At 70.3% G+C, this 57,671-nt stretch carries 46 protein-coding genes and 1 pseudogene (1 of these 47 running past the window's edge); 25 read left to right on the top strand and 22 right to left on the bottom strand.

Annotated elements, in window-relative coordinates; translation table 11 throughout:
• From AB0H86_RS29455 to AB0H86_RS29410, 10 genes are all read right to left on the bottom strand, one after another.
• Positions 1–83 carry the 5' end (the start) of a prolyl oligopeptidase family serine peptidase gene (locus tag AB0H86_RS29455; RefSeq protein WP_362445628.1) on the bottom strand. 1,882 nt of this gene lie to the left of the window's left edge, so 83 of the gene's 1,965 nt are visible here — the first part of the coding sequence; its start codon is at positions 81–83; its stop codon lies off the left edge, out of view.
• Positions 84–87: 4 nt separating this feature from the next.
• Positions 88–1,392, bottom strand: a complete 1,305-nt coding sequence (locus AB0H86_RS29450; RefSeq protein WP_362445224.1) for a M20/M25/M40 family metallo-hydrolase — start codon at positions 1,390–1,392, stop codon at positions 88–90.
• Entirely contained in the window at positions 1,385–2,218 is an 834-nt protein-coding gene (locus AB0H86_RS29445) for a M55 family metallopeptidase (RefSeq protein WP_362445222.1), read from the bottom strand. The genes AB0H86_RS29450 and AB0H86_RS29445 overlap by 8 nt, the downstream gene beginning before the upstream one ends.
• A gap of 81 nt (positions 2,219–2,299) precedes the next feature.
• The gene (locus AB0H86_RS29440) at positions 2,300–3,280 is read right to left on the bottom strand and encodes a superoxide dismutase (RefSeq protein ID WP_362445219.1); all 981 of its coding nucleotides are present in this window, start codon (positions 3,278–3,280) and stop codon (positions 2,300–2,302) included.
• Between the two features lie 151 nt (positions 3,281–3,431).
• Complete coding sequence (locus AB0H86_RS29435) at positions 3,432–4,157, bottom strand: methyltransferase domain-containing protein (protein ID WP_362445216.1); 726 nt, start codon at positions 4,155–4,157, stop codon at positions 3,432–3,434.
• A 219-nt stretch (positions 4,158–4,376) separates the two neighbouring features.
• Positions 4,377–6,893 (bottom strand): SpoIIE family protein phosphatase, encoded by a 2,517-nt coding sequence (locus AB0H86_RS29430; protein ID WP_362445213.1) that lies wholly within the window; start codon positions 6,891–6,893, stop codon positions 4,377–4,379.
• 186 nt (positions 6,894–7,079) lie between these two features.
• Positions 7,080–9,512, bottom strand: coding sequence for a DHA2 family efflux MFS transporter permease subunit (locus tag AB0H86_RS29425; RefSeq protein WP_362445210.1), 2,433 nt, complete (start codon positions 9,510–9,512; stop codon positions 7,080–7,082).
• 152 nt (positions 9,513–9,664) lie between these two features.
• The gene (locus AB0H86_RS29420; RefSeq protein ID WP_362445207.1) at positions 9,665–10,108 is read right to left on the bottom strand and encodes an SRPBCC family protein; all 444 of its coding nucleotides are present in this window, start codon (positions 10,106–10,108) and stop codon (positions 9,665–9,667) included.
• A gap of 178 nt (positions 10,109–10,286) precedes the next feature.
• The gene (locus tag AB0H86_RS29415; RefSeq protein WP_362445204.1) at positions 10,287–11,786 is read right to left on the bottom strand and encodes a family 43 glycosylhydrolase; all 1,500 of its coding nucleotides are present in this window, start codon (positions 11,784–11,786) and stop codon (positions 10,287–10,289) included.
• Positions 11,787–11,801: 15 nt separating this feature from the next.
• On the bottom strand, positions 11,802–13,583 hold the full coding sequence (locus AB0H86_RS29410) for a hypothetical protein (RefSeq protein ID WP_362445201.1): 1,782 nt from the start codon (positions 13,581–13,583) through the stop codon (positions 11,802–11,804).
• A gap of 119 nt (positions 13,584–13,702) precedes the next feature.
• Between AB0H86_RS29410 and AB0H86_RS29405 the strand changes: the two genes are divergently transcribed.
• A complete protein-coding gene (locus AB0H86_RS29405; RefSeq protein ID WP_362445198.1) occupies positions 13,703–14,686 on the top strand; it encodes a LacI family DNA-binding transcriptional regulator in 984 nt (327 codons plus the stop codon).
• Positions 14,687–14,778: 92 nt separating this feature from the next.
• On the opposite strand, the gene AB0H86_RS29400 is transcribed toward AB0H86_RS29405, so the two are convergent.
• Positions 14,779–16,071, bottom strand: a complete 1,293-nt coding sequence (locus AB0H86_RS29400; protein WP_362445195.1) for an enolase C-terminal domain-like protein — start codon at positions 16,069–16,071, stop codon at positions 14,779–14,781.
• 4 nt (positions 16,072–16,075) lie between these two features.
• Positions 16,076–17,407, bottom strand: a complete 1,332-nt coding sequence (locus AB0H86_RS29395; protein ID WP_362445191.1) for an extracellular solute-binding protein — start codon at positions 17,405–17,407, stop codon at positions 16,076–16,078.
• Positions 17,408–17,653: 246 nt separating this feature from the next.
• Here AB0H86_RS29395 and AB0H86_RS29390 point away from each other — a divergent pair, with 246 nt between their 5' ends.
• Genes AB0H86_RS29390 through AB0H86_RS29365 form a run of 6 tightly spaced genes read left to right on the top strand, consistent with a single transcriptional unit; the run spans position 17,654 to position 22,962 of the window.
• On the top strand, positions 17,654–18,586 hold the full coding sequence (locus tag AB0H86_RS29390; protein WP_362445625.1) for a sugar ABC transporter permease: 933 nt from the start codon (positions 17,654–17,656) through the stop codon (positions 18,584–18,586).
• The gene (locus AB0H86_RS29385; protein ID WP_362445188.1) at positions 18,586–19,455 is read left to right on the top strand and encodes a carbohydrate ABC transporter permease; all 870 of its coding nucleotides are present in this window, start codon (positions 18,586–18,588) and stop codon (positions 19,453–19,455) included. Before AB0H86_RS29390 ends, AB0H86_RS29385 begins: the two co-directional genes overlap by 1 nt.
• A 10-nt stretch (positions 19,456–19,465) precedes the next feature.
• A complete protein-coding gene (locus AB0H86_RS29380; protein ID WP_362445185.1) occupies positions 19,466–20,017 on the top strand; it encodes a hypothetical protein in 552 nt (183 codons plus the stop codon).
• Positions 20,018–20,060: 43 nt separating this feature from the next.
• Positions 20,061–21,317, top strand: coding sequence for a Gfo/Idh/MocA family oxidoreductase (locus AB0H86_RS29375; protein WP_362445182.1), 1,257 nt, complete (start codon positions 20,061–20,063; stop codon positions 21,315–21,317).
• The gene (locus AB0H86_RS29370) at positions 21,314–22,639 is read left to right on the top strand and encodes a Gfo/Idh/MocA family oxidoreductase (RefSeq protein ID WP_362445179.1); all 1,326 of its coding nucleotides are present in this window, start codon (positions 21,314–21,316) and stop codon (positions 22,637–22,639) included. Before AB0H86_RS29375 ends, AB0H86_RS29370 begins: the two co-directional genes overlap by 4 nt.
• Complete coding sequence (locus AB0H86_RS29365; RefSeq protein ID WP_362445176.1) at positions 22,636–22,962, top strand: glyoxalase; 327 nt, start codon at positions 22,636–22,638, stop codon at positions 22,960–22,962. The genes AB0H86_RS29370 and AB0H86_RS29365 overlap by 4 nt, the downstream gene beginning before the upstream one ends.
• Positions 22,963–23,431: 469 nt before the next feature.
• Here the strand turns inward: AB0H86_RS29365 and AB0H86_RS29360 are convergent, their stop codons facing one another.
• Complete coding sequence (locus AB0H86_RS29360; RefSeq protein WP_362445173.1) at positions 23,432–24,178, bottom strand: transposase; 747 nt, start codon at positions 24,176–24,178, stop codon at positions 23,432–23,434.
• Positions 24,179–24,328: 150 nt separating this feature from the next.
• On the opposite strand from AB0H86_RS29360, the gene AB0H86_RS29355 reads away from it, so the two are divergent.
• The 3 genes from AB0H86_RS29355 to AB0H86_RS29345 all read left to right on the top strand — a co-directional run bounded on the left by AB0H86_RS29355 (position 24,329) and on the right by AB0H86_RS29345 (position 26,912).
• Complete coding sequence (locus tag AB0H86_RS29355; protein WP_362445170.1) at positions 24,329–25,924, top strand: alpha/beta hydrolase; 1,596 nt, start codon at positions 24,329–24,331, stop codon at positions 25,922–25,924.
• A 68-nt stretch (positions 25,925–25,992) separates the two neighbouring features.
• Positions 25,993–26,391 (top strand): RidA family protein, encoded by a 399-nt coding sequence (locus AB0H86_RS29350; protein ID WP_362445167.1) that lies wholly within the window; start codon positions 25,993–25,995, stop codon positions 26,389–26,391.
• 20 nt (positions 26,392–26,411) lie between these two features.
• On the top strand, positions 26,412–26,912 hold the full coding sequence (locus AB0H86_RS29345) for a GNAT family N-acetyltransferase (protein ID WP_362445164.1): 501 nt from the start codon (positions 26,412–26,414) through the stop codon (positions 26,910–26,912).
• Between the two features lie 21 nt (positions 26,913–26,933).
• Here AB0H86_RS29345 and AB0H86_RS29340 read toward each other — a convergent pair whose 3' ends face one another.
• Positions 26,934–27,512: an adenylosuccinate lyase gene (locus tag AB0H86_RS29340; RefSeq protein ID WP_362445161.1), complete on the bottom strand. Its 579-nt coding sequence runs from the start codon at positions 27,510–27,512 to the stop codon at positions 26,934–26,936.
• A 393-nt stretch (positions 27,513–27,905) separates the two neighbouring features.
• Here AB0H86_RS29340 and AB0H86_RS29335 point away from each other — a divergent pair, with 393 nt between their 5' ends.
• The 9 genes from AB0H86_RS29335 (at position 27,906) to pssA (ending at position 38,865) form a co-directional block, all read left to right on the top strand.
• Entirely contained in the window at positions 27,906–29,711 is a 1,806-nt protein-coding gene (locus tag AB0H86_RS29335) for a 3-hydroxybutyryl-CoA dehydrogenase (protein WP_362445158.1), read from the top strand.
• Positions 29,712–29,883: 172 nt separating this feature from the next.
• On the top strand, positions 29,884–30,693 hold the full coding sequence (locus AB0H86_RS29330; RefSeq protein WP_362445154.1) for a TetR family transcriptional regulator: 810 nt from the start codon (positions 29,884–29,886) through the stop codon (positions 30,691–30,693).
• Positions 30,694–31,124: 431 nt separating this feature from the next.
• Positions 31,125–32,468 (top strand): crotonyl-CoA carboxylase/reductase, encoded by a 1,344-nt coding sequence (gene ccrA / locus AB0H86_RS29325; RefSeq protein WP_362445151.1) that lies wholly within the window; start codon positions 31,125–31,127, stop codon positions 32,466–32,468.
• Positions 32,469–32,485: 17 nt separating this feature from the next.
• Positions 32,486–34,513: a protein meaA gene (locus AB0H86_RS29320; protein ID WP_362445148.1), complete on the top strand. Its 2,028-nt coding sequence runs from the start codon at positions 32,486–32,488 to the stop codon at positions 34,511–34,513.
• Complete coding sequence (locus AB0H86_RS29315; protein WP_362445145.1) at positions 34,510–35,475, top strand: CoA ester lyase; 966 nt, start codon at positions 34,510–34,512, stop codon at positions 35,473–35,475. Before AB0H86_RS29320 ends, AB0H86_RS29315 begins: the two co-directional genes overlap by 4 nt.
• 4 nt (positions 35,476–35,479) lie before the next feature.
• Complete coding sequence (locus AB0H86_RS29310) at positions 35,480–35,992, top strand: MaoC family dehydratase (RefSeq protein ID WP_362445142.1); 513 nt, start codon at positions 35,480–35,482, stop codon at positions 35,990–35,992.
• 2 nt (positions 35,993–35,994) lie between these two features.
• Positions 35,995–37,200, top strand: coding sequence for an acyl-CoA dehydrogenase family protein (locus AB0H86_RS29305; RefSeq protein WP_362445139.1), 1,206 nt, complete (start codon positions 35,995–35,997; stop codon positions 37,198–37,200).
• A 170-nt stretch (positions 37,201–37,370) separates the two neighbouring features.
• Complete coding sequence (locus AB0H86_RS29300; protein WP_362445137.1) at positions 37,371–38,027, top strand: phosphatidylserine decarboxylase; 657 nt, start codon at positions 37,371–37,373, stop codon at positions 38,025–38,027.
• 22 nt (positions 38,028–38,049) lie between these two features.
• Positions 38,050–38,865: a CDP-diacylglycerol--serine O-phosphatidyltransferase gene (gene pssA / locus AB0H86_RS29295; protein ID WP_362445134.1), complete on the top strand. Its 816-nt coding sequence runs from the start codon at positions 38,050–38,052 to the stop codon at positions 38,863–38,865.
• Positions 38,866–39,088: 223 nt separating this feature from the next.
• Here the strand turns inward: pssA and AB0H86_RS29290 are convergent, their stop codons facing one another.
• Positions 39,089–40,207 (bottom strand): glycerate kinase, encoded by a 1,119-nt coding sequence (locus AB0H86_RS29290; RefSeq protein ID WP_362445622.1) that lies wholly within the window; start codon positions 40,205–40,207, stop codon positions 39,089–39,091.
• A gap of 245 nt (positions 40,208–40,452) precedes the next feature.
• On the opposite strand from AB0H86_RS29290, the gene AB0H86_RS29285 reads away from it, so the two are divergent.
• Positions 40,453–41,526: an ADP-ribosylglycohydrolase family protein gene (locus tag AB0H86_RS29285; RefSeq protein WP_362445131.1), complete on the top strand. Its 1,074-nt coding sequence runs from the start codon at positions 40,453–40,455 to the stop codon at positions 41,524–41,526.
• Positions 41,527–41,589: 63 nt separating this feature from the next.
• Positions 41,590–42,084: an NUDIX hydrolase gene (locus AB0H86_RS29280; RefSeq protein ID WP_362445128.1), complete on the top strand. Its 495-nt coding sequence runs from the start codon at positions 41,590–41,592 to the stop codon at positions 42,082–42,084.
• A 57-nt stretch (positions 42,085–42,141) separates the two neighbouring features.
• Here AB0H86_RS29280 and AB0H86_RS29275 read toward each other — a convergent pair whose 3' ends face one another.
• The 3 genes from AB0H86_RS29275 to AB0H86_RS29265 form a co-directional block, all read right to left on the bottom strand.
• Positions 42,142–42,633 carry a methylated-DNA--[protein]-cysteine S-methyltransferase gene (locus AB0H86_RS29275; RefSeq protein ID WP_362445126.1) on the bottom strand — a complete coding sequence of 164 codons (492 nt, stop codon included), beginning with the start codon at positions 42,631–42,633 and terminating at the stop codon, positions 42,142–42,144.
• Complete coding sequence (locus tag AB0H86_RS29270; RefSeq protein ID WP_362445123.1) at positions 42,633–44,150, bottom strand: AlkA N-terminal domain-containing protein; 1,518 nt, start codon at positions 44,148–44,150, stop codon at positions 42,633–42,635. Before AB0H86_RS29270 ends, AB0H86_RS29275 begins: the two co-directional genes overlap by 1 nt.
• Before the next feature lie 201 nt (positions 44,151–44,351).
• Entirely contained in the window at positions 44,352–48,248 is a 3,897-nt protein-coding gene (locus AB0H86_RS29265) for a glycoside hydrolase family 2 TIM barrel-domain containing protein (RefSeq protein WP_362445120.1), read from the bottom strand.
• A gap of 247 nt (positions 48,249–48,495) precedes the next feature.
• Here AB0H86_RS29265 and AB0H86_RS29260 point away from each other — a divergent pair, with 247 nt between their 5' ends.
• Positions 48,496–49,185 carry a response regulator transcription factor gene (locus tag AB0H86_RS29260; protein ID WP_362445117.1) on the top strand — a complete coding sequence of 230 codons (690 nt, stop codon included), beginning with the start codon at positions 48,496–48,498 and terminating at the stop codon, positions 49,183–49,185.
• A gap of 28 nt (positions 49,186–49,213) precedes the next feature.
• On the opposite strand, the gene AB0H86_RS29255 is transcribed toward AB0H86_RS29260, so the two are convergent.
• The 4 genes from AB0H86_RS29255 to AB0H86_RS29240 all read right to left on the bottom strand — a co-directional run bounded on the left by AB0H86_RS29255 (position 49,214) and on the right by AB0H86_RS29240 (position 54,268).
• The gene (locus AB0H86_RS29255) at positions 49,214–49,726 is read right to left on the bottom strand and encodes an O-acetyl-ADP-ribose deacetylase (RefSeq protein ID WP_362445114.1); all 513 of its coding nucleotides are present in this window, start codon (positions 49,724–49,726) and stop codon (positions 49,214–49,216) included.
• Positions 49,723–51,132 (bottom strand): NAD(P)/FAD-dependent oxidoreductase, encoded by a 1,410-nt coding sequence (locus AB0H86_RS29250; protein WP_362445112.1) that lies wholly within the window; start codon positions 51,130–51,132, stop codon positions 49,723–49,725. Before AB0H86_RS29250 ends, AB0H86_RS29255 begins: the two co-directional genes overlap by 4 nt.
• 213 nt (positions 51,133–51,345) lie before the next feature.
• Positions 51,346–52,188 carry an inositol monophosphatase family protein gene (locus AB0H86_RS29245; RefSeq protein ID WP_362445109.1) on the bottom strand — a complete coding sequence of 281 codons (843 nt, stop codon included), beginning with the start codon at positions 52,186–52,188 and terminating at the stop codon, positions 51,346–51,348.
• Positions 52,189–52,393: 205 nt separating this feature from the next.
• Entirely contained in the window at positions 52,394–54,268 is a 1,875-nt protein-coding gene (locus tag AB0H86_RS29240) for a gamma-glutamyltransferase (protein WP_362445107.1), read from the bottom strand.
• A gap of 268 nt (positions 54,269–54,536) precedes the next feature.
• Between AB0H86_RS29240 and AB0H86_RS29235 the strand changes: the two genes are divergently transcribed.
• The 3 genes and pseudogenes from AB0H86_RS29235 to AB0H86_RS29225 all read left to right on the top strand — a co-directional run.
• The gene (locus AB0H86_RS29235; RefSeq protein ID WP_362445105.1) at positions 54,537–56,222 is read left to right on the top strand and encodes a ribonuclease J; all 1,686 of its coding nucleotides are present in this window, start codon (positions 54,537–54,539) and stop codon (positions 56,220–56,222) included.
• 154 nt (positions 56,223–56,376) lie between these two features.
• Positions 56,377–57,105 carry a spermidine synthase gene (locus AB0H86_RS29230; RefSeq protein WP_362445102.1) on the top strand — a complete coding sequence of 243 codons (729 nt, stop codon included), beginning with the start codon at positions 56,377–56,379 and terminating at the stop codon, positions 57,103–57,105.
• Between the two features lie 204 nt (positions 57,106–57,309).
• Positions 57,310–57,671, top strand: a pseudogene (locus AB0H86_RS29225) (DNA-directed RNA polymerase subunit alpha); the annotation flags it as partial.

Raw genomic sequence — 57,671 nt, 5'->3', positions numbered from 1 at the left:
CGCCCGTCGTGCGCGGCGGCGAGCGCCGCGTCGATGGGTGAGGGCCAGGAACCGTAGGCCAACGTCCGCACTTCGTCCCCCAGTTTTCTAGGCGCTGCGCAGGAAGCGGTCGAGGACCCGGACGCCGAAGTGGAGCGCCTCGACGGGCACGCGTTCGTCGACTCCGTGGAAGAGGGCCTGGTAGTCGTAGTCCTTCGGGAGCTTCAGCGGTGTGAATCCGTAGCCGGTGATGCCGAGCCGGGAGAACTGCTTGGCGTCCGTGCCGCCGGACATGCAGTACGGCACCACGTGCCCCTCGGGCGCGAACTCCTCGACGGCGGCCCGCATCCTCGCGTACGTCACCGAGTCCAGCGGCGCCTGGAGGGCCACCTCCCGGTGCTGGAACTCCCACTCCACGTCGGGCCCGGTGAGCAGGTCGAGAGTCGCGCGGAACTCGTCCTCGGCGCCGAAGAGGTAGCGCCCGTCCACGTACGCCACGGCCTCGCCCGGGATCACGTTGAGCTTGTAACCGGCGTCCAACATGGTCGGGTTGGCGCTGTTGCGTACCGTGGACTCGACGAGCTTCGCCGCCGGGCCGAGCTTCTCCAGCAGCCCGTCCACGTCCGCCGGATCCGTCTCGATGCCGTGGAGCGCGGCGAGTTCGGTGAGCGCGGCGCGCACGGTCGGGGTGAGCCGCAGCGGCCACTCGTGCTCGCCGATCCGGGTGACGGCGGCGGCGAGTCGGGTGACGGCGTTCTCGTGGTTCACCTTGGAGCCGTGTCCGGCGCGTCCGCGGGCGGTCAGCTTCAGCCAGCCGGTGCCGCGCTCGCCGGCCGCGATCGGGTACAGCTCCCGCCCGCTCCCGTCGTGGAAGGTGAACGCCCCCGACTCGCTGACGCCCTCCGTGCAGCCCTCGAACAGCCCGGGGTGCTGGTCGGCGAGGAATCCGGAGCCGTCCTCGGCGCTGGCCTCCTCGTCGGCGGTGAACGCGACGACGATGTCCCGCCGGGGCCGCACGCCGTGCCGTGCCCAGTCCCGCACCACGGCGAGGATCATCGCGTCCATGTTCTTCATGTCGACCGCGCCCCGTCCCCAGACGACCCCGTCGCGGATCTCCCCGGAGAAGGGGTGCACGCTCCAGTCACGGACCTCGGCGGGCACCACGTCCAGATGACCGTGCAGGAGCAGCGCGTCGGCCGACGGGTCGGTGCCCTCGATCCGCGCCACCACGTTCGTACGCCCCTTGGTGCGCTCCAGCAGGGTGGGCTCCAGGCCCGCCTCGGCGAGCCGGGCGGCGGCGTACTCGGCGGCGGGCCGCTCCTGGCAGTCGCCGCCGCCCCGGTTGGTGGTGTCGAGGCGGATGAGGCCCGAGGTGAACTCGACGACCTCCTCCAGGGCCTGCTGGTCAGCCATACTGCTCCTCCACGGCGGCCGAGACGATCGTGGTCACCGCCTTGAAGGTGCGGATTCCCTCGTACATGGTGGCACTGGTGTACGACACCTGCCGCTCGCCGACGCCGGTCACACCCGGCACGACAGTGGCGGCCATCGCCAGGTGCGCGGCGTCGAACTCCAACGTGACGGTGAACGGCCCTGCGCGCTCCGGCTTCTGACGGATCGCCAGGGACGCGGCCGCCTTCGCCGCCGCCCGGATGTCGGCGGCGGTCCTGGTGGGCGTACGGCACACGGCCGCGTACCGCGACACATGGTCCTTGACGGCGACCTTCAGCGCCTCGGGGGCGTAACCGAGCGCGTCCTCGCAGGCCACGTCGTCGCCGGTGACCAGGACGACGGGCACTCCGAACTCGGCGACGACCCGCGCGTTGAGCAGGCCCTCGCTCGCCCGTACGTCGTTCAGCCAGACGCCGGTGATGGAGTTGGCGAGGTAGGTGTGCGCCAGGACGCCCTCCATTCCGGCGCCCGCGTGGTAGCCGACGAAGGCGATGCCGTCCACGTCCCCGTGCTGCACGCCTTCCACCATGGACAGCGCCTTGTGGCGGCCGGTGAGCATCTCGGCCCGCTCGTCGAGCTGTTCGAGGAGCAGGTTGCGCATGGTCCAGTGGGCCTCGTTGACGAGGACCTCGTCGGCGCCGCCGTCGAAGAAGCCGCGCACGGCGGCGTCGACGTCCGAGGTGAACATCGAGCGGCACCGCTCCCACTGCGGGGTCCCCGGCAGCACGTCGGCCGGCCAGGTCACCCCCGTGGCGCCCTCCATGTCGGCGCTGATCAGGATCTTCATCCTCGCCACGTTACGCGCCGCGAGGGGAACCGGCCAGGAAGCGCGGGCACCCCGCGGCCCGCTTCACGCGGAGCCGTCGGCTCAGACGGGGACCGCGACGGCGTTGTACGTCGTCGTGGGTGTCGGGGTCGTCGTGAAACGCGCGTTGACCAGGTACAGCCGGTCACCGAAGCGCGCGGCCGTGGTCGGCACGTCGAAGCGCGGGTCGGTGATCGTCCGGCGCAGGGTGGCCGTGGTGGCCTTGGCATCGAGGTCCCAGACGCTGATCAGGTTCAGCCGGTTCTGTACGACGTACAGCGTGCGGCCGATGCGCCACAATCCGTCGCCGTTGACGACCGTGTCCTGGCCGACCAGCGTGATCCGGGTGGCGTGCCCGGTCCTCGGGTTCACGTGGTACAGCTCGCCCGGCGTGCTCTTCACGACGATCAGCCCCCGGCCGTCGGGCGTGCCGACGACGCCGTTGGCGTTGTTGACGTTCGGCAGCTGCACCCAGTCGCCGGTGAGCGGCAGCGCACGGACATCACCGCCGCTGCCGCCGCGCGGGACGCTGTGGAGGGCGGCGTCGCGGGAGTCGGTGAACCAGGCGCGGTCGCCGAGCAGGGTGACGTCGTTGATGAAGTGGCCGGTGGCCGGGGTGAGTTGGTGGGTGGCGAGGAGTTCGCCGGTGCGGGCGTCGTGCACGCGGGCGACGCCGGTGTTCCCGGCGACGTACAACAGTCCGTCGTGGTCCACCTTCAGGCCCACGGAGACCAGTCCGGTGCCGCCGGCGAAGACGATCCGGCCCTCGCCGGTGCGCAGGTCGGCGCGGTAGAGGGCGCCGTTGGCACGGGAGCCCAGGTAGGCGTACGGCCCGCCGCCGATGGCGATGCCCTCGGGGAGCCAGCCGTCGGGGAGCTGGAACTCCGTCGGCCAGCCGGTGCGCGGGGTCGCGCTGGCCGTACCGGCGCCGGCCGTCACGGCCAGCGCGGCCAGGGCGGCGCCGCCGAGCACGGCACGCCGGGTCGGACGTGGACGGGGGTGGGGGTGGGGTTGCGGGCCGGAGTGGGGGCGGGTCGGGGGCATGGCGCGGGCCTCCATGATGTCGGCTTCGTTGACAACTGCGACAACAACTGGTGCGACAACAACTGGGTTGACAGTGGCGCGAGTTGACAACGATTTTGGGCTTGCGGGAGTTCCCTGTACCCCCGACCGACCGCCACAGGTGTCGCCGGTGTCACATCGTGCGTCCCGCGACCAGCCACCTCGACGGCAGTTCTATCCGGGTGCCGTCGGGCCGGTACTCCGTGGTGGTGAGCGGCAGTTCACCACTCGCCAGGACGGTCAGCCCGGCCGTGTTCAGGTACCCGGGGATCGCGTCGTCGGCGACCTCGCCGGGCGCGATGCCGTGCCGGAAGACCCGCGCCAGCTTGGGCGGTGGCCCTTCGGGGCTCCGCGCCAGGCCGAGCAGGACGGGCTTGGCGGACTCGGACAGCTCGACGAGGACGGTCCGGCCGCGCTCCCCGACGAGGGTGGCGAGGCCGTCCACCAGTGCCTGTCGGTCCTCCGGGTCGGCCTGGTGCAGCACACCTCGCATGTAGACGTTGGCGTCGCCGAGTTCCGCGTGCAGTGTCTCCGCCGCGCCCTTCTCGACGGCGTCCAGCAACCGGTACCGCGCCCGACCCGCCGGATCGGCGCGCCGGGCATGGTCGAGGGCGGCGGCGGAGATGTCGGCGCCGATCACGTGGGGGAAGCGGTCGGCCAGGAAGCGGGTCTGGGTGCCGTTGCCGCAGCCGAGGTCCAGCATCGGCAGGCTGGGGTCGGCCAGGTGGGGTTCGAAGAGGGCGAGATGGACACCGGCGGTGAGGATCGGCTCCGCGTCCCAGAACACCGCCCCCTGCTCCTCGGGAGCCTCACGCCAGAAGCCTTCCCAGGCCTCCCGGTACCGACTCGTCACGCTCATGACCACTCCCAGGGTGCGACGGCCGCCCGCCTCGTATGACGAGCCAGTACGGTGTATCGCGCCCTGTTCGCACCCACAAGCGCCCGGCGCGTTCCTTCATCATTCGTTCGACGCGGATACGCCGGTGTGCGCCCCGAGGGGCCTGACGCACCACACACGCCCGCCGCGCTCCGGGCGCCGCGGGTACCCCGGGAGCCGCTCAGCGCCCCTCAGCGCCCCTCAGCGCCGCGGCAGTGTCAGCTCGAACCAGACGGTCTTGCCGGCCTTGGTCCTGCTGGTTCCCCACTCACGGGCGAGGGTGCTGACCACGCGCAGACCGCGCCCGACCTCGGCTCCGGGGCCGGCGCTCAGCAGGGTCGGCAGGTCGTGGTCGTCGTCGTCCACTTCGCACAGCAGGGTGTCGCCACGCACCAGACGCAGATCGACGGGTCGGCTGTGGGAGTGCCGTAGGGCGTTGGTGACGATCTCGCTGACCATGAGCTCGGCGGGATCGGCCAGCTTGGCGAGCCCCCACTCGTGGAGCTGCTCGCGGACCACCGCGCGGGCCCGGCCCGCCTCGGCCGGGTCGAGGCGCAGCCGCCACTCGGCGACATGGTCGGGTTCGATGCCGTTGAGGCGGGTCATCAGCAGGGCCACGTCGTCCTTGCGGCCACCGAGGCCCGCCTCGGAGAACGTCGCGGCGAGGGCGCGGATGATGGTGTCGCAGGCATCGTCCATGGACGCGGCCGGATGGGCCGCGGACTCGCACAGCGTGGCGAGTCCTACGCCTATGTCCTCGCCGCGCACCTCGACGAGCCCGTCGGTGCACATCACGAGCCGGTCGCCGGGCTCCACCCGCACGCGCACCGCCTCGAAGGGCACCCCGCCGACACCGATGGGCGCGCCCGTGGGCAGGTCCAGCAGCTCACTGGCGCCGTTCCCGGCCCGCACCAGGACGGGCGGGATGTGCCCGGCGTTGGCGATGTGCAGTTCGCCGGCGATCGGGTCGTAGACGGCGTAGAGGCAGGTCGCGAGGTAGGTGTCACCGAGGCGCTGGGCGAGGTCGTCGAGGTTGCGCAGCAGCTGGGCGGGCGGCAGGTCGAGGGCGGCCATGGTCTGTACGGCCGTACGCAACTGGCCCATCATGGCGGCGGAGTTGAGGCCGTGCCCCATGACGTCGCCGACGACCAGGGCGGTGCGGGCGCCGGGCAGTTTCACGGAGTCGAACCAGTCGCCGCCGACCCGGCCGAGGAGTGTGCCCGGCAGATAGCGGGTGGCGATGTCGCAGCCCGCCATGCGCGGCGGGATGTGCGGCAGCATGCTGTCCTGGAGGGTCTCGGCGACGCTCTCCTGGTAGGTGTACATGCGCGCGTTGTCGAGCACGAGGCCCGCGCGGGCGGCGAGTTCGGCACCGGTGACCCGGTCCATGTCGTTGAACTCGACGCGCTCCGGGTGGCGCAGCAGGATCATGAACCCGAGGACCACGTTGCGTGCCTTGAGCGGCACGATCAGCATGGACCGGTTGCTGATGAGGGGCCGGATGTCCCGCTTCTCGAACTGCGAGGCGATGGCGTGGCCCATCTCCTCGCTGATCCGGGGCACCAGCACGGGTTCGCCGCTGGTCATGCACTGGAAGAACGGCGTGTGTGCGGGGAACGGCATGGCCTCGCCGACCGGTACGACATCCTCCCAGCGGCCGGGTTCGTCGGTGTGCTCCAGAGCGACCCGGTGCCACATGGTGGTCGTGTCCGGAACGCCGTCCGGGAACCCCTCACCGGCGACGACCTGTTCCCGCAGATAGGTGCCGGCGACGTCGGTGAAGCGGGGCACGACGGCCTTGCTGACCTCGACGATGGTCCGGGACAGGTCGAGCGAGGTGCCGATGCGTCCGCTCACCTCGTTGAGGAACTCGAGGCGTTCCCGTACGGCGGTGTACTCCAGGTCCTCGACCTCGTCGGCGAGCTCCTGCGGCAGGGGTTCTCCGGCCGCGACGGCGCGTGCCGCCCGCTCCTGGCGGGCCTTGCGCTCGGCGCGCCGGGCCACACCCCAGTCGGGGGTCACAGGCACCCGGTCGTTCTGGCTGAACTCCAGCACCGGGTAGCCCAGTTCGAGAATCTGCGCGACGATACGGGCGCCCTCCTCGACGCTCATGCTGGGCAGGATCTCGGGGAGCCTGCGGGCGAGTTCGTCGGCGCCGGGGAAGTCGGTGTGCAGCGCGAAGGCGGGCGCGATCCGCTCGACGACCGTGCCCTCGTCGGCGTCACCCCGGTGGAACCCGCCGGCGTCCGCGGCGAGGACGAGCAGCCGCTCCCGTCCGGGACCCACCAACGGGTAGGCCCACCACAGGACATCGACCCTGCGCCGCTCTTCGGGCGAGGGGCTCCCCGTCCCGCCGCGCTCGCTCCCGGGCACGGTGAGCCGGGCACGGCCCGCGGCCGGATAGGACAGGGCTCCGTCGAGGGACGACTCCAGGTCGGGGCCGAGGCCGTCATAGGCCGCGTACGGCCCGTAGGGGGCGGCCTCGTCCTCCTCGGGCAGCGCTCCGGAGACGGGCAGCAGATCGACGGCCGGCCGGCCGATCGCCTCTTCCTTGGCTATGACGAACAGGCGTCGGGCGCCGGAGCTCCAGTGGGACACCAAGCCGTCGCGGTCCACCACGACCACGGCCAGCGGGATGCGCCCGGCCCCGACGGTCTCCGCCGCGCCGATCCCAGCTCCGAGGCTGGGAGGTGTGCCCCTGTCGGTGCCACGGTCCACGGCCCAGGCCCTCTTTCCCCACGGCTCCGCGAGATCTGTGCTGCCGTCACCACCGTACGGCGTCGGCCGGTCACGATGTGCGGCAATTCGGGAATCAGTAGCACCGAAGCACACCGGCGCGCGCCCGCGCGCCCCCACCCTGAGCTGGGACGACTGCTCGCGGAGACCGGAGTTGCTGAGGGGTTCTCAGTCCTCGTGCCCCAGCAGGAGATCGCGCTGCGTGGGCCCTGCGCCGGCGACCTGGAGCACGGTGGCGACCGGTGGGTAACCCGCGGCGATGACGGTGTACTCGCCGCAGGGCAGGTCGACGAACCGGAACGCTCCGTCCGGGCCGGTGGTGAGGGTGTCCACGACGTTGCCCCCCACTTCCAGCAGGGTCACCCGCGCGTCCTCGACGGGCCGCCCGCCGGTCGCCCGCACGGTGCCGCGCAGCACGACACCGGCGGCGAGTTCGACGTCCTGGCGGGTCTCCCGGGAGATCTGGACGGTGACGGGCAGCGCGGCCGGGCGGAAGCCGGGAGCACCGGCGGCGAGGGTGTACTCGCCGGCCACCAGCTCGGTGATGACATAGCCGCCCTCGCGGCCGCTGCGGGTGGTGGCGACGACCTCGCCGTGTACGTCGGTGAGGGTGACGGCGGCCTCGGGCACGGGCATGCCGTCCGCGGTCAACACGTACCCGGCGAGGCATCCGGCGCCGCCGAGGACGAAGTCCAGCTCGACGGGGCGCTCGCCGACGGTCACGGAGACCGCCTGCGGCCGGTGCCCGCCGGCCGCGGCGATCAGGACGTACGAGCCGGAGCGCGCCGCGGACAGTGCGTACCGGCCGTCCTCGTCGCCGGCGCCCCGCCCCATCTGCTGCCCGGCGACGTCGATCAGGGTGAGCGCCGCGCGGGGCACGACGGTGCCGTCGGGGCGCCGCACCGTGCCGCGCACGGGAGCCGAGGCGACGTTCGGCGAGCGAAGCGCGACAGGGGTCCCCTCGCCCGGAGGGTGGGGGCGGGCCTGCGGGACGGTGGCGTTCGGCTGCGCGGCCTCCGGCTCGGTGACCGGGGCGTCGTGGGGCACCAGCGGCTTCTCCTTGAGGAAGAAGGCGAGGAGCAGGCCGAGGACGAGCACCGGTACCAGGTAGAGGAAGATCCTCGGCATGGCGTCGGCGTAGGCCCGGATGTAGCCGTCGCGCAGCGCCGGGGGCAGTGTGTGCACGAGCTGCGGGGTGACGGACTCGGGGTCGGGCAGCCCCGCGCCCGCACGCGCGGGGAGGCGTTCACGCAGGGCGTGGGCGAGCCGGTCGGCGAAGAGGGTGCCGAAGACCGCGGCGCCGACGCTGCCGCCGATCTGCCGGAAGTAGTTGCTGGCGCTGGTGGCGGCGCCGAGGTCGGCGGGGCGCACGGAGTTCTGCACGGCGAGGACGAGCACCGGCATCACCATGCCGATGCCGACGCCGAGGACGGCCATCCAGATGCTGTAGTGCAGCCGGGGTGTGTCGGCCTCCAGACGGGACAGCAGCCACATGCCGGTCGCGGTGAGCGCGGCGCCGATCACCGGATGGATCTTGTAGCGCCCGGTGTGGCTGATGAACTGTCCCGAGAGGATGGAGGCGCCGACGATGCCGCCCATCATCGGGAGCATCAGCAGACCGGACTCGGTGGCGGAGGCCCCGTCGACCATCTGCAGGAAGGTCGGCAGATAGCTGGCGGCGCCGAACAGGGCGACCCCGATCACGAGGCCCATCAGGCCGGTGACGACGAAGACCGAGTCCCTGAACAGCCTGAGCGGGATGAGGGGTTCGGCCGCGAAGTGCTCGACGACGAGGAACAGGAGGGTGGCGGCCAGCGCGCCCGCGCCGAGGCCCAGGATGACGCGCGAGCCCCAGGCGTGCTCGGTGCCGCCCCAACTGGTCAGCAGCACAAGGCAGGTGGAGGCCACGGCGAGCAGCAGCGCGCCGAGGACGTCGAAGCGCGCCTTCGTCCTGCGCTTCGGGAGCTTCAGTACGACGGTGACGACGGCCAGGGTGATGAGACCGAAGGGCACGTTGAAGTAGAGGCACCACCGCCAGTCGTGCTGGTCGGTGAAGTAACCGCCCAGGAGCGGCCCCGCGACGGAGGCGAGCCCGAAGGCGGCGCCGATCGCGCCCATGTAGCGCCCGCGCCGCCGGGGCGGAACGATGTCGGCGATGATCGCCTGCACGCCGATCATGAGACCGCCGGCACCGGCCCCCTGGACCGCGCGGAAGGCGATGAACTGGTCCATGGTCCGCGCCCGTCCCGCGAGCGCGGAACCGACGACGAAGACGACGATCGCGAACTGGAAGACGCCCTTACGGCCGTACAGGTCGCCGAGTTTGCCGTAGATCGGCAGTCCGATGGTGGCGGTGAGGAGATACGCGGTGATCGCCCAGGACATCCGGTCCAGGCCGTGCAGTTCGCCGACGATCTTCGGCAGCGCGGTGGCGACGATCATCTGCTCCAGCGCGGCGAGCAGCAGCGCGAGCATCAGTGCGCAGAACACCAACCGCACGCGTCGTGGGCCGAGTTCCGCCGCGGTGGCGGATGTCGGGGGCGGGTCGTCCGAGAGGGGTGCCGTGACCGGTTGGTCCTGCACCAGAGTCGTTCCGCCCACGAACCGCTCCCCTCGTCGCACCTGTCACACAATTCCCGCATTGAGCGACAACTACGAACAAGCGCGACGAGTTACGGCGTCCTGCCGGTCCAGACGGAGATCCACTCGAACCGGTGAGGGGCCAACGCCTCGTCGGGAGCGGCCGGTTGGACCTACTTCGCGACCTCGGTGGCCAGCTTGTCGAGCACGGCGTCGTAGATCCGGCCGAGCCCCTTGGGCGCGAAGGTCTTCTCGAAGAAGCCGCCGATGCCGCCGGCGCCCTGCCAGGTGGTGGTGACGACGACCCGCGACTTGCCCTCCCCCGCCGGGGTGACCCGCCAGGTGGTGACCATGGAGGAGTTGCGGTCCTTCTCGACGAGCTCACCGTCGGTGGGCTCACTGACCTCCAGGAGGCAGTCGCGCACCCGCTTGCTGGTGGCCTGGAGCCGCCAGTGGACGAGGGTGCCCTCGCCGTCACCGCCCTCGCGCACCTCGTACTCGCTGAAGTGCTCGGGCAGCAGCTTCGCGCGCGTGCCGGTGTAGTCGGCGAGGGCGTCGAACACCTTCTCCGCGTCCGCCGCGACGACCCGCTCCGTAGTGGCCTCGACCTGCGCCATTGACTTCCTCCAGGACCTGAGTGCTCGGGGTTTGGGCAAGCCAACCACCCCGGGCCTCAGGCCCCCAAATCGGGGTCCCGGAAGCGATCGAAAACAGCCCTTGCACGATCATGCGAACAGGTGTTCTATTCTCGGTAGCAGTGCTACCGAGGAGGCCTCATGCGCTGGGAGAACCTCTTCAGCGCGACCCAACCGCGCCGAAGAACGCCTGACCGGTGCCGGGGGTGCCGGGTGGCGCGGTGGCGAAGAGGCCGAGTTCGGCGGAGGTCCACAGGGCGGGGAGGGCTTGGAAGCTGTCGAGGGCGGTGGTCCATTCCCCGTCGGGGGCGGTGCGGAAGCGGAAGGTGCACAGGCCTTCGTCGGTGGAGGAGACGCGGAGCTGGACGGGGGTGACGGGGCCTGGGACAGGGGCACTGAAGTGAACGGTCTCACCCTGACGGGGGGTGTACGTGCGGGCCTCCACCCGAGTGCCGTCGGTGTCACGGGTGAGACCGACGTACGCGTAGTTCTCCCCCAGGACGACCAGGCCGGCGCGGGTGCCGGGGTCGGTCGCGTCCAGGCGCAGGGAGGTCGTCAAGTCGGACGGGTAGCCGTGGAGTTGCCGGCCCAGGATCTGGGGGATGGTGCGCAGGTTGCCGAGGTCGTTCGGTACGGCGCGCAGTCGGGCGATGCCGTCTCCGGCGAGGGTGAGCCAGCCGGGGTCGGGGTTGGCCTGCCAGTACCACTGGGGGCCCAGGTCCGTAGCGTGGAAGCTGTCGCTCTGTGCCGGGGGTGCGGGCTGGTGGTGCCGGGCGCGGGCCGGGGCGGGGTGTTCGAGAACCGGGCGACCTTTGTCGCCGATCACGGGCCAGCCGTCGTCGTCCCAGTACAGGGGCTGGAGGTGGAGAACGCGCCCGAAGGGAGGGCGCTCCTGGAAGTGCAGAAACCAGTCCTCGCCCTCCGGTGAGGTGACCCAGGCCCCCTGGTGCGGTCCATTGACCGGGGTGTCGCCCTGCGCGAGGACGATGCGCCCCTCGTAGGGGCCGAGCACGGAGCGGGAACGGAACGCCGACTGCCAGCCGTTCGTCACGCCGCCCGCCGGGGCGAAGATCCAGTACCAGCCGTCGCGCTTGTAGAGCTTCGGCCCTTCGAGGATGGAGTAGCCCGGCAGTGCGTCGCCGTCGATCACGGTGACGGGTGGGCCCAGAACCGTACGGGCGTCGGGGCTGATCTCCACCATCGACAGGCGGTTGTTGACGCCGCTGCGGCTCTTGGCCCAGGCGAAGACCAGCCAGGCGCGGCCGTCGTCGTCCCACAGCGGGCACGGGTCGATCAGGCCGAGGCCGGGCAGCAAGGGCCAGGGATCGGACCACGGCCCTGCCGGGTCCTCGGCGGTCAGCACGAAGATGCCGCGGTCGGGGTCGGGGTAGAAGATCCAGAACAGCCCGGCGTGGTGCCGGATGGCGGGCGCCCAGACTCCGGCGCCGTGGCGGGGCAGGTCGAAGTGCTGGGCGGGCGCGAGTGCCGGCAGGGCGCGGGCGACGAGCTCCCAGTTGAGCAGATCGGGTGAGCGCAGGACCGGCAGCCCGGGAGTGCGGTTGCCGCTGGAGGCGACCAGGTAGTACGTCTCGCCGACCCGGATGGCGTCGGGGTCGGGCCAGTCGGCGTTGAGGACGGGGTTGCGGTACAGGGCGGACACGTCACGGGCCTCCGGTCAGCTCAGGGTCAGCCGGTACGTCGTCGACGTACGGCCGGTGATCAGGACGCGGATGCCGTCCGGGGTGAGGGAGCCGCCGAGCCAGGCATAGCGCTCGCCCGGATCGACGACCGGTGGCTGCGTGCCGCCTTTGCCGTTGCCGGGGCCGAGGACGATGCGGTCCTCGCCCACGGTGTACGCGGCTTCGCCGTGTACCAGTTGATAGGTGTCGTCGGAGATTCGCTCCAGGCCGTCGCCGGTCAGCTCGCCCCCTGGCCGGAAGCACAGCTCCAGCGCGAACGGCACATCGGCGCCGGTCTGGGAGAAGGTCAGGTCCCAGCCGTCGCCCGGCGTCTGGCGGAGCAGGATCTCCGTACGGAGTGTCCGGTACTCCCGCTCGCGGTGCGGGAAGTCCATCGCCGACCAGAAGCGGCCGTCGTCGGTGAGCGGGTAGCCGCCGTCCTGCCGCCGGTAGCCGGGTGGCAGCGGCTGGTGGTAGGCGCCGCGCACCTCGGCGTACAGCCGCCATCCGTCCGCGTCGCGTTCCAGGCCCTCGGCACGGAAGTGACCGAGGGAGAAGAACCGGGGGGCCAGCCGCAGGGAGTCGAGGATCGCCGCGCCCTTGCGCATCCTGAAGAACGTCGGGTTGGTGGACAGTCCCGAGGAGATGGCCCGGACCTCGGGGAAGTCCGTGCCGCCGAAGACGGTCGCGGTGTTCCGGCCGTGGCGTACGCGGACCAGTCGGCAGCTGTCGTCATGGTGCTCGAAGTCCGTGGGCAGGGCGGCGGGTTCGGGGAGGTGGCGGGCCAGTTCGGGACGGTCCAGTGCCTCGGCGAGCCGGTCGCCGGCCGGTGTCTCGCCGAAGGTCTGGTCCGTGCTGCGTTCGCCCAGGAACGTGGCCACCGCGGCGAACCGGCCGTCGTCGTCGCGGATCGCCAACTCCCGGTACTGGAACCAGAACTCGGGAAGGTGGCGCAGCGCGGTCTGGTCCTGGCGCCGTGAATGGACGCTCTCCACCTCGCCGTTGGGCTCGATGAGGTACAAGCCGGCGGTCAGATTGGCCCGTACGTTCGCGTAGAGATCCTCGCGTTCGTGGAGACGGGCGATCGTCAGCAGTGCCGGGTTGGTGACGGCCGCCGCGTAGTTGGGACTGCGCTCGCTGTACTCGCCGCCCGGCAACTGGTCGATGCCCTCGGCGAGCCAGGCGTCGATCCGGCGGACGTAGGACGGGTCGGGCTGCTGGGAGTGGATGCGGGCGAGGGCCGCGCAGACCAGCCAGCGGTGGTTCGCCGTGTGGACACCGCCGGTCGCGAGCCCGGGACCCGCCGCACGGAGAATCCGCCCGACCGTGCTCCGCAGCCGCTCGGTGGACGGGTGTGCGTCCTGGTCGAGGATGCCCATGGCCAGGGCGAGGTCGACGATGGAGAAGGCGGTGTCCGGCGGGGAGTGGGCGCCTCCCTGGTCCCACAGGCCGTCCTCGAACTGCTCCTCGGCGAGGGCTTCCGCCAGCTGTTCGAGGGGAGCGAGCAGGGTGCTGTCGTGGTGGTGCGCCGATCCGCCGTGCACGTGGACGGAGGCGAGGGTGCGCAGTGAGCGGGCGGCGGCGCGTGCCTTGCCCTGGTCGCGCAGTTGGGTGAGGTCGTCGGCGTGGCTTCCCAGGATGTCCGTCGCGCGTGCGTCGGCGGCGGCGCCGAGGAAGGCGAGGAAGGCGCCGTCCTTATCGTCCTGGACGTCTTGGTCGTACCGGCTGCCGGTGGGGCCGACGGCCTCGGTGCGGTGGCGGGGCTGGTGCGGGGACATGCTCGACGCTCCTCGGGCTGTACTGGGGGAAGCCGCTTCGGGCCACGGAGGGTGCGATCTTGATTGACGCCCGTGAGCAGGGGTGTCAACCTCGGCACGTGCAGGTGACGATTCGAGATGTGGCGAGGATGGCCGGGGTCTCCCCGTCCACCGTGTCCCGGGCGCTGTCGCCCGACGGAACGGTGAGCGAGAGCACGCGCGAGCGAGTACGGGCCGCCGCCGACCGGCTCGGCTATCAGCCCAACCGTGCGGCGCAGGGCCTGATCACCGGGCGTACGGGCCACCTGGCGGTGATCGTCCCGGACCTGCTCAACCCGTTCTTCGCGGACATCTGCAAGGGCGTGCAGGCCCGCGCCCGGGGCCTCGGCCACGCGGTGTTCATCAGCGACTCCGAGCGGGACGAGGGCCTGGAGCTGGACGCGATCCGCACTCTCGGCCCGGAGGTGGACGGCATCGTGCTGTGCGCCCCCCACCTGAGCAGCGAGGAACTGGCCGCCCTGGACCAGGCCACCATGAAGCCGATCGTGCTGCTGCACCGCAAGGAGCCCGGCTTCGCGAGCGTCACGGCGGACATGGTGGAGGGGATGACCGACGCCCTGACCCATCTGCACGCGCTCGGCCACCGCCGGATCGCCTACGTGGGAGGCCCGCGCTCCACCTGGACGGCACAGGAGCGGGCGGCCGGGATCAAGGCGATGGAGGACTCCGGCAAGGTCGAGATCATCCACGTGGGAAGTGTGGCCCCGCACTTCGACGGCGGGATCACGGGGGCCGCCGATGTGGTCCTGGCCAGCGGGGCGACCGCGGTGGTGGCCTTCAACGACATCGTCGCGTTCGGACTGATCAGCCGCTTCACCGCGCGCGGAGTGCGGGTGCCGGACGAGATGAGCGTGGTCGGCTGCGACGACATCGCCCTGTCGGGTATGGCCGCGCCCCCGCTGACGACGGTCTCGGTGCCCAAGGCGCATGCCGCGCGGGCCGCGGTCGATCTGCTGTTCCGCATCCTGGGGACGCCCGCCGGGGAGGGGGCGGAGCCGCAGCAGCGGGTGCTGCCGACGCATCTGGTGGTGCGGGGGTCGACGGCCGTGGTCGAGCGGCGCTGAACGGCTCTGTCCGGTGAGTGGTGCCGCCCGGTTGCCGGATGCCGGTCCGTAGTACCCAACTCCCCCGCCCCTCAGGGCAGTTGCCCACAACCTCATGGCGTCATGCTGCGGCGGTAGGCCTTGTCGTCGCGGTGCTCTCGGCCCAGGGAGAGGTACGTGGTGTGCAGCCGGTCCAGAACCGTGCGATCGAGCTGCACTCCCAGGCCGGGGCCGTCGGGAACGCGTACCGAGCCGTCCTCGAACGACAGCGCGCCGGGCAGCACGACATCCTCCGCCGCGTTCCACGGATAGTGCGTGTCGCAGGCATGGCCCAGGGCCGGGGTGGCCGCCGCCGCGTGGGTCATCGCGGCGAGGCTGATCCCCAGGTGGGAGTTGGAGTGCATGGACAGCCCCCAGCCGACCGCCCGGCACACGTCCCCCAGCGCGACGGACGCGCGGAGGCCGCCCCAGATGTGGTGGTCGCCCAGCACGATCTGTACCGCGTCCCGTTCCAGGGCCGGGCGTACGCCGTCAAGAGAGGTCACACACATGTTGGTGGCGAGCGGAATCGACGTGGCGGCGGCGACGGCCGCCATGTCCTCGACCCCGGCCACCGGATCCTCCAGGTATTCAAGGACGCCCTCCAGTTCGCGGACCGCCGCCAGCGCGGCGGTCAGGGTCCAGGCGGCGTTGGGGTCGATACGGAGCGGCAGACCGGGGAACGCCGCCCGCAGCGCGCGGACGGCCGCGATCTCCTCGTCCGGCGGGAAGACCCCGCCCTTGAGCTTCAGCGAGCGGAAGCCGTACTGATCCACCATGCGCTCGGCCTGGGCGACGATGCCGTCCGGGTCCTGGGCCTCGCCCCACTCGTCGTCGCCCGAGCCCGGGTGTCCGGCCCACTTGTAAAAGAGGTAGCCCGCGTACGGCACCGCGTCCCGCACTCTGCCGCCCAACAGGTCCACCACCGGCACACCGGCCCTTCTGCCCTGAGCGTCCAGGCAGGCGACCTCAAGGGCGGAGTACACCCGCATCACGTCGAAGACGGGTGCGGGGACCGGCGCCGGTCCCCGTGATCCGGGCGTACGGCCGGACCAGCGCCGCCACTTGGCGTCCGGCCCGTAGGCGACGCCGTCCGCCCGGCCGGCCAGCAGCTCGCCCACCAGCCGGGCCAGCGCCCCGGTGTCGTACACGCTCATGCCCCGGATCCTGCTGCCGACCAGCTCCAGCCAGTCCAACTGCCAGGCGTGGCCGGTGCATTCACCGAGGCCGGTCACCTCACCGCCGCGGCCGTCCGTGACGAGCTCGATGACCGCGCGCAGGACGTGCGGCTCGTGCACCCCGTCGGCGTTGAGCAGCGGAGGGTCACGGAGGGCGACGGGGGTGACCCTCAGTTCGCTGATGATCACTGGCTCATCCCCCGGGGACAGTGGTGTGGAACTTGTCCCACATATCGGACGCGGCCGACTGAAGGCTCTTCTTACCGAAGATGATGTCCTGGTAGATGCTTGTGAAGTCGAGTTTGTCCTCGTCGCTGCCGGACGGCGGCGGGGCCGGCGAGGGCGAGAGCTTGCTCTGGATCGACGTGAGGAACGTGTAGACGGCCTTGTCGCCTCCGGTCAGGTCCGGCGCGAGGGCGGCGAGGTTCTGCGTGTTGGAGGGCAGCCCACGTACCTGACCGAGGATCCTCGCCGCATCCGGATCGTTCAGCAGGAAGTCGATCAGCAGCGCGGCCTCCGCCTTGTGTGCGCACTTGCGCTGGACGCAGAGCGCCTGCGAGGCGCCGCCGGTCATCCCGATCGGGGAGGTGGCCGTCTGGGTGGGGAAGGAGATGGGCTGCACCGCACCGTACGTCTCGAAGTACGACGAGGCGCTGGAGGTGATCGAGAACTCGCCGGTCGACAGCTTCCGGACCAGCGGCGAGTCGGCGGTCGAGCCGCTGGCGTACGAGGCGGTGAGGCTCGGAGAGGTGAAGACGCCCTTGTCCCGCAGCCGGCCCATGTACTCCCAGAACTGGATGAGGTCGGCCTTCGTGAAGCCGAGGGAACCGTCGTTCTTGTACAGCGGTTTGCCGTGCTGGACGAGCCAGATCTGGAAGATCTCGATGTGGCCGCTGAAGTCGGTCAGCGGCGCCCTGTCCGGTAGCGCCTTCTTCAGCGCAGGACCGATGTCGTTCAGCAGGTCGTCCCAGGTCCAGCCCGGTTTCGGGATGCCGACCCCGGCCTTGCGCCACAACTTGGCGTCGATCAGCAGGGCCTGAGTGGCGATGCCGGTCGGCAGCCCGTACAACGTGCCGTCGACGAGGCTGGTGCGGGCGTAGATGGTGGGTATCCGCTTCAGGGAGATCGTGGAGAAGACGGAGTCGGTGAGCTTCGACAGCACCTTGCGGTCGGCGTAGGCACGCAGGTAGCCGAAGTCCATCTGCAGGACATCGGGACCGCTGCCGGCCGCCACCTGCGTGGCGAGCCGCTGGAGGTAGGCGGCGTAACCGGCGAACGAGGTCGTCACCTTGATGTTCGGGTGGCGCTTCTCGAAGAGCGCGACGGCCTTCTCGGTGGCCAGGTTGCGCTCTGCGGAGCCCCACCACTGGAAGTCGATCGTCACTTTACCGCCGGTGGACGCCTGGCTCGTGCCGCACCCGGCGGCGGCACCGGCCAGCGGGAGCGCACCGAGTGAGGCGATGAGCCGACGGCGGGTCAGTCCCGGTGAGGTGGACGGGTTCTGGGGACGGCGTGCTGCGGACATCGCGGCCCTTCGCTCGACGGTGAGGGAAAAGCGGCTGCAAACGTTGCCACTCTGTTTCCAACTGGCGGGGAACGTATGCCCGTCGGAACGCTCCAGTCAATGAGACCGACGGAATCAGCAGCCAAAATGTAGGTCCATCACACCCCTTGCCGACGGGAACGGCGCATGCAATCGTTGCCACCGACATCCAGCCTCACTGTGGAGGAGTGGACCCCGATGGCCCAGGCGACCGCGCCGCGCCGCCCCATGCCCCGCCCGAGTGGCGGCACTTCCGCTGTAGAGCCGCCGTCCAGGCGCCGTCGTTCCCAAGCTGTAGCGGGACACGTCTTCCTGGCCCCGTGGCTGATCGGCGCAGTCGTGCTGACGCTCGGCCCCATGCTCATCTCGCTGTATCTGTCGTTCACCGACTACGACCTGTTCTCCAGGCCGCATTGGGTGGGCCTTGCCAACTACCGCTACATGTTCGAGGACGACAAGTTCCTCACCTCTGCCAAGGTCACCCTGAAGTTCGTCCTCATCGGTGGCCCGCTCAAGCTGGCGGCGGCACTCGGCGTCGCGCTGCTGCTGAACCGCGCCAGCCGCGGAGTCGGCCTGTACCGCGCCGCGTTCTACGCTCCCTCGCTGCTCGGCGCCAGCGTCAGCGTCGCCCTGGTGTGGCGGTCGCTGTTCGCCACCGGCGGGCTCACCGACCGCACCACGTCCTTCTTCGGCTGGCATGTCGGCGGCCTCACCGACAACCCGGACTACGCCATGTACCCGCTGGTGCTGCTGACGGTCTGGCAGTTCGGCGCACCCATGGTGATCTTCCTGGCCGGGCTGAAACAGATCCCGAGGGAGCTGTACGAGTCGGCCTCCCTCGACGGCGCGGGCAAGATGCGCACGTTCTTCTCGATCACCCTGCCGATGCTGTCACCGGTGCTCTTCTTCAACCTGGTCATGGAGATCATCCACTCCTTCCAGTCGTTCACCTCCGCGTTCGTGATCAGCGGCGGCACCGGGGGCCCATCCAACTCGACGTTGTTCTACTCGCTCTACCTGTACCAGCAGGGATTCACCAACTTCCACATGGGCTATTCGGCGGCGATGGCCTGGCTGCTGCTGGTCGTCATCGCGGTGGTCACCTACGGCGTCTTCCGCAGCGCCAAGTTGTGGGTCTTCTACGGACAGGATGATGCGTGATGACGACCGCGACGACCCGGGTCCGTAACCCCAACCGCATACCCGTGCGCTCGCTGGCCTGGCACATCATCTGCGTGGCGATCGGCCTGGTGCTGCTCTACCCGCTGCTGTGGCTGTTCACCGCGTCGCTCAAGTCGGGTACCGAGATCCTCTCGAACCTCAGCCCCGTCCCCAAGGTCTTCACCCCGGGCAACTACTCCAAAGCGGCGGACGGGATCAGCGGACTGACCCTGTGGCGGCTCTTCGGCAACTCTCTGTTCCTCGCCTGCGGCTCCGTGCTCGGGAACATCCTCACCTGCTCGCTCGCCGGCTACGCCTTCGCCCGGCTCCGATTCCGTGGCCGTGGGCTCTACTTCTCCGTGATGATCAGCACGCTGATGCTGCCGATGCACGTGATGCTCATCCCGCAGTACGTCATTTACCAGAAGCTCGGCATGCTCGGGACATACCTGCCGCTCATCCTGCCGCACTTCCTGGCCACCGAGGCGTTCTTCGTCTTCCTGATCGTCCAGTTCGTCCGCTCGCTGCCGCGCGAACTCGACGAGGCAGCCGTACTCGACGGCTGCGGCCCCTACCGGACCTTCTGGTACATCATCCTGCCGCTGCTCAAGCCGGCCCTCGTCACCACGACGATCTTCTCGTTCATCTCCAGCTGGAACAACTTCTTCTCCCAGCTGATCTACCTCACCGACCCGAAGATGTACACGCTGCAACTCGGCTTGCGGCTCTTCGTCGACCAGACCGACAGCTCCGCCTACGGCCCGATGTTCGCGATGTCGGTCATCGCCCTGCTGCCGGTGCTGCTGTTCTTCCTCGCCTTCCAGCGCCTGCTGGTGGAGGGCGTCCAGACCTCCGGGCTGAAGGGCTAGGTGCGCTGTCGTGCGTAGTTCCCGCTTTCACCTCTTCGCGGACTGCCTGCTGCTCGGGGTGTTCCTGCTGCTCTTCTCACTCCCGGTGGTCACCGCCTACCCGGCGCTGGTGGCCGGCTGTACGGTGCTGCGCGAACAGGCCCACGGGGGCCCCGGGGTGACGTCGGCGAACCTGTTCGCCGCGCTGCGCCAGGTGCTGTGCTCGGGGCCCGCCGTCGTGCTGGTCCCCGCCGGTGTGGTGGCCCTGCTGTGGCTGGACACCATCGCCCTGGATGCCCACGGCCCCGGGCTGGGAACGGCCTTCGCCGTGGCCACCGCGGTCCTCGCGGCGCTGGGCCTGCGCTGCGCCGCCGGGTGGCGGGAGGGAATGCCCTGGCGGACCGTCCTCGTCGCGGCGTTCCGCTCCATACCGGAGCAGCCCCTCGTGCCCGTACTGCTGGCCGGATCCGCGGTCGCCGTCACCGTACTGCTGACCATGTCCCCGGTCCTGCTGCTCATCGTCCTCGGGCCGCTCACCCTCGCGGCGACCGCCACCGACATGTGGCGGCCACTGCCGCTGTGACCACCCATACGCCCCCAAGTGACCCATCCGAAAGGGCCATTCCATGCCGTTCTCCCTTGGCATCGTCGGCGCCGGGCAGTTCGCCGGTCAGTTCGCCAAGCTGTTCCACCTCCATCCCGGCGTCGCCGACGTCCATGTCACCGACCTGCTCCCCGAACGGGCCGAGCACGTCGCCACCGAAGAACGGCTAGCAGGCACCTTCCCCTCCTACAAAGCCATGCTGGCGTCGCCGTCCGTGGACGCGGTGGCGATCTTCACCCAGCGCTGGACCCACGGCCCGCTCGTCGTCCAGGCCCTGCGCGCCGGGAAGCACGTGTACTCGGCGGTGCCGATGGCGGTCACCGAGGAGGAGATCGCCGCGATCATCGAGGTGGTACGGGACACCGGGCTGACGTACATGATGGGCGAGACCAGCCACTACAACCCGGCGACCGTCTACGCCCGCACCCGGATAGCCGACGGCGGCTTCGGGCGGCTGTTCTACGCCGAGGGCGACTACGTCCACGACATGGACCTGGGCTTCTACGAGGCCTACCAGTACAGCGGCGGCGAGGACTGGAAGTCCACCGCCAGCTATCCGCCGCTGCTCTACCCGACCCATTCCATCGGCGGCGTGCTGGGCGCCTGGAGCACCCACGCGGTGAGCGTCTCGGCGATCGGTGTCACCGACGACCGCGACGACGGCGTCTTCGACAAGGGGGTCAGCCAGTTCGGCAACGACTTCTCCAACGCCACCGCCCTGTTCGAGGTCGCGGGCGGCGGATCGTTCCGTATCAACGAGTTCCGCCGGGTCGGATACCCCTCCCGCAAGCGCGAGTCCAGGTTCCGGTTCTTCGGCACCGAGGGCAGCTTCGAGCAGCTCGCGACGTACAGCGTGTGGCAGAACAAGGAGGGCGTCGAGGACGTCAGCGAACATCTGCGCCCCGTCCGGTCCCTCCCCACCGACGACCCGTCGCTGGAGCACATAGCCCCCGCCCTGCGGGACGCCTTCGTCTCCGGAACGGCACCGGTGCACGACCGCTCCCGGCTGCCCGAGGAGTTCAGCCACGTCCACAACGGCCACGAGGGCAGTCACCACTTCCTCGTCGACGACTTCGTGACGGCCGTCAACACCCACACCCTGCCGCCGGTCAACGCCTGGGTCGCCGCCCGCTACACCCTGCCGGGCATCACCGCCCACCGGTCCGCGCAGCAGGGCGGAGCCAGACTGCCGGTCCCCGACCACGGCGACGCGCCCGCCGCGCCCGCGTCCGTACCCGCACCCCACGTCCCGGAACCCCGCCGAACGGAGAACGTATGATCCCCGACACCGCACGCCGTCGCCGCTGCGCCGTGGTGGGGCTTGGCGCCCGCGCCCAGCTCTTCACCCAGGCGCTGTCCGGTCCCTACGCGGACCGGGCCGAGCTGGTCGGCTTCTGCGATGTCAACGCCCACCGCATGGCCGTCCACAGCCAGTGGATCGGGGCGGACGTACCCGCGTACGCGGCCGAGGACTTCGAGGAGATGCTGCGCCGCGAACGCGTCGACCTCGTGGTGGTGTGCAGCGTGGACCGCACCCATGACCACTACATCGTGCGGGCACTCGAGGCTGGCTGCGATGTGGTCACCGAGAAGCCGATGACCACGGACGCGCCCCGCGCCCGCCGCATCCTGGACGCGAAGCGCCGCACCGGCCGCGAAGTGCAGGTCGCGTTCAACTATCGCTACAACCCGCTGCACGCCGCCGTGAAGGAGACCCTCGCGTCCGGGGCGATCGGCGAGATCGGCTCGGTGCACTTCGAGTGGCTTCTCGACCTGCGCCACGGCGCCGACTACTTCCGCCGCTGGCACCGCGACAAGGCCAACTCCGGCGGCCTGATGGTCCACAAGGCCAGTCACCACTTCGACCTGGTCAACTGGTGGCTGGGCACGGCGCCGGAGACCGTCTACGCGCAGGGCGGGCTGTTCTTCTACGGCGACGAGGCCGGTCGGCGCCGCAACCTCGCCCGCGACTACGCCCGCGCCCACGGCTCTCCCGCCGCCGAGGGCGACCCCTTCGCCGTACGTCTGGCGGACTCGCCCGTGCTCAGCGCGCTCTACCTCGACGCGGAGACCGAGGACGGCTACCACCGCGACCAGAACGTCTTCGGCCCGGGAGTGACGATCGAGGACGACATGGCGGTGCTGGTCCGCTACGCCTCCGGCGCCACCCTCACCTACCACCTCACCGCTTACGCCCCCTGGGAGGGCTACCGGATCGCCTTCAACGGCAGCACGGGACGCCTCGAACTGCTCGTCGAGGAATCCACCTGGACCCGGCCCCGGGCACGGACGGGCGGCGCGAGCGCCGTCATGCACGGGACGGCGGTCGGCGACGACGCCGGGCGTACGCAGCTGCTGCTGCGCCGGTTCTGGGAGCAGCCGACCGAGGTGAAGGTCACGACGGGAGAGGGCGGCCACGGCGGGGGCGATGTCCGCATGCTCGAGGACCTGTTCGGCGGGCCGCCCACCGGCGGTCCGGACCCGCTCGGCCGGGCGGCGAGCGCGACCGACGGGGCCCGGTCCCTGGTCACCGCGCTGGCCGCGAACCAGTCCTTCGAGACGGGGCTCCCGGTGAAGGCCCGGGATCTACTGGAGGTGTGACCGTTGACGCCGCATGCCCGAGTCGCGGCAGTACGCCGCCAGGGAAGGGTAGTTCGCGGCCTGCAGGAACCGGTGCAGCCGTCGGCGCGGACTTCGTCCTGGATCCGCAGGCCGCTCTCTACCAGGTCCTTCTGGATCTCTTCGGCGTTGAGAGCGGTGTCGATATTCGCCATCTCCATTGCCCCGGCCGCGACGGCACCTTCGCGTGGCGGCAGGCCGGCGCCGAGGTCGTCCGGGAGCCGACCGGGCAGCTCTACGGCGTTGGTGACTGCGCCGTCCATGATCCCGCGGGGAATCCGACCGGCATCCAGGAGCTGCGCTGAGCCGTCCGGCGATCGCAGCCATGGCTTGCGCAGACGGCATCGTGAAGGAGCCCGCGCACGACGCCGGTGGCGGCCGCGGGCCGCTCTCCCGCCGCACGCGAACCGGGTTTCACTCCGGGCCGGCAACGAGGACTTCCACGCCGCTGGCCTGCGGTGGCTGGCTTCACCTCAAGCTGACGGGTGAGCCCGCCGTCGACGAGTCGGACGCCTCTGCACCGTCCTGGTGCGCGGACGCCGACATCCCCGAAGTCCGCACCCGATGAACGCCTCGCTCTCGGGCCACCAGCGGTCGACGGTGGCCGCGAACATCCCTGCTGGCCAGCGCACCGTACCGGGCGCCGGACGTCTATCAGGTCTCCAAGGAAGTCGTCGGCGCCGTGGCGCAGGTACAGAAGACCGCCTACAAACAGGACTTTGAAACGACCCTGCTTCATGCCTCCCGCCTCGGACACGAGAAGGGTCTTCGAAGTTAAGCGGTGCGGAGGTGCCCGCGGGCTCGCCGCGTGGTGACGCAACGTGTCCGTAGTCGCTGGTTGTCGGCGTTGCGGAAGCCGAACGCGTGGCGGGCGACAAGCTTGATCACGCGGTTGATCCCTTCGCTCTTGGCGTTGCTGTGTCCGGTGTCCCCCGCGAAGATGTTCGCGCCGGTCGTGATGCGCTCCAGCTTGCCGTCGTCGTAGGGCCACAGGCAACGAAGGTGAGACCGTATCCGAAGATCCAGGAATTCCTTTCGAAGAAGCCCTGCCGGACCGCTTCCGGCCCGGCCACCTGAGCGCGAGGTGAGGAACTTCCAACGGGCATGGCCCACTTGGTTCCGGTCGGCGTCGGTGCGGGCCAGGGCGAGGAGGGTGCGCAGGCTTTCCTTGGCGATCCACGCCGTCAGCAGCGTCTGTCCGATCTTCCCTTCGTCCAGCAGCGGGTTCCACATGCGCTCGAACTGCTCGTGGTCGAGGTCTTCGCGGTTGCGGAGCAGGCGGCGTCGGGCTTTCCACTCGGGGTCACTGGCGCGTCCGCGCCGGCCGCAGATCTCGGCGGTCGTGCGGCGCCGAACCAGGGAGAGCATCTTGTTCGCGAGTTGTACCACATGAAAGTGATCGACCACGACGGTTGCCTCGGGCAGGCCGGTGCGGATCGAGGAGCGGTAGATGGCCGACATGTCGATGGCGACGTAAGGGAGCCCGAGCCGGAACAGCCCGGTCTGTCCGAACCGACACAACTTTCATTGATCTGAGGGCATCCGAGCGCTTACCGCGACCCAATTGGGTCAAGTATCGGCAGAACGCGTTCTTCCAGGTCCGCTTTCCGGGACGATGCGGCGGGACCGTGACCCTCGCGGTCCGAAGACCCTCCGTCCTGGGAGGACTCCATGAGAAAACGCGCAGCCGTGCTGTGCGGTGTCGCCGTCGTCGTGGCCGGGACCTTCACGGCCGTCCCGGCCGACGCGAGCGCCCCGCGCACCGCGAAAACCGCTCAAGCGGAAACCGCTCAAGCCGCGAAGCCCACCTGGAAGAAGTGCGGCACCACCGACTATCCGACGCTCCAGTGCGCGTCCCTCAAGGTGCCGCTCAACCACGCGAAGCCCGACGGGAAGCAGATCACCCTCGCACTGTCGCGGGTCCCGCACACCGCGACGAAGTACCAGGGCCCGCTGCTGGTCAACCCCGGCGGCCCCGGCGGCAGCGGTCTGACGCTCGCCGGCTTCGTCGCCTCCTCGCTGCCCAAGGCGGTCGCGGCGCAGTACGACGTCATCGGCTTCGACCCGCGCGGAGTGGGCGCGAGCAAGCCCGCGCTGGACTGCGAACCTGGCTACTTCGACCCGGTGCGGCCCGACTCGGTGCCGAGCACGCCCGCGATCGAGAAGGCCAACCTGTCCCGCGCCAAGTCCTTCGCCGCCGCCTGCGGCAAGAAGTACGCGAGCGTGCTGCCGTACATCGACACGATCAGCGCCGTCCGTGACATGGACTCGATCCGCGCGGCGCTCGGCGCGAAGAAGATCAACTACTTCGGATACTCCTACGGCACCTACCTCGGCGCGGTCTACGCGAAGCTGTATCCGGACCGGGTGCGGCGTCTGGTCCTGGACTCGATCGTCGACCCCACCGGTGTCTGGTACGACGACAACCTCGGCCAGGACTACGCCTTCAACGACCGCCACCGGGCCCTCATGGCCTGGATCGCCAAGTACGACGCCACGTACAAGCTCGGCACCGATCCGGAGAAGATCGAGGCCAAGTGGTACGCGATGCGCGCGGCCCTGGCCAAGAAGCCGGCCGGCGGGAAGGTGGGTGCCTCCGAGCTGGAGGACACCTTCATGCCGGGCGGCTACTACAACGGCTACTGGCCCTATCTGGCCGAGGCGTTCGCGGCGTACGTGAACGACAAGAACGCCGACCCGCTGGTGGAGACGTACGAGAACTTCGCCGCCGTCGACGCGTCCGGGGACAACGGCTACAGCATCTACACCGCGGTGCAGTGCCGTGACGTCTCCTGGCCGCGCGACTGGAACCAGTGGCGCAAGGACAACTGGGCGGTGTACGAGAAGGCCCCGTTCATGGCCTGGAACAACGCCTGGTACAACGCACCGTGCGCGTTCTGGCCGACCGAGGCGCGGAAGCCGGTGAACATCGCCAACGGCAAGCTGCCGCCGGTGCTGCTCTTCCAGGCGACGAACGACGCGGCCACCCCGTACGAGGGCGGCGTGACGGTCCACCGGTTGCTGGCCGGCTCCAGCCTGGTGGTCGAGGACGGCGGCGGGAACCACGGCATCACGCTCAGTGGGAACACCTGCCTGGACACGTACCTGTCCGCGTATCTGACCGACGGCACGGTGCCGCGCGGCCACGGCGAGGCCGACGCGGTCTGCGAGAAGCTGCCCGATCCCAAGCCGCTGAGTACGGCCAAGTCCGCGTCGCCGTCGGCACGCGGCTCGGCCCTGCACGGCATGCTCGGCTTCCGCGGCTGAGCACTTCTGAAGGTCCGGCGGGGGCGTTCCGCCGGGGCGGTGTCAGACCCATGGTCCACCATGGACGCATGAGTGAGCTGACGAGGTTTTCCGCCCCGGCCGGAGTCGCCCCCGCCGCCCAGTACAGCCATGTCGTCCTGGGCACCGGCCGTTTGGTGGCCGTCTCCGGCCAACTCCCCCTGGACGAGGACGGCAAGCCGGTCGGCGAGGGGGACCCCGCAGCCCAGGCCCGCCAGGTCTTCGAGAACCTCCGCCGCTGCCTGGCCGCCGCCGGCGCGAGCTTCGACGACGTCGTCAAACTCACCTACTTCGTCACGGACATGGCGCACATGCCGGCGATCCGCGAGGCCCGCACCGCCCACATACCCGACAACCACCTACCCGCCGCCTCGGCACTCCAGGTCGCCGCACTGGTCCGGCCCGAGTTCCTGATGGAGATCGAGGCGTGGGCGGTGGTCGCCCGGTGACGGCCGTCCGGGTGCGGGACATGACGCTTCCCGACTGCGGACGGGTGGCGGAGATCCGCGTCGGAGGCTGGCGCAGCGCGTACCGGGGTCTGATGCCCCAGTCACACCTCGACTCCCTCGACGTGACCACGGACGCCGAGCGGCACCGCGCCCGCTTCGCACAGGCCGACGGCAGCGCGGTGAACCTGGTCGCCGAGCGGGCGGGCGAGCTCGTCGGGTGGGCCTGTCACGGGCCGTACCGCGACGGCGAAGTCCGCACCGCGGACGCCGAGTTGTACGCGATCTATGTGGATCCCGGGCAGTACGGCGGCGGCATCGGACACGCCCTTCTCCAGGAGTCGCTGCGCCGGTGCCGGACCGCCGGTCACGTTCGCGTCCTCCTGTGGGTCCTGAGGGACAACACCCGCGCGCGGCGCTTCTACGAACGGGCCGGTTTCCACGCCGACGGCACCGAGGAGCCGTTCGAGGTGGACGAGGTGGCCGTGCCCGAGGTGCGGTACACGAAGCGGCTCGCGCGCTGACGTGTCATCGTCGCGGCCGTCTCATCGCCGCTGCCGGGGGATCCGGGCCAGCGCGTGCACGGCCGCCTCGGCGAGCACCGGGTGGGCCAGTGCCTCGTTGAGGACCGGTCTGGCGCGGGTGTCGCCGAGTGTGCCGAGCCCCTCCACGCAGGCGAGTGCCACCCGCCGGTACGGGTCGTGCGGGCGCAGCCGCCGCTCCAGGGTGGTGATCAGCGCGGGCACGGCCTCGGGGGCGCGCAGTTCCACCAGGAGGCGCACCGGGTGCAGGGCGTAGGCGACGCGCATTTCGTTGGTGGCCAGGGCGGCGGCCGCGCGGGCGGTGCGGGGATCGCCGAGGCGGGCCAGGGCGTGGGCGGCGGAGGCGCAGCGCGGCGGGTCGCGGTGGTTGAGGAACAGAACGAGGGATTCGAAGGCCCGGCGGTCGCCCGCCGACCCGAGCCGGAACGCGGCCAGTTCCCTGGCCCACAGCGGCTGTCCGGGCGCGGTGAGCACTTCCGCCAGTTCGTCGAGGTCCTCGATCGCCACCAGACGGTCGTAGCCGGCCGGCGCCCCCGCCTCCCGCCGTAAGCGTTCCGTGAGTGATCGCAACTCTTCGTCCATGGACCCGAGATTAGGGGCGTCACCCGGCGGACGGGACCTACATCACAAACTCGGGGGCTGGCGCGCTCGTTACCCACCGGTTAAGCTCATACGAGCGAGTTACCCACTCGTAGATCCGCTCGTGGTGGCCTGGTGACGCAGCCACCGCGGGAGCAGTCGGTTCGGTACATCGCGTACCTGAGTTCGACTCGGCCCCGGGACAGGGCCGGTCGGTTCCGCCGTCATGGGGCGTGTGCACGCCCGTCATCACGGCACCGGGCGTGTGCGCTCGCAGCCCGGCAACACCCGCACTCCTTCTCCGCACCCGGTGCGCCCGTAGGTCTCGGCTTCGGCCGCGTTCATTCGGCACCCCGGGCGCGCTCCCAGTCGTCACCCTCATTTCTGGAGTCCGCGATGGCCGCTCCCCTGTCCGACACCCCTCTGTCCCCGCTGAAGACCGTCGCCGTGATCGGCCTCGGCACCATGGGCACCGGCATCGCCGAGGTCCTGGCCAAGGCCGGCCGCGACGTCGTCGGCATCGACCTCAGCGAGGCGGCGACCGCCAAGGCCGTCGCCGCCCTGGAGACCGCTACCGCCCGCGCCGTGGAGCGCGGCCGGCTGACCGAAGCCGAGCGCGCCGACGCGCTCGGCCGGGTCCGTACCTCCACCGATCTGCGTGCGGCGGCCGACGCCGACCTGGTCATCGAGGTGGCCCCGGAGTCGTACGAGATCAAGCACCAGATCTTCCGTGAGCTCGACGGGATCGTGCGGCCCGAGACGATTCTCGCGACCGGCACCAACGCCCTCTCCGTGACCCGGCTCGCCGCCGACTCGGCCCGCCCCGAGCGCGTGCTGGGGCTGCACTTCTTCAACCCGGCGCCGGCGATGAAGCTGGTCGAGATCGTCTCGTCCGTGCTGACCGCCCCCCAGGCCGTCGCCGCGGTCACGGACCTCGCGCTGGAGCTCGGCAAGGAACCCGTCGCGGTCGGCGACCGGCCCGGGTTCGTCGCCGACGGGCTGCTGTTCGGCTACCTCAACCAGGCCGCCGCGATGTACGAGGCGAAGTACGCCTCCCGGGAGGACATCGACGCCGCGATGCGGCTCGGCTGCGGGCTGCCCATGGGCCCGCTCGCGCTGCTCGACCTGATCGGCGTCGACACCGCGCGCACGGTCCTGGAGGCCATGTACGCCGAGTCCCACGACCGGCTGCACGCCCCCGCCCCGATCCTCAAGCAGCTCAGCGAGGCGGGCCTGACCGGCCGCAAGTCGGGCCGCGGTTTCTACACGTACGAGGCTCCCGGCAGCGCCACGGTCGTGCCGGACGCCCTCACACCGCTGTCCGGCAGCCTCGACATTCCCGGCCGCACGGTCCGCTCCGTGGGCGTCGCGGGCTCCGGCACCATGGCGTCCGGTATCGCCGAGGTGTTCGCCAAGGCCGGGTACGAGGTCGTGCTCGCGGCCCGCAGCGAGGAGAAGGCGCAGACCGCCAAGGCGCGGATCGGCAAGTCGCTCTCACGTTCCGTCGACAAGGGCCGGCTGACCGCGGAGGCCGCCGCGCAGACCCTGGACCGGATCACCGCGGCCGGCTCGTACGACGCGTTCGCCGACGTCGATCTGGCCGTGGAGGCCGTCGCCGAGGACCTGGAGATCAAGCAGCACCTGTTCGCGACGCTGGACAAGGTCTGCAAGCCGGGCGCGGTGCTGGCCACGACGACGTCCTCGCTTCCGGTCGTCGCCTGCGCCCGCGCGACCACGCGTCCCCAGGACGTGATCGGCATGCACTTCTTCAACCCGGCGCCCGCGATGAAGCTGGTCGAGGTGGTCCGTACGGTGCTGACGGCCGACGACGTCCACTCGACGGTTCGCGAGGTCTGCGGCAGGATCAAGAAGCACGCGGTCGACTGCGGAGACCGTGCGGGCTTCATCGTGAACGCCCTGCTTTTCCCGTACCTCAACAACGCGATCAAGATGGTGCAGGAACACTATGCGTCCCTTGACGACATCGACGCGGCGATGAGGCTGGGCGGCGGCTATCCGATGGGCCCCTTCGAGCTCCTGGACGTCGTCGGGCTCGACGTCTCCCTGGCCATCGAGAAGGTCCTGCACCGCGAGTTCCGCGACCCGGGCCTGGCCCCGGCCCCGCTCCTGGAGCACCTGGTGGCCGCGGGCTGCCTCGGCCGCAAGACGGGCCGGGGCTTCCGCGAATATGCCCGCCGCTGACCGGCCGGGCGACCGGTTCGGAACGCACAAGGACCCGGATACGGACTGGGGAGGGCTGCTCGACCCCGGCAGCCCTCCCCCGTCCTCGTGGCCCGCCACTCCCCCGCCCGCCCCGGGTGGGGGAACCCCCGGACGTGCGCGGCAAGCTGCGCACATGCAGTACGTTCGGGTCATGTCCCAGCCCGCCAAGTCCGCACGTACCCCAGCCACGCCCGACGCGCCGGAGAGTGCCGCAGGCGGCCGCGCCGCCGCCCAGCGGCTCAAGATGCGCCGAGAGCTGGCGGCAGCAGCGATGGAGCTGTTCGCGACCAAGGGGTACGAGGCGACCACCGTCGACGAGATCGCGGCCGCGGCCGGGGTGGCCCGCCGCACCTTCTTCCGGCACTTCCGCTCCAAGGAAGAGGCGATCTTCCCGGACCACGACGACACCTTGATCCGGGCCGAGGCCGTCCTCAACGCCGCCCCCGCGCACGAGCACCCGCTCGACACGGTGTGCCGCGGTATCAAGGAAGTCATGCGGATGTACGCGGCCCGGCCGGAGATCTCGGTCGCCCGTTACACACTCACGCGCGAGGTGCCCACCCTGCGCGAGGCGGAGATCGCCTCCGTGGCCCGCTACGAGCGGCTCTTCACCCGTTACCTCCTCGGCCACTTCGACGAGCACGCGCACGACGACGACGCCAACGACGACCCGCTGCTGGCGGAGGTCGCCGCGTCCGCCGTGGTCACCGCCCACAACCATGTGCTGCGGCGCTGGCTGCGGGCCGGCGGACAGGGAGACGTCGAGGCACAGCTGGACCACGCCTTCGCGATCGTACGGAAGACGTTCGGGTCCGGCATCGGGGCCGGGCGCAGCACGCCCGCCCAGCCCACCGCGGCGGCGATCTCCACCCACGGCGAGGTACTGGTGACGGTCGCCCGCACGGACGCCCCGCTCGACCAGGTCATGCGCACCATCGAGGAGGCACTCAGGGACCGCTGAGTCCCCGCAGCACCGCTGAGTCCCACCGCACCGCTGTGACCACGGCCACCCTTCGGGGTGGCCGTTTTGCCATGTCAGGGGCCCTTTTCAGGCACCTTTCACGCCCCGTTCGATCGATCATCGCTCATTTGTTACGTAAAGATTTCACCTGAGAGCAAATTCTGGCACTCAGTGCCTTGCGAGGTGACACGCGGTGTCATACGTTGAATATGTCCGGGCGGCCGGCGTGCAGAGACCATTCGTACGTCGGCTGTCCCAGCAAACCAACGGTCTGCCCGCCCGGACGCCTGCGTCACAGGCAACCTCCCGCGCCACAACGCGCTGCCGAACTGCACGTCCGCCGAACCGACGGCACCCTCACCCAACCCTCAGCAGCACCGCCGTAACCCTCAGCGTCTTCCCTCAGGACGCCATCCGCCGGAGGCAATACCGTGACCGTTAAGGACATCCTGGACGCGATCCAGTCACCGGACTCGACGCCGGACGACTTCGCCGCTCTGACGCTCCCCGAGTCGTACCGCGCGATCACCGTGCACAAGGACGAGACGGAGATGTTCGCGGGCATGGAGACCCGCGCGAAGGACCCGCGAAAGTCGCTGCACCTGGACGAGGTGCCGCTGCCGGAGCTGGGCCCGGGTGAGGCCCTGGTGGCCGTGATGGCCTCCTCGGTCAACTACAACTCCGTGTGGACCTCGATCTTCGAGCCGCTGTCGACCTTCGGGTTCCTGGAGCGCTACGGCAAGGTCTCCGAGCTCACCAAGCGGCACGACCTGCCGTACCACGTCATCGGCTCCGACCTCGCGGGCGTCGTGCTGCGCACCGGCCCCGGTGTCAACGCCTGGCGGCCCGGCGACGAGGTCGTCGCGCACTGTCTCTCCGTCGAGCTGGAATCCAGCGACGGCCACAACGACACCATGCTCGACCCCGAGCAGCGCATCTGGGGCTTCGAGACCAACTTCGGCGGTCTCGCCGAGGTCGCGCTCGTCAAGTCCAACCAGCTGATGCCCAAGCCCGACCACCTGTCGTGGGAGGAGGCCGCCGCCCCGGGCCTGGTCAACTCCACCGCCTACCGGCAGTTGGTGTCCCGCAACGGCGCCGACATGAAGCAGGGCGACAACGTCCTCATCTGGGGCGCCAGCGGCGGACTCGGCTCCTACGCCACCCAGTTCGCGCTCGCCGGCGGCGCCAACCCGATCTGTGTCGTCTCCAGCGACCAGAAGGCCGACATCTGCCGCAGGATGGGCGCCGAGGCGATCATCGACCGCACCGCCGAGGACTACAAGTTCTGGAAGGACGAGCACCACCAGGACCCGCGCGAGTGGAAGCGCTTCGGCAAGCGCATCCGCGAACTCACCGGTGGCGAGGACGTCGACATCGTCTTCGAGCACCCGGGCCGCGAGACCTTCGGCGCCTCCGTCTACGTCACGCGCAAGGGCGGCACCATCGTCACCTGCGCCTCCACCTCGGGCTACAACCACGAGTACGACAACCGCTACCTGTGGATGTCCCTGAAGCGGATCATCGGCTCGCACTTCGCCAACTACCGCGAGGCCTGGGAAGCCAACCGTCTCATCGCCAAGGGCAAGATCCACCCGACGCTCTCCAAGGTCTACTCCCTGGAGGACACCGGGCAGGCCGCCTACGACGTGCACCGCAACCTGCACCAGGGCAAGGTCGGCGTCCTGTGCCTGGCACCCGAGGAAGGCCTCGGCGTGCGCGACGCGGAGAAGCGCGCCCAGCACGTCGACGCCATCAACCGCTTCCGGAACATCTGAAGCAGCGGAGGCCACAGATGACTGAGCGTCAGAAGGACCGGCCGTGGCTGATGCGCACGTACGCGGGTCACTCCACGGCCGAGGCGTCCAACGAGCTGTACCGGCGCAACCTCGCCAAGGGCCAGACCGGCCTGTCGGTCGCGTTCGACCTGCCGACGCAGACCGGCTACGACTCCGACCACATCCTCGCGCGCGGCGAGGTCGGCCGGGTCGGCGTGCCGATCGCGCACGTCGGTGACATGCGCCGGCTGTTCCAGGACATCCCCCTGGAGCAGATGAACACCTCGATGACGATCAACGCCACCGCCATGTGGCTGCTGGCGCTCTACCAGGTCGTCGCGGAGGAGCACGGTGCGGACATCACCAAGCTCCAGGGCACGACCCAGAACGACATCGTCAAGGAGTACCTGTCCCGGGGCACGCATGTGTTCCCGCCTGAGCCCTCGCTCCGGCTGACGACGGACATGATCGCGTACACGGTCTCCCACCTCCCGAAGTGGAACCCGATCAACATCTGCAGCTACCACCTGCAGGAGGCGGGCGCCACACCGGTCCAGGAGATCGCGTACGCGATGTCGACGGCGATCGCGGTGCTGGACGCCGTCCGGGACAGCGGCCAGGTGCCGCAGGAGCGCATGGGCGACGTGGTCGGCCGCATCTCCTTCTTCGTGAACGCGGGAGTCCGTTTCGTCGAGGAGATGTGCAAGATGCGCGCTTTCGGCCGGATATGGGACAAGATCACCCGTGAGCGGTACGGCATCGAGGACCCCAAGCACCGGCGCTTCCGCTACGGCGTCCAGGTCAACTCGCTGGGCCTGACCGAGGCGCAGCCGGAGAACAACGTCCAGCGGATCGTGCTGGAGATGCTCGCGGTGACCCTGTCGAAGGACGCCCGCGCGCGTGCCGTCCAGCTCCCCGCCTGGAACGAGGCGCTGGGTCTGCCCCGGCCCTGGGACCAGCAGTGGTCGCTGCGCATCCAGCAGGTGCTCGCCCACGAGAGCGACCTGCTGGAGTACGAGGACATCTTCGAGGGCTCGAAGGTCATCGAGGCCAAGGTGGGCGAGCTGGTCGAGGAGTCGCTCGCGGAGATCGAGCGGATCCAGGAGATGGGCGGCGCGATGGCCGCCGTGGAGTCCGGCTACCTCAAGTCGCAGCTGGTCTCCTCGCACGCCGAGCGCCGGGGCCGTATCGAGTCGGGCCAGGAGAAGATCATCGGCGTCAACATCTTCGAGACGACCGAGCCGAACCCGCTCACCGCGGACCTGGACACCGCCATCCAGACGGTCGACCCCGCCGTCGAGGCCCGGGTCATCGCCTCGCTCGAGCACTGGCGCGACACCCGTTACCAGCCGCCCTTCAACCATCCGCGTCCCTGCAAGGCGCTGGAGAAGCTGAAGGAGGCCGCCAAGGGCACCGACAACCTCATGGAGGCCACCCTGGAGTGCGCCCGCGCGGGCGTCACGACCGGTGAGTGGGCGGGGGCGTTGCGGGAGGTGTTCGGCGAGTTCCGGGCACCCACCGGTGTCTCGTCGGCGCCGGTGGCGGTCCCCGCCGAAGAGGGTTCGGCCATGTCCGAGGTGCGCCGCAAGGTCGACCTGACGGCGGCCGACCTCGGTGTCGGCAAGCTGCGCTTCCTGGTCGGCAAGCCCGGTCTGGACGGGCACTCCAACGGCGCCGAGCAGATCGCCGTGCGGGCCCGTGATGCCGGCTTCGAGGTGGTCTACCAGGGCATACGCCTCACGCCCGAGCAGATCGTGGACGCGGCCCTCGCCGAGGACGTGCACGCGGTGGGCCTGTCGATCCTCTCCGGCTCGCACGCCCAGCTCGTCCCGGACGTACTCGAACGGCTGCGTGTGGCCGGTGCCACAGACATTCCGGTGATCGCCGGTGGCATCATCCCGAATGGTGACGCCGAACAACTGCGGGCAGCCGGAGTGGCCGCGGTGTTCACCCCTAAGGACTTCGACATCACCGGAATCATCGGCCGCATCGTCGACGAGATCCGGAAAGCGAACAAGCTCGACCCCCTGGAGGTCCCCGCATGACCACGCCCGTCAACCGTCTGCGTCCGCGACGCTCCTGTCTCGCGGTCCCCGGAAGCAACCCCCGCTTCCTGGAGAAGGCACAGGGCCTCCCCGCAGACCAGGTCTTCCTGGACCTGGAGGACGCCTGCGCGCCGCTCGCCAAGCCCGACGCGCGGCACACCATCGTCAAGTTCCTCAACGAGGGCGACTGGACGGGCAAGACGAGGGTGGTGCGCGTCAACGACTGGACGACCGAGTGGACGTACCGCGATGTCGTGACGGTGGTCGAGGGGGCCGGCCAGAATCTCGACTGCATCATGCTGCCGAAGGTGCAGACCGCCCAGCAGGTCGTCGCGCTCGACCTCCTGCTGACGCAGATCGAGAAGACGATGGGCTTCGAGGTCGGCAAGATCGGCATCGAGGCGCAGATCGAGAACGCCCAGGGCCTCAACAACGTCAACGAGATCGCGACCGCCTCCCAGCGTGTCGAGACGATCATCTTCGGCCCGGCCGACTTCATGGCGTCGATCAACATGAAGTCGCTGGTCGTGGGCGAGCAGCCGCCCGGCTACCCGGCGGACGCCTACCACTACATCCTGATGAAGATCCTGATGGCCGCCCGCGCCAACAACCTCCAGGCGATCGACGGCCCCTACCTCCAGATCCGCAACATCGACGGCTACCGCGAGGTCGCGGGTCGCGCCGCCGCGCTCGGCTTCGACGGCAAGTGGGTGCTGCACCCGGGTCAGGTCGAGGCGTCCAACGAGATCTTCTCGCCCTCGCAGGAGGACTACGACCACGCCGAGCTGATCCTGGACGCGTACGACTACTACACGTCCGAGGCGGGCGGCAGGAAGGGCTCGGCGATGCTCGGCGACGAGATGATCGACGAGGCCAGCCGCAAGATGGCGCTGGTCATCTCCGGCAAGGGCCGTGCCGCCGGCATGCGGCGCACCGGCACGTTCGAGATCCCGGAGGCGTGACGCGATGCAATTCGGGCGTACCTACGAGGAGTTCGAGGTCGGGGCGACGTACAAGCACTGGCCGGGAAAGACGGTCACGGAGTACGACGACCACCTCTTCTGTCTCCTCACCATGAACCACCACCCGCTCCACATGGACACCAACTACGCGGAGAAGACGACGGACTTCGGCAGGAACGTCGTCGTCGGGAACTACATCTACTCCCTGCTGCTCGGCATGTCCGTGCCGGACATCTCCGGCAAGGCGATCGCCAACCTGGAGGTCGAGTCGCTCAAGCACGTGGCGCCCACCTTCCACGGCGACACGGTCTACGGCCAGACGACCGTGCTCGACAAGTGGCCGTCCAAGTCGAAGAACGACCGCGGCATCGTCTATGTCGAGACCAAGGGCTACAAGCAGGACGGCACGCTGGTCTGCGTGTTCCGCCGCAAGGTGATGGTGCCGACCGAGACATACATCAAGGAGCGCGGCGGCGAGCAGCCCGGCCGGCCCCAGCTCAAGGAGCAGGAGAAGTAGCCATGGCGCGACTCGCCCAGACCGCCGGTCTGACCGACATCCAGCAGGAGATCCTGTCCACGGTCCGCGACTTCGTGGACAAGGAGATCATCCCGGTCGCCACCGAGCTGGAGCACCGCGACCAGTACCCGCAGCAGATCGTGGACGGGCTCAAGGAGTTGGGCCTGTTCGGGCTGATGATCCCCGAGGAGTACGGCGGTCTCGGCGAGTCGCTCCTGACGTACGCCCTGTGCGTCGAGGAGATCGCCCGGGGCTGGATGTCGGTGTCCGGCATCATCAACACCCACTTCATCGTGGCGTACATGCTCAAGCAGCACGGAACGCAGGAGCAGAAGGAGCACTTCCTGCCGAGGATGGCGGCCGGCGACATCCGCGGGGCCTTCTCGATGTCGGAGCCGGGCCTGGGATCGGACGTGTCCGCCATCACGTCGAAGGCGGTCAAGGACGGCGACGAGTACGTCCTGAACGGTCAGAAGATGTGGCTCACGAACGGCGGAACGTCAAATCTGGTCGCCGTTCTCGTCCGAAGTGACGAAGGACACCCCGAGGGCACCGCGCCCCACAAGTCGATGACGACCTTCCTGGTCGAGAAGGAGCCGGGCTTCGGTGAGGTCCGCCCCGGCCTCACCATCCCCGGGAAGATCGACAAGATGGGCTACAAGGGTGTCGACACCACCGAGTTGATCATGGACGGCCTGCGGGTTCCGGCCGATCGGGTGCTCGGCGGGGCAACCGGCCGAGGTTTTTACCAAATGATGGACGGCGTGGAGGTAGGTCGCGTCAACGTGGCGGCGCGTGGCTGCGGCGTCGCTCAGCGCGCCTTCGAACTGGGCGTCTCGTACGCCCAGCAGCGACACACCTTCGGCAAGCAGATCGCCCAGCACCAGGCCATCCAGTTCAAACTCGCCGAGATGGCTACCAAGGTCGAGGCCGCCCATGCGATGATGGTGAACGCGGCTCGCAAAAAGGACTCCGGTGAACGTAACGACCTTGAGGCAGGGATGGCGAAGTACCTCGCCTCCGAATACTGCAAGGAGGTCGTGGAGGACGCATTCCGGATCCACGGCGGCTACGGCTTCTCCAAGGAGTACGAGATCGAGCGCCTCTACCGTGAGGCTCCGATGCTGTTGATCGGCGAAGGTACCGCCGAGATCCAAAAAATGATCATCGGTCGCAGGCTGCTCGAAGAGTATCGGCTCCAGAGCTAGATGTCCCGGTTGGGGGTGTTTTCTTCGAGAAGAAGATCACACCCTGTCAACCCTCTTCAGCCGCCGACTCAGCTTCCTGGCTTGCCCAGTTGTGGCCCGCGACCGGTACCATCCCGGGAAAGCCGCCGTCCCCCGTTGCAGTGCGGCATCATCCGCTACGAAGGTCATCCATGCCCCACAGCCAAACCTCTGCACCTCGCGACAGCCTGGCAGGCGTACGCCTGGCGCGCGGAGCATCGCCGTGGCTTCTCCCGACCGTCGCCACCGCAGCCCTCAGCCTGGTCCGGGCCCGCCGCTCCGGCGCAGCCAAGGCCGTCGCCGTGCCCGCCACCGCGCTCGCGGCGGGCATGCTGTGGTTCTTCCGCGACCCCGAGCGCGAGATCACCCAGGGCCGGGTCATCTCGCCCGCCGACGGTGTGGTGCAGAGCATCATGCCGTGGAAGGACGGTCGCACCCGCGTCGCGATCTTCATGAGCCCGCTCAACGTCCACGTCAACCGGGCGCCGCTCTCCGGCACGGTGACGTCGGTCGAGCACATCCCGGGTGGGTTCGTTCCGGCGTTCAACAAGGAGAGCGAGAACAACGAGCGCGTCGTCTGGCACTTCGACACCGAACTCGGTGACATCGAGATGATCCAGATCGCCGGCGCGGTGGCCCGTCGCATCGTCCCGTACGTGCCCCAGAGCACCAAGGTCGAGCAGGGTGACCGGATCGGGCTGATCCGCTTCGGTTCGCGTGTCGACCTCTACCTGCCCGAGGGCGTGGAAGTCGCGGTAGAGGTGGGCCAGAAGACCGTGGCTGGGGTGACTCGCATTGACCGTGATTGATCCCGAGACTCAGGGACGCTGGGTGCCCGAGGCCGACGAGGTGGACGAAGAGGAGGAGATGCCCCTCTCTCTCCGCCTCTCAATAGCGGACACCCTCACTCTCGGCAACGCGACGTGCGGCTTCATGGCCGTGTACTTCACCACCACCGGCATCCTGATCCCGCACCTCATGGACAGCCAGCAGTCCGGCATGGCCCGCAACAGCGCGGCCACCGCGGTCATCCTGATGCTGTGCGCGGCCGTCTTCGACCTGTTCGACGGCCTGGTGGCGAGGAAGCTGCGCTCCTCCCCCATGGGAGCGGAGCTGGACAACCTCTCCGACCTGATCAGCTTCGGCCTGGCACCGGCGTACTTCGTCCTCGTCTACGGCATGGTGGCGGACGACGCGTACCAGCGGGTGGCGGCGGTGGGGGCGATCGTGGTGCTCCTGGCCGTCGTGCTACGGCTGGCCAGATTCTCGTGTGTGACGGTGAAGGACGGCACCTTCCAGGGCATGCCGTCGCCGTTCGGGGCGCTGACGGTGGTCTCGATCGTGCTGCTGGAGCTGCCCTTCGTGGCGACACTCCTCGCGATCCTGGGTACCGCCTGGCTGATGGTGAGCCGGGTGGAGTACCCGAAGCCGCGGGGTCGCCTCGCGGTGGCGATGCTCTCGTGGATCGTGCTGTCCATGGGGCTGCTGGCTGCCTGGGCGTTCGACGCGCCGAGCGGGCAGCTGCTGCTTCAGACGGGCTGTGCGCTGCAGCTGGTCATGGGGGCGGTGATCCCGCTGTTCGCCACGGCTCGCCGGGTGAACAACTTCCGTGACAACCGACGTGAGGCGCGTGCGGCACAGCCGTGACGCTCCCGCTCGCGTGGGCCCCGGACCGCCTGGTTCGGGGCCTTTCGCCTGTCCGGGGTCAGAGCCTGTGTCACATCCCCGGCCGGATCAGCGCACGTCGTCTGGTGCGTGCGATCGCAAGGCGCCGGAGCGTCCTTGTAGCGGAGCTACTAGGACGTTTCGGCAACGCGGCGAGCGTGCGTGCCAGGCGGCGTGCGCCCGGCCGGGGATGTGACACAGGCTCTCAGGTCAGGAAGTCGCGGGCGATCTGTTCCGCGACCCGTTGCAGGATCGGCCCCGCGTCCGCGATGCACTTCGCCACGTCCGGCTCGACGTCGGTCAACGGGTACACCCGCCGGATACCCGCCCGGCCGAGCGCCTCCGGCGGCAGGGCGAGCCGACCGCACACCGCGACGACCTCCTTGCCCGCCGCGCGTGCCGCCGCCGCGACGCCCGCCGGGGCCTTGCCGTGGAGTGTCTGCTCGTCCAGGGATCCCTCGCCGGTGATGACCAGCGTCGCGTACTCCAGCGCGGGCGCGAAGCCCAGGACATCGAGCATGATCTCGATACCGGGCCGGAAGCGGGCGCCGAGGAGCAGCGCGCCGTAGCCGATGCCGCCCGCCGCGCCGGCGCCCGGCGAAACGGCGTACTCGGCGGCCTTCGCGCCGACCGCCCGCTCCAGCACCTTCGCGTAGTGCGCGAGCGCCTCGTCCAGGGCCTCCACGTCGTCCGGCGAGGCGCCCTTCTGCGGGCCGTAGACGGCCGGCGCGCCCTTGGGGCCGGTCAGCGGGTTGTCGACATCGCTCGCGAGCACGAACTCGACGAACGCGAGCCGGGGGTCCAGGTCGGACAGATCGGCCGAGGCCAGGTCGGCGAGTCCGCCACCGCCCGGTGCCACCGGCTCCCCGTCCGCGTCCACGAACCGCGCGCCGAGCGCGGACAGCATGCCGGCGCCCCCGTCCGTGGTGGCGCTGCCGCCGACCCCGAACACGATCGTCCGCGCGCCCGCGTCCAGCGCGGCCCGCAGCAGTTCGCCGGAGCCGTACGTGGAGGCCGCCATCGGTGCGAAGACACCCGCGGGCAGCCGCTGCAGCCCGCTCGCCTCCGCCATCTCCACGACGGCCGTGTCCCCGCGCAGCGCGAACGCGGCCGTCACCTCCTGGCCGAGCGGCCCCGCGACCCGGACCTCGCGTCGGTCGAACCCGGCCGCGACCGCCGCGTCCACGGTTCCGTCGCCGCCGTCGGCCACGGGCAGCGCCTCCACCGCGAGGTCCGGCAGGACCTCGCGCAGTCCGGCCGTGATCCGCTCGGCGACCTGTACGGCCGTCAGTGAGCCCTTGAACTTGTCCGCGGCGATGAGCACCCGCGCCGTCTTCCGGGCGTCGTTCCCTGCAGCGTCCGCCACCGTGTCTTCCCCTTGCTCTCCAGGCCCCCACGCACGTCAAGGCCAGTCGCGCCGCTGCGACCTTAACCTCAGGACGACCCCGCCGTCATGCACCGACCGGCCCCTGGACCAAGCCTGGCAGCGCGCTGTGCGAGCCCTGTGGCGTGCCGTGCGCGGCACCCGAACCCCGCGCGGGCGCCCCCGGAATCGGGTAGACGGTAGGTATGACCCCTGTGGGCAGTGAGCCAGAGCTCGCCGACCGCGTCCTCGGGGGCTGGCTCGGCCGGATCGCGGGCAACATGCTCGGCAAGCCGGTCGAGCAGGGCGACCTGTGGACGCGGGACCGGATCGACCGCTATCTGCGGCAGGCCGCGGCCCTGCCGCTCACCGACTACCTGCCCGAGCCCGTCGGCGAGAGCGACGGGCTCGAGCTGCGCCCCGAGTGGCGCCAGTGCGTCCGCGGCCGCATCCACGGCAGCTGCCGTGACGACGACATCGACTACGCCATCCTCGGCCTGGACCTGCTGGAGACCCACGGCTTCGGCTTCAGCACCGCGCAGGTCGGCGACCTGTGGCTGCTGCGGCTGCCGTACCTGCAGACCTTCACCGCCGAAAGGGCCGCGTACCGCAACCTCGCCAACGGGCTGAAACCGCCGCTGACGGCGACGTACGACAATCCGTACCAGGAGTGGATCGGGGCCCTCATTCGCGCCGACATCTACGGCTGGACCTGTCCGGGCGCGCCGCGCCGCGCCGCCTCGCTCGCCCGCCGGGACGCGGTGCTGTCCCACACCGGCAACGGTGTGTACGGCGCCATGTGGGCGGCGGCGCTGATCGCGGCGGCGTTCACGGCCGGCACGGTGCGCCACGCCGTCGACCAGGCACTCGCCGTGATTCCGGCGAGCAGTCGACTCGCCCGTACCGTGCGCCGCGTCCTCTCGCTCCACGCCACCCGGATGACCTGGGAGGACACGCTCAGCACGGTCGCCGAGGAGACCGCCGGGCTCGGCTGGATCCACACCGTCCCGAACGCCGCCGTACTGACCGCCGGGCTTCTGTACGGCGACGGCGACTTCACCCGCACCATCACGCTCACCGTGCGCGGCGGCCTGGACACCGACTCCAACGGCGCGACCGCGGGTTCGGTGGCCGGGGTACTGACCGGTGCTGAGGCCATCCCGGCGCAGTGGAAGGACCCGCTGGAGGACACGGTGCGCAGCGCGGTGTTCGGCTTCGACGGGGCCCGGATCAGTGAACTGGCGCGGCGGACGGTGCGGTTGGCGCAGACGGAGCCGTGATCGACGCCGAGGCCGACGTCGTAGCTGACCGGAGCGGCCGGGGAAGCTGGATACCCTTTCTGGATGACCACCACTCAAGACTTCGCCGCCTACATCGCGGGACTCCCCCGTGTGCTCGCCGGTGCCGCCGTCCTCTTCCGCGACGTGGAGGGGCGGGTGCTGCTCGTCGAGCCCAACTACCGTGAGGGCTGGGCGCTGCCCGGCGGCACGATCGAGTCCGACGACGGCGAGACTCCGCGCCAGGGCGCGCGCCGGGAGACCCTGGAGGAGATCGGCCTGGACCGCGAGCTCGGCCGGCTGCTCGCGGTGGACTGGGCGCACGGGTCGGGGCGGCCGCCGCTGGTGGCGTATCTGTACGACGGCGGAGTGCTCGACGAGGACGAGTTCAAGGCGATCCGGCTCCAGGAGGAGGAACTGCTGTCCTGGCGGCTCGTACCGCGCGAGGAACTCGCCGAGTACCTGCAGGGCTCCCTGGGCCGCCGCGTCCAGACCGCGCTGGACGTCCTGACGGAGGGTTCGGGGACGGCGGAGCTGGAGAACGGGCACCGGGTGGGCTGACCGGGACAGCCGCACGACGGGCGGGCCGGCGCACGGTTCGCGGGCCTCTCGCCCTGTTCAGAACAGCGCCGTTCCGCTCTCGAAGTCCAGCAGACGCTGCTTGCGGTCCAGGCCGCCGCCGTATCCGGTGAGGCCGCCGTTCGCGCCGACGACGCGGTGGCAGGGCACGATGATGCCGACCGGGTTCCTGCCGTTGGCGAGCCCCACCGCGCGCGAGGCGGTGGGGTTGCCGAGGGCGTCGGCCAGTTCGCCGTAGGTGCGGGTCTCGCCGTAGGGAATCTTCCGCAGATGGCTCCAGACGCTGCGCTGGAACGGGGTTCCGTGCAGGCCGAGTTCGAGGGTGAACTCCTTCAACTCGCCCGCGAAATAGGCCTCCAGCTCCTCCTCGGCGGCCGCGAACGGGGTCTGGGCGCGGGCGCCGAAGGTCTCCTCCGCGGGGCGGTGGCGCTGATCGGTCATGTAGAGGCCGCACAGGACACCGTCGTCGGCGACGAGGGTCAAAGGGCCGTAGGGGCTGTCGATCACGGTGTGCTGCTTCGTCGAACTCATCACGAACGTCCTTGGGAAGGAAGGAAGTTGATCGGGTGGCTGTCAGTCGCCCACAGGTACTGGACCGCGTACGCCCGCCAGGGCCGCCAGGCCGCCGCACGGGCCGTGAGCGCCGCCGGAGTCGAGGGCAGGCCCAACTCCTGTGCGGCGCGGCGGATTCCGAGGTCGGTCGGGAGGAAGGCGTCCGGGTCACCGAGGGCGCGCATCGCGATGACGTCGGCCGTCCAGGGGCCGAAGCCGGGGAGCGCGAGGAGCTGGGCGCGAGTTTGGGCCCAGTCGCTCTCCACGCCCAGATTGAGGGTGCCGTCGCAGAGTTGGCCCACCAGGGTGGTGAACGTGGTGCGACGAGTGCGCGGCATCGCGAGTGACTCGGGGTCGAGGGCGGCGAGCGCCTCGGGGGACGGGAAGAGGTGGGTGAGGCCCCCCTCGGGATCGTCCACCGGATCGCCGTACGCCGTGACCAGACGGGCCGCGTGGGTGCGGGCCGCCGCTGTCGAGACCTGCTGGCCGAGCACCGCGCGTACGGCGAACTCCGCCTCGTCGACCGTACGCGGGACCCGTCGGCCGGGGGCCTTGTCGACGAGCGGCGCGAGGGCCGGGTCCGTGCGCAGCTGGTCGTCGACCGCGACCGGATCGGCGTCCAGGTCGAGCATGCGGCGGCAGCGGCTGATGGCGACGGTCAGGTCCCGCAGGTCGCTGAGGGTGACCCGGCAGGCGATGTGGTCCGGCCGTGGCGTGAGTGCCACGATGCCGTGGCCGTACGGCAGTCGCAGCGTGCGCCGGTAGGCGCCGTCCCGCCACTCCTCCACGCCCGGGACGGCGGTCGCGGCGAGGTGCCCGAAGAGGTTGTCGGGGTTGAGGGGAGCGCGGAAGGGGAGCCGCAGGGCCAGTGCCCCCGGGGCGAGGGGAGCGTTCGCCCCCACCGTGACCGGGGAGTTCTTCCTCGGTACCCGGGCGCGCAGTTCGCTCGGGGAGAGGGCGAAGACCTCGCGCACGGTGTCGTTGTAGGTGCGGATGGAGGAGAACCCGGCGGCGAAGGCGATCTCCGCCATCGGCAGCGGGGTCGTCTCGATGAGCAGGCGGGCGGTCTGGGCGCGCTGGGCGCGGGCGAGGGCGAGGGGGCCCGCGCCCAGTTCGGCGAGCAGTTGACGTTCGACCTGCCTGCTGCTGTAGCCGAGCCGGGCGGCGAGTCCGGGCACGCCCTCGCGGTCCACGACACCGTCGGCGACGAGCCGCATGGCCCGGGCCACCAGGTCGGCTCGCTGGTTCCACTCCGGGGAGCCCGGGCTGGTGTCGGGGCGGCAGCGCTTGCAGGCCCGGAAGCCGGCCTGCTGGCAGGCCGCCGCACTCGGGTAGAAGGTCATGTTCTCGGGCTTGGGCGGCACGACCGGGCAGCTGGGCCGGCAGTAGATGCGGGTGGTCAGGACGGCGGTGAAGAACCAGCCGTCGAACCGTGCGTCCTTCGACTGCACGGCGCGCACGCAGCGCTCGGTCTCGGTGTGCATTCCCCTCTGCATGTCTCCAGCATCGGACATGCGCAGGGGACGGGCTGGCGAGAATCCGACATCAACCTCGGCTGTCCTGGACCGGCCGGAGCCCGGGGTTCGGCACGACCGGTCGACGGGCTGCCATGGTCAGGCGTACGAGGCGTACGACGCCGTGGCAGGCGTACGGCGGTCCGGGACACCGTCTCGCCGGTGTCCCGGGCCGCCGCGCGGTTACTCCGTCGCCGTCGGCCGCCGCGAGGCCGCGGTCGCCCCGTCGACGTCCCGCAGCGGGCGCAGCCGGTAGGTGTAGGCGTAGTCACGGTTGGCGAGGAGCTTGTACTCGTCGTGCGTGTGCGCCCCCCAACTGTTGTCGCCGCCGACGCCCATCTGGCGGTGGTTCAGACGGAGCACGACCTCGTCGCGAGGTGTGAGCTGGTAGTCGTGGCGGGCCCCCACCGACAGGTCCTCCGGTGTCAGGTGCGAGGCGCTGACCTCGATCAGCGGCTCCCCGCTGACCAGCAGCCCGACGCCGCCCGGACCGGTCAGCGCGGCCCAGCGGACGTCGGTCTTGTTGCCGTTCTCCTGCGGGCGCAGGTAGGAGGTCCACTGTCCGGCGACGGTGCCGGAGTAGAGGCCCACGTCGGTGCCGTTGTTGCGGTCCCACATGTTCTCCTCGGGACCGCGGCCGTAGTAGTGCAGGCGGTCCAGGCGCCCCGGCAGGAACAGCAGGGTGCCGACCTCGGGGATGTACGGCAGTGAAGTCGCCCCCGGGTGAAGGGTGTTGTCGACCCTGATCTCGCCATTGCCGAAGACGGTGTAGGTGGTGGTGTACGTCGACTCGACGGTCGTCGGCAGAGTGCCGCTGACCTTGATCTCGACGGCCTTGTCGCGCAGGGCGCGCACGCCGACGTCCGTGACCTTGCGCAGGGCGCCCGCGTCGCGCCAGGTCTGGTTGCGGGTGTGCTGCCCGTTGCCCCGGTCGTTGTCGGTGGGCGCCCGCCAGAAGTTCGGCACCGGTCCCGAGGTGATCAGACGGACGCCACGGGCCTCGTACGACGTGATGGTCCCGCTGCTCTTGTCGACGGTGACGGAGAATCCCTCACCTCGGACGGTGACGGCCTTCTCGCCGTCCTCGTGGCGCAGTGCCGGCACGCGCTCCAGCGGTACGGGTGTCACGGCCGGGCCGCTCGCGGCGACGGGGAGTTGCTGCTTGGCCGTCTCGAAGCCGGCCTTCGCCCACTTCGTGGACTCCTTCATGGTGAAGGAGAGATGCAGGAAGTACTCCGTGCCGGGCGCCGGTTGCGCCGGCACCCGCACCGGAACCGTGATGTCCTTGCTGGTCAGCGCCGGGACGTCCAGCTGATCGCGGCTCAGCGTGCCACGTTGGACGACCTTGCCGTCGGCCAGGAGCGACCAACGGCCGTCGAACTCACGGAGGTTGGTGAACAGGTACTCGTTGGTGAGGGTGACCCGTCCCGAGGTGACCGCGTCGCCGGAGGTGGGCGCGGCGTTGATCGCCTGGTAGATCTGCTTGACCTCGACGGCCTTGCCGGTGCTGCCGCGGTCGGCGGTGATGATGCCGTCCCCGGAGAAGGCCCCGTCGTTGGGGTTGTCGCCCCAGTCGCCGCCGTAGGCGAGGAACGTCTTCTCGCGCGGCCGCTTCTCGGTGAGGTCCACGGTGGCGGCGTCGAACCAGAACCGCACGCCGTCGTCGCCGGGGCCACGGCTGTCGGAGGCCAGCTCGCTCGCGCTCAGCGCCCGGGCGTACACGCGGGCCCGCCGGACGGTACCGCTGAGCTCGCGCGTCGAGTTGTCGACGTCGGTGGCCAGGGACAGAGGGGCCGTGTTGACGGCAGGGCGCCGGGTGGCCGTGCGGGTGGCGCGGACCGAGCCGTCGACATGGAGGGTCAGCGTGCCGGCCTCCGCGTCGAAGACGCCCGCGACGTGGTGCTCGCGGCCGGTCCAGTCGTCCGGCAGCGCCCAACTGGCGGTGATCCACTGGCCGCCACCGTGGATGAAGAACTCCAGGGTGTTGTCCGACTGCTTGAGGGCGTACTGGGTGTCGCCCTTGGTGAGGATCGGCTGGTGGCCTCCGGTGAAGTGCGGGGTGACCCACGCCTCCAGGGTCAGCGAGCCGGTGAGGTCGAGGCTCGGGTCACGGGCGAAGACGGTGCCGCCGAAGACGCCCCTGTCACGGTCGAAGCCGCCGCTGGGGGCGATGACCTCGCCGCGCAGTGCGCCGGGTCCGGACTCGGTGAGCAGCTTGCGCCTCGGGGTGGGCCAGCTCAGGGCCTGGTCGACGAAGTCCCAGATCCAGCCGCCCTGGAGCACGTCGTGGCGGCGTACGACGTCCCAGTACTTCTTGAAGTTGCCGCTGGAGTTCCCCATGGCGTGGGAGTACTCGATCATCACGTACGGCCGGGTGTCGCCGGTGTCCTTCGCCCGCGTATCGATGCGCGACGGGTTTTCGTACATCTTGGAGCGGATGTCGCTGATCCCCTGCCGGTCGTCGCCCTCGTACTGGATGACGCGGGTGGTGTCGTAGGAGCGGATCCAGTCGTACATGGCGTTGAAGGTGCTGCCTGAGCCCGCCTCGTTGCCGAGCGACCAGATGACCACAGAGGCGTGGTTCTTGTCCCGGTGGACCATGTTCTGGGCGCGGGCCACGCACGCCTCGGTCCACTCGGCGTGGTCGCCGGGGTACTCGCCCCGGATGCCGTGGGTCTCCAGGTTGGTCTCGTCCACGAGGTACAGGCCGTACTCGTCCGCGAGTTCCAGCCACAGCGGGTTGTTGGGGTAGTGCGAGGTGCGGACGCTGTTGATGTTCAGCCGTTTGATGATGCCGATGTCCTCGACGAGGTCCGCGCGGGTGAGCGCCGAGCCGTGCACCGGATGCATCTCGTGCCGGTTGGTGCCCCGGAAGGAGACCGGCTTGCCGTTGATGCGCATCAGCCCGTCCTTGAGCGCGAACTCACGCAGGCCGACCCGGTGGGAGAGGGTCTCGATCACCTTGCCGGACGGGTCGCGCAGGCGCAGCACGGCGGTGTAGAGGTTCGGGTGCTCGGCCGACCACAGGCGCGGCGCGGGCACGGCCTTCGTGGTCTGTACGGTCGTCTCGTCGCCGGAGTCCAGTGCGACGGTCTGCCGCAACGGCCGGGGCCAGACCGGGTGTCCGCCCGCGTCGTACAGCTGGGTTTCGACGGAGTACTGACCGGCGCCCTTGCCGCCGTAGTCACGCACGCTCGCGGTGACCGACAGTTCGGCCGCCTGGTAGTCGTCGCTCAGCGGGGTGTCCAGCTTGAAGTCGCGCAGGTGCACGGCGGGCGTGGAGTACAGGTGGACCGAGCGGAAGATGCCGCTCAGCCGGATCATGTCCTGGTCCTCCAGCCAGTCGCCGTCGGAGTAGCGGTACACCTCGACCGCGATCTGGTTGGTGCCCGGCTTGAGGTGCTCGGTGATGTCGTACTCGGCGGGGTCGTAGGAGTCCTCGTGGTAGCCGACCAACTCCCCGTTGATCCACACGTAGTGGGCGGACTTGACCCCCTCGAAGTGCAGGAAGGTCCGGCGTCCATCCCAGTCGCGCGGGACCGTGAAGGTGCGCCGGTACTGGCCGACGGGGTTGTAGCGGGTCGGGGCGGCCGGCGGCTGCGCCTCCTCGCCCTGGCCGTTGGGGCCCCACCACGGGTAGGTGATGTTGATGTAGATCGGTCGGTCGTAGCCGTGCAGTTGCCAGGCGGAGGGGACGGGGATGGTGTCCCAGTCCCGGTCGTCGAGATCCGTGCGGTGGAAGTCGACGTCGCGGTCGTCGGGGCGGTCGGCGTAGGCGAACTTCCACTTGCCGTCGAGGCTGAGCCGGTACGGCGACCGGGTGCGGTCGGCGGCCAGCGCCTGTCTGACGTCCTGGTACGGCATGAGGGTGCTGTGCGGCGGCTCGGCGCCCAGCCGGAAGACGGCGATGTTGCCGTTCCACTCCGGGGCGCCGTCCGCCGCCGCGCGACGGCCTGCCGCGTGCGCGAGGGCGGGAGACGCGGAGAGGGCGAGCGCACCGAACACGGCGGCACCTCCCTCCAGGAGACGGCGGCGGCTGACGAGCGGACGGTCGACGTGGGGCACGTGCGGGTGCGGCATGGCGGTTGCCTTCCTCGGTGCGACGGCGGGGGTGCGCGGACTGAGGGTGCGTCAGCCAGGGAACAGTAGGACTCGCACACAACCGAAGCAATGATCCTGTCGGACTTTGTGCGGTCCTGTTTGGCTGACGTGATCCGGACCTCTTCATGTGTGACGCAGACCACATGAGAAACGCCGCCGTTTCGATAATCGCGAGAGCTATCCTGATGCCTGGTGAACGAAACCGTTTCGTTCAGAAGGGGCCGGCATGGTCACCGTCTTCGTCTTGCACCAGCAGTCCCTGCAGCGACTCGGTCTGCGCATGCTCCTGGGCGCCCGGCCCGGTCTGACCGTCGTCGGGGAAACGGGCGTCGAGGCCGAGGCGATCCGGATCAGCGACCGGCTTCGCCCGGACGTTGTCCTCATGGACGGCTCCGGTCTCGGTACCGGCGGCATCGAGACCGTTCGCCGTATCGCCCGCTCGTCCCGCGTGCTCCTCCTGAGCTCCGCCGGGCACGACACGGACGCCTACGCCGCGCTGCGTGCCGGGGCCGGCGGATTCGTCCTCCCGGACGTCACGCCCGACGAACTGACCTCAGCCGTGCACGCCGTGGCCGTGGGCGACGTGGTCATCTCCCCCGGTCTGACCCGCGAACTCATCGACGCCGTCCGCAGCCGTCCCGCCGGGACACTTGAGCAGGAGCACGGGCTCGACACGCTCACCGGGCGGGAGCGCGACGTGATCACCGCGGTCGCCTCCGGCTGGTCGAACACCGAGATCGCGGAGCGGCTGCACATCGCCCCGACGACCGTGAAGTCCCACGTCAGCAACATCCTCACCAAGATCGGCGCCCGCGCCCGCGTCCAACTGGTGCCCTTCGCCTACGAGAACGGCCTGGTAGAGCCCGCCGTGACGCCCCTGCGGATCGGGGCCCCACCCCTCTCCGCCGCCGCGTGAACACCGGCCGCAGAGCCCTGACCGAGGGTCACACGTGGACCTGCCGGGCGAACGCCTCGTATGCCAGGTCGTCGAAGAGGACGAACCTCACCTCTTCGACATCCGTCCGAGTGATCCGTACCGTCTCGACGGCGATCCGGGCGGCGTCGTCCATCGGCCAGCCGTAGATGCCGGCGGAGACGGCCGGGAAAGCGACCGTGCGGGCGCCCAACTCGTCGGCCACCCGCAGGGATTCGCGGTAGCAGGAGGCCAGCAGCTCCGAACGGTCCTCCTCCTTGCTGAAGCGCGGGCCGACAGTGTGGATCACCCAACGGGCATCCAGCTCACCCGCGGTCGTCGCGACCGCCTGGCCTGTGGGCAGGCCTCTTCCCAAGTGCGCGGCGCGCAGCCTGCGGCAGTCCGCCAGGATCGCGGGGCCGCCGCGACGGTGGATGGCGCCGTCGACGCCGCCTCCGCCGAGCAGCGAGGAGTTGGCCGCGTTGACGATGGCGTCGGCGCGCTGCCGGGTGATGTCGCCCTGGACGAGGGTGATGGCGGTCATGTCTGGCGCAGCCTCCTCCAGACGGCCTTCGCCGCGTTGTGGCCCGACATGCCGTGCACCCCTGGCCCGGGCGGAGTGGCCGAGGAGCAGATGAAGACGGCGGGGTGCGGGGTGCCGTACGGGAACAGGGAGAGCTTGGGGCGCAGCAGGGTCTGGAGTCCTGAGACCGCTCCGGAGGAGATGTCTCCGCCGACGTAGTTGGCGTTGCGGGCGGCAAGTTCGGGCGGTCCGGCGGTCGCGCGGGCGAGGACGCGGTCACGGAAGCCCGGGGCGAACCGCTCCAGCTGGCGCTCGACGGCTTCGGTGAGGTCTCCGGTCCAGCCGTTGGGGACATGGCCGTACGCCCAGAACACGTGCTTGCCGGCCGGGGCCCGGCCGGGGTCGACGACACTGGGCTGCACGGTGATCATGAACGGCTTGTCGGGTGCGCGGCCCTCCCGGGACGCCGCGCGCAGGGCGCTGCCGATCTCGGCGCTGTCGGCGCCGATCTGCACGGTGGTGGCCCTGTGCGGCTCCGGCGCGGTCCAGGGCACGGGGCCGTCCAGCGCGTAGTCGATCTTGAAGACGCTGGGGCCGTACCGATAGCCCTCGTAGTAGGTGCCGAAGCCGGCGATGCGGGCCAGGGCGGTGGGCGAGGTGTCGAAGACGTACGCGCGGGCGGGCGGCAGGTCGTCGAGCCGCTTGACCTCGTAGTCGGTGTGGACGGTGCCGCCGAGGTCCTTGAGATAGGCGGCGAGCGCGTCCGAGATGGACTGGGAGCCGCCGCGGGCCACGGGCCAGCCGCGGGCGTGCGCGGCGAGGGCGAAGACCAGGCCGATCGCGCCGGTGGCGAAGCCGCCCAGCGGGGCCATGACGTGGGCCACGAGACCGGCGAACAGGGTCTTGGCCCGCTCGTCGCGGAAGCGGCGGGTCAGCCAGGTGGACGGGGGCAGGCCGACGAGTCCGAAGCGGGCGAGGGTGACCGGGTCCCGGGGCAGCGCGGTGAGCGGCAGGGACATGAAGTCCCGGGCCAGGGTGTCCCACTTGGGCAGGAAGGGCTCGACCAGCCTGCGGTACGTGCCCGCGTCGCGCGGGCCGAACGAGGCGGCCGTCTCGCCGACCGACCGCGCCAGCACGGCGGCGGTGCCGTCGAGGAAGGGGTGCGCCATGGGCAGATCGGCGTGCAGCCACTCCAGGCCGTACCGCTGAAGGGGCATCGCGCGGAACGCCGGCGAGTTGATGCCGAGCGGGTGGGCCGCCGAGCACGGGTCGTGCCGGAAGCCGGGGAGGGTGAGCTCCTCGGTGCGGGCTCCCCCGCCGACGGTGTCCCGGGCCTCGAAGACGGCCACGGAGAAGCCTCTGCGGGCCAGCTCCACGGCAGCGGTCAGTCCGTTCGGCCCCGCACCAACCACGACCGCATCGAGCATCGACGGCACCTTCGGACTCCTTCGTCAGCCGATGGCCTGTAGGGATCAGGATATGACGGAGGCCCGACAGTGCCGGGCCGCGGGGCACCACCCGAGCCGTCGAGCCTCCGCGGACCGTGTGCTGCCGCCCCTCGGGCGAGCGCCCACCGCGGCTCCTTCGGCGACCGACGGCTACCGCTGCCCCTCCCCCACCGCTGCTTCGGCGACCGACGGCTATCGCGGCATCAGCAGCTCCAGCACCCGGCGGGCCGTGGCCGCGTCGCGGGCCGCGGTGAAGGGGAGAGCGTTGTGGCCGGTGATGCGGAACGGCTCGCCCGCGAGAGTCAGGTGGGCGCCGCCCGCCTCCTCCACCAGGAGCAGGCCGGCCGCGTGGTCCCAGGCCGCCTCCCAGGAGAACGCCGTGGCGTCCAACTCGCCCCGGGCGACCGCCAGATACTCCAGGCCGGCCGAGCCACAGGCGCGCGGTGCCACGCCCTCGGTCCGCAGACCGAGCAGGGCGTGCTTCTGCCCATCGGTCGTGTAGTCCGGGTGGGAGGTGGCCACGCGCAGGTCACGGTCCGGCTCCGGGGCGCCTGAGATCAGCCGCTCGCCGTCGAGGAACGCGCCCTGCCCGCGCACGGCGGTGGCCAGCTGGTCGCGTGCCGGGGCGTACGTCCACGAGGCGAGCAGGACTCCGCGCCGGGCGAGCGCGACCAGGGTGCAGAACCCGGGGTCGCCGTGCACGAACTGCCGTGTGCCGTCGACGGGATCGACGATCCAGACCGGCGTGTCGCCCTGTATCGCCTCGTAGGACGCGGGGTTCGCGTGCACCGCCTCCTCGCCGACGACGACCGAGCCGGGCAGCAGTGCGCCGAGCGCCTCGGTGAGATACAGCTCGGCGTTGCGGTCGGCGTCGGTCACCAGGTCGTGCGGGCCGCTCTTCTGGTCGACCTCGTGCTCGGCGAGCCGGCGGAAGCGCGGCATTATCTCGGCCGCGGCCGCCTTGCGGACGGTCTCCTCCACGTCGGCGGAGTGTCGGGCGAGAAACTCGTCGATGGTTTCCATGTCTTCGATCATGGCTCCATGAGAGCACGCCCCACTGACAATCCCTACCCTCCCGGTGCACAGCGGGTGGAATCACCGTGAAGACCGGAGTGCGGCGCTGTCGGCGAGATCGGCGGCCGGTTCGGCGGCCGGTTCAGTGGCCAGTTCGGCGACCGGTTCAGCGGCCGGTTCAGTGGCCGGTTCAGTGGCCGGTTCAGTGGCCGGTTCAGCGGCCGGTTCAGCGGCCGACCGCGTACCCCTGCATGCCGCGCGGGTTCGCGGCCGCCGACAGGATGCCGGTCTCCGGGTCCCGGGCGACCGCGCACAGGCGTCCTTCCGACCACGGGTCGCCCACCGTCACGTCGTGCCCGCGCCTGCGGAGTTCCGCCACGAGGTCCGGGGCCGTGCGGGCTTCGACCGTGACGCTGCCCGGGCGCATGCCGCGAGGGTAGAAGGATCCGGGGAAACTGTCGTTGTGCCAGTTCGGGGCGTCGATCGCGCCCTGGAGGTCGAGTCCGCCGCGGACCGGCGCGAGCAGCGCGACGGCGAGGAAGAAGTGCAGCTGCCACTGGTCCTGCTGGTCGCCGCCAGGTGTCCCGAACGCCATCACCGGCACGCCGTCGCGCAGGGCGATCGAGGGAGTGAGGGTCGTACGGGGGCGGCGGCCCGGGGTGAGGGAGTTCGGCAGGCCCTCCTCCAGCCAGGTCATCTGCAGCCGGGTGCCCAGCGGAAAGCCCAGCTCGGGCACGACGGGGTTGGACTGGAGCCAGCCGCCGCTGGGGGTGGCGGCGACCATGTTGCCCCAGCGGTCGACGACGTCGAGGTGACAGGTGTCGCCACGGGTGCGCCCATCGGCGGCGACATCGGACTCGGGCTCGCCCGGCACCGGCGACGTCGGGTGCTTGGCGACCGTGGGCTCGCCCACGCCGGGCACGCCATGGACCGCGACCGTCGGCTCCCCCGCGCCCAGCGGGCCGAACCCGGCCTCGTCGCGGATCACCCCGCGCGCGTGGGCGCTCGTCCGCGGGGTGCGGCCTCCGGGGCTGCCGGGCCTCACCTCGTACGACGCCTTCTCACCGACGAGCTCCCGCCGCCCCGCGTTGTACGCGTCCGACAGCAGCGCGTCGAGCGGCACCTCGGCCGCGTCCCCGTACCAGGCCTCCCGGTCCGCCATGGCGAGCTTGCAGCCCTCTATCAGCAGGTGGACGTAGTCCGCGGACCCGTACCGGGGCAGTTCGGGCGGCAGCAGCGCGAGTTGCTGGAGGAGAACCGGCCCCTGGCTCCAGGGGCCCGCCTTGCAGACGGTCCAGCCGTTCCAGTCGTACGTCGCCGGCGCCTCGTACGTCGCGGACCAGCCGGCGAGGTCGGCGGCCGTGAGGGTGCCGGTGTGCCGCTCGCCGCTGGTGTCCATGGTGGGCCGACGCGCCTGCCGTACGAGCGCCTCCGCGACGAAGCCGGTGCGCCACACCTCGCGCGCGGCCTCGATCTGCGCCTCCCGGTCTCCCGCCCCGGCGACCTCGGCGAGCAGCCGCTTCCAGGTGGCGGCGAGGGCGGGGTTACGGAAGAGCTCCCCCGGCCGGGGTGCCTTCCCGCCCGGCAGGTACACCTCCGCCGAGGTGGTCCACTCCGTCTCGAACAGCTCCCGTACCGTCTCGACGGTCGCGCCGACGTTCTCCACGGGCGCGTGGCCGTGTTCGGCGTACCCGATGGCGTACTTCAGGAGGTCGGCGAGGGGTTTCGTGCCGTGGTCCCGAAGGAGCAGCATCCAGGCGTCGAAGGCACCGGGGACGGCGGCGGCGAGCGGCCCGGTCCCGGGGACGAGATCCAGCCCGAGCCCCCGGTAGTGCGCGACGCTCGCCCCGGCCGGCGCGACGCCCTGCCCGCACAGCACCCGCACCTCGCCTCCCGCCGGCGCCAGCAGGATCGGTACCTCGCCGGCCGGCCCGTTGAGGTGCGGCTCGACGACGTGCAGCACGAACGCTCCCGCCACGGCGGCGTCGTACGCGTTGCCGCCGTCCTCCAGCACGGCCATCGCCGACTGCGAGGCGAGCCAGTGGGTGGAGGACACCATGCCGAAGGTGCCTTGAAGTGTGGGTCGAGTCGTGAACTGCATCTCTCACCTCAGTGTTCGCATGCGTCGGTCGGCCTATCCAACATCAGAACGAACCGTGGGGAGATTCCGGGGAGATTGAGCGCGAGCACAGCCGGCCCTCTTGGCCTCATCCCCTGGAACCCGTGGCCAGGGGGCCGTCGACACGCGGCGCCCCCCGCTACAACATGCTCGTCCCGGGGTACCCGGTGCGGGTGCCCCGCTCCGTCGGGAAGAAGAGATCACCCAGGCAATGGATCACCGTGTCCCGCTCTGCGGGTACGGTCAGGGTATGAGTCACCCGCATCCCGACCTGAAAGCCGCCCCACCCCTTCCTGAAGGAGGGCTGCGGGTCATTGCCCTGGGCGGCCTGGGTGAGATCGGCCGCAACATGACCGTCTTCGAGCACGCCGGCAAACTGCTCATCGTCGACTGCGGCGTGCTGTTCCCCGAGGAGACCCAGCCCGGCGTGGACGTGATCCTGCCGGACTTCACCTCGATCCGGGACCGGCTGGACGACATCGTGGCCGTGGTACTCACCCACGGCCACGAGGACCACATCGGCGGCGTGCCGTACCTGCTGCGCGAGCGGTCCGACATTCCCGTCGTCGGCTCCAAGCTGACGCTGGCCTTCCTGGAGGCCAAGCTCAAGGAACACGGCATCCGGCCGCGCACGGTGCGGGTGCGGGAGGGCGACCGGCGCGGCTTCGGGCCCTTCGACTGCGAGTTCGTGGCGGTCAACCACTCCATCCCGGACGGCCTCGCGGTCGCGATCCGCACCGGGGCCGGGATGGTGCTGCACACCGGCGACTTCAAGATGGACCAGTTCCCTCTCGACGATCGCATCACCGACCTGCGCGCCTTCGCCCGCCTCGGCGAGGAGGGCGTGGACCTGTTCCTCACCGACTCCACCAACGCCGAGGTGCCCGGCTTCACCACCTCCGAGCGTGAGCTGAACCCGGCGATCGAGCAGGTGATGCGCACCGCGCCGCGCCGGGTGATCGTCTCCAGTTTCGCCAGCCATGTGCACCGCATCCAGCAGGTCCTGGACGCCGCGCACCAGCACGGCCGCAAGGTCGCCTTCGTGGGCCGCTCCATGGTCCGCAACATGGGCATCGCCCGCGACCTCGGGTACCTGAAGGTTCCCAGCGGCCTGGTCGTGAGTACCAAGGAAATGGAGAAGCTGCCGGACCACAAGATCACCCTGGTGTGCACCGGATCCCAGGGCGAGCCGATGGCGGCTCTGTCCCGGATGGCCAACCGCGACCATGTGATCCGCATCGGCAAGGGCGACACCGTCCTGCTCGCCAGCTCCCTGATCCCCGGCAACGAGAACGCCATCTACCGGGTGATCAACGGGCTGACCCGGTGGGGCGCCCACGTCGTCCACAAGGGCAACGCCAAGGTGCACGTCTCCGGGCACGCCAGCGCCGGTGAACTCGTGTACTGCTACAACATCGTCAAGCCCCGCAATGTCATGCCCGTGCACGGCGAATGGCGCCACCTGCAGGCCAACGCCGACCTGGCCATCCGTACGGGGATCGATCCCAAGCGGGTGGTCATCGCCGAGGACGGCGTCGTCGTCGACCTCGTGGACGGGCGTGCGTCGATCACCGGCAAGGTGCCCGCGGGCAACGTCTACGTGGACGGCATGGAGGTCGGCGGCGCCACTGAAGCGTCCCTGAAGGACCGTGTCACCCTCGCGGAGGAAGGGGTGGTCACCGTGGTGGCGATCGTCGATGCCGACACGGGTGCCCTTGCCGAGACTCCCGACTTCCTGGCCCGCGGGTTCGTCCACGACGACACCACCTTCGAACCGGTCATCCCTGTCATCGAGAAGACTCTGGCCAACGCGGCCCAGGAAGGCGTCGGCGACGCACACCAGCTGGAACAGCTCATCGCCCGTGCCGTGGCGAACTGGGCCTTCCGCACCCACCGTCGCAAGCCCCTCATCATCCCCGTCATCATCGACGCCTGAACCGGCGGGCCCCTTCCCCTGCCCTGCCCGTCCCTGCCCCGACGGCAGCAGGGACGGGTTCGCGCATGCGTCCACACCGGCGCAGGGCGGCGTTCCAGGCACCGGCTTCGGGCACCGGCTTCGGGCACCGACGGTGCGCCAGAAAGGTAAACGGATGAGCGCGCGTTTCGAGGAGATCGACTGGCGCCCGACAGCGATGGGCGACATCAGCCTGCGGCGCCGACGCGACCCGGCATCGGACACCGATGTGTACGAGGTGAAGCTCGGCGACGAGTTCTTGATGTCCAGCCTCTTCACAGCCGGCGAGATCGCGCTTGCGGAACTCGGACTGGCGAAACTGCCCGGCACCGAACTGGACGTCGCCGTCGGCGGACTCGGCCTCGGGTACACCGCCAAGGCTGTGCTGGACGACCCCCGGGTGCGCTCGCTGACCGTGATCGAAACGCTCGCCGAAGTCATCGACTGGCATCAGCGCGGCCTGGTCCCTCTCGGCGCCCGGCTGACCTCGGACGCCCGCTGCCGCCTGGTTCAAGGCGACTTCTTCGCGATGGCGGCCGATTCGTGCGGCCTGGACCCGAGGGAGCCGGGCCGCCGCTTCCACGCCATCCTGCTGGATGTCGACCATTCGCCGCGCCATGTGCTCCACCCGCGCCACGCGGCGCTCTACCAGCCTGCCGGGCTCCGCGCTCTCACCGAACGCCTCCACCCGGGCGGGGTCTTCGCCCTGTGGTCGAACGACCCGCCGGACAAGCAGTTCACCTCCGCACTCACAGAGGTCTTCGCGCAATCAGCGGCCCATCTCGTCGACTTCGACAATCCCCTGCAAGGCGGCACCTCGAGCAACACCGTCTACGTGGCCAGGACAGAACCGGGCCCGCCGTAGACAAACAGGCCCACCCCGAAGGACCGAAGTACGGGTCACGGCATCGGGGACGAGCACCACAGCTCGTACCATGAGGCAGGCGCGGTTGCCGCCGCCGTGCACCACGAGGAGATGCAGCGGGCCACCGGGGACCGTATCGCCCGTACTCTTCATGGTGTCAACGGCGTCACGTAGCTGGCGCCAAACCACTGGAGGCAACACCCCGTGCTGATTGCTCAGCGTCCATCCCTGACCGAAGAGGTCGTCGACGAGTTCCGCTCCCGGTTCGTGATCGAGCCGCTGGAGCCGGGCTTCGGTTACACCCTTGGCAACTCCCTCCGCCGTACCCTCCTGTCCTCGATCCCGGGCGCCGCTGTCACCAGCATCCGGATCGACGGCATCCTGCACGAGTTCACCACCGTGCCGGGCGTCAAGGAGGACGTCACCGACCTGATCCTCAACATCAAGCAGCTGGTCGTCTCCTCGGAGCAGGACGAGCCGGTCGTGATGTACCTGCGCAAGCAGGGCCCGGGTCTGGTCACCGCCGCCGACATCGCGCCCCCGGCCGGTGTCGAGGTGCACAACCC

It is taken from the genome of Streptomyces sp. NPDC050997, from assembly GCF_040660135.1.
In the GTDB taxonomy this organism is placed as follows: Bacteria; Actinomycetota; Actinomycetes; order Streptomycetales; family Streptomycetaceae; genus Streptomyces.
The sequence above is the reverse complement of the archived record's forward strand: the minus strand, read 5'-3'. Positions and strand labels throughout refer to the sequence as shown.

What these genes read in the sequence shown, in the direction of transcription:
- AB0H86_RS29450 (WP_362445224.1), bottom strand. Translation starts at nt 1,392, where the DNA reads ATGGCTGACCAGCAGGCCCTGGAGGAGGTCGTCGAGTTCACCTCGGGC.
- AB0H86_RS29445 (WP_362445222.1), bottom strand. Translation starts at nt 2,218, where the DNA reads ATGAAGATCCTGATCAGCGCCGACATGGAGGGCGCCACGGGGGTGACC.
- AB0H86_RS29440 (WP_362445219.1), bottom strand. Translation starts at nt 3,280, where the DNA reads ATGCCCCCGACCCGCCCCCACTCCGGCCCGCAACCCCACCCCCACCCC.
- AB0H86_RS29435 (WP_362445216.1), bottom strand. Translation starts at nt 4,157, where the DNA reads ATGAGCGTGACGAGTCGGTACCGGGAGGCCTGGGAAGGCTTCTGGCGT.
- AB0H86_RS29420 (WP_362445207.1), bottom strand. Translation starts at nt 10,108, where the DNA reads ATGGCGCAGGTCGAGGCCACTACGGAGCGGGTCGTCGCGGCGGACGCG.
- AB0H86_RS29410 (WP_362445201.1), bottom strand. Translation starts at nt 13,583, where the DNA reads ATGTCCCCGCACCAGCCCCGCCACCGCACCGAGGCCGTCGGCCCCACC.
- AB0H86_RS29395 (WP_362445191.1), bottom strand. Translation starts at nt 17,407, where the DNA reads ATGTCCGCAGCACGCCGTCCCCAGAACCCGTCCACCTCACCGGGACTG.
- AB0H86_RS29390 (WP_362445625.1), top strand. Translation starts at nt 17,654, where the DNA reads ATGCCCCGCCCGAGTGGCGGCACTTCCGCTGTAGAGCCGCCGTCCAGG.
- AB0H86_RS29385 (WP_362445188.1), top strand. Translation starts at nt 18,586, where the DNA reads ATGACGACCGCGACGACCCGGGTCCGTAACCCCAACCGCATACCCGTG.
- AB0H86_RS29375 (WP_362445182.1), top strand. Translation starts at nt 20,061, where the DNA reads ATGCCGTTCTCCCTTGGCATCGTCGGCGCCGGGCAGTTCGCCGGTCAG.
- AB0H86_RS29370 (WP_362445179.1), top strand. Translation starts at nt 21,314, where the DNA reads ATGATCCCCGACACCGCACGCCGTCGCCGCTGCGCCGTGGTGGGGCTT.
- AB0H86_RS29355 (WP_362445170.1), top strand. Translation starts at nt 24,329, where the DNA reads ATGAGAAAACGCGCAGCCGTGCTGTGCGGTGTCGCCGTCGTCGTGGCC.
- AB0H86_RS29350 (WP_362445167.1), top strand. Translation starts at nt 25,993, where the DNA reads ATGAGTGAGCTGACGAGGTTTTCCGCCCCGGCCGGAGTCGCCCCCGCC.
- AB0H86_RS29345 (WP_362445164.1), top strand. Translation starts at nt 26,412, where the DNA reads ATGACGCTTCCCGACTGCGGACGGGTGGCGGAGATCCGCGTCGGAGGC.
- AB0H86_RS29340 (WP_362445161.1), bottom strand. Translation starts at nt 27,512, where the DNA reads ATGGACGAAGAGTTGCGATCACTCACGGAACGCTTACGGCGGGAGGCG.
- AB0H86_RS29335 (WP_362445158.1), top strand. Translation starts at nt 27,906, where the DNA reads ATGGCCGCTCCCCTGTCCGACACCCCTCTGTCCCCGCTGAAGACCGTC.
- AB0H86_RS29330 (WP_362445154.1), top strand. Translation starts at nt 29,884, where the DNA reads ATGTCCCAGCCCGCCAAGTCCGCACGTACCCCAGCCACGCCCGACGCG.
- AB0H86_RS29320 (WP_362445148.1), top strand. Translation starts at nt 32,486, where the DNA reads ATGACTGAGCGTCAGAAGGACCGGCCGTGGCTGATGCGCACGTACGCG.
- AB0H86_RS29315 (WP_362445145.1), top strand. Translation starts at nt 34,510, where the DNA reads ATGACCACGCCCGTCAACCGTCTGCGTCCGCGACGCTCCTGTCTCGCG.
- AB0H86_RS29310 (WP_362445142.1), top strand. Translation starts at nt 35,480, where the DNA reads ATGCAATTCGGGCGTACCTACGAGGAGTTCGAGGTCGGGGCGACGTAC.
- AB0H86_RS29305 (WP_362445139.1), top strand. Translation starts at nt 35,995, where the DNA reads ATGGCGCGACTCGCCCAGACCGCCGGTCTGACCGACATCCAGCAGGAG.
- AB0H86_RS29300 (WP_362445137.1), top strand. Translation starts at nt 37,371, where the DNA reads ATGCCCCACAGCCAAACCTCTGCACCTCGCGACAGCCTGGCAGGCGTA.
- AB0H86_RS29285 (WP_362445131.1), top strand. Translation starts at nt 40,453, where the DNA reads ATGACCCCTGTGGGCAGTGAGCCAGAGCTCGCCGACCGCGTCCTCGGG.
- AB0H86_RS29280 (WP_362445128.1), top strand. Translation starts at nt 41,590, where the DNA reads ATGACCACCACTCAAGACTTCGCCGCCTACATCGCGGGACTCCCCCGT.
- AB0H86_RS29275 (WP_362445126.1), bottom strand. Translation starts at nt 42,633, where the DNA reads ATGAGTTCGACGAAGCAGCACACCGTGATCGACAGCCCCTACGGCCCT.
- AB0H86_RS29270 (WP_362445123.1), bottom strand. Translation starts at nt 44,150, where the DNA reads ATGCAGAGGGGAATGCACACCGAGACCGAGCGCTGCGTGCGCGCCGTG.
- AB0H86_RS29265 (WP_362445120.1), bottom strand. Translation starts at nt 48,248, where the DNA reads ATGCCGCACCCGCACGTGCCCCACGTCGACCGTCCGCTCGTCAGCCGC.
- AB0H86_RS29260 (WP_362445117.1), top strand. Translation starts at nt 48,496, where the DNA reads ATGGTCACCGTCTTCGTCTTGCACCAGCAGTCCCTGCAGCGACTCGGT.
- AB0H86_RS29255 (WP_362445114.1), bottom strand. Translation starts at nt 49,726, where the DNA reads ATGACCGCCATCACCCTCGTCCAGGGCGACATCACCCGGCAGCGCGCC.
- AB0H86_RS29250 (WP_362445112.1), bottom strand. Translation starts at nt 51,132, where the DNA reads ATGCTCGATGCGGTCGTGGTTGGTGCGGGGCCGAACGGACTGACCGCT.
- AB0H86_RS29245 (WP_362445109.1), bottom strand. Translation starts at nt 52,188, where the DNA reads ATGATCGAAGACATGGAAACCATCGACGAGTTTCTCGCCCGACACTCC.
- AB0H86_RS29240 (WP_362445107.1), bottom strand. Translation starts at nt 54,268, where the DNA reads ATGCAGTTCACGACTCGACCCACACTTCAAGGCACCTTCGGCATGGTG.
- AB0H86_RS29235 (WP_362445105.1), top strand. Translation starts at nt 54,537, where the DNA reads ATGAGTCACCCGCATCCCGACCTGAAAGCCGCCCCACCCCTTCCTGAA.
- AB0H86_RS29230 (WP_362445102.1), top strand. Translation starts at nt 56,377, where the DNA reads ATGAGCGCGCGTTTCGAGGAGATCGACTGGCGCCCGACAGCGATGGGC.